Source organism: Streptomyces sp. NPDC029836 (assembly GCF_055574495.1).
On record NZ_JBVHZI010000002.1, the window covers coordinates 505,472 to 560,774 of the forward strand.

General features: G+C 74.0%; 52 protein-coding genes and 1 other RNA gene (2 of these 53 cut by a window edge). 26 read left to right on the forward strand and 27 right to left on the reverse strand.

Annotated features, from left to right (window positions below):
* On the forward strand, positions 1-812 hold the 3' portion of the coding sequence (locus ACZ4XJ_RS08050; RefSeq protein WP_468495653.1) for an ABC transporter permease. The gene continues 43 nt to the left of window position 1, outside the view; only the last 812 of its 855 coding nucleotides appear in the window; its start codon lies beyond the left edge, outside the window; its stop codon occupies positions 810-812.
* Between the two features lie 63 nt (positions 813-875).
* On the opposite strand, the gene ACZ4XJ_RS08055 is transcribed toward ACZ4XJ_RS08050, so the two are convergent.
* The gene (locus ACZ4XJ_RS08055; protein ID WP_468495654.1) at positions 876-4,238 is read right to left on the reverse strand and encodes an AfsR/SARP family transcriptional regulator; all 3,363 of its coding nucleotides are present in this window, start codon (positions 4,236-4,238) and stop codon (positions 876-878) included.
* A gap of 61 nt (positions 4,239-4,299) precedes the next feature.
* Here ACZ4XJ_RS08055 and ACZ4XJ_RS08060 point away from each other — a divergent pair, with 61 nt between their 5' ends.
* Positions 4,300-5,103, forward strand: a complete 804-nt coding sequence (locus tag ACZ4XJ_RS08060; RefSeq protein ID WP_362877181.1) for a site-2 protease family protein — start codon at positions 4,300-4,302, stop codon at positions 5,101-5,103.
* Between the two features lie 26 nt (positions 5,104-5,129).
* On the opposite strand, the gene ACZ4XJ_RS08065 is transcribed toward ACZ4XJ_RS08060, so the two are convergent.
* On the reverse strand, positions 5,130-5,309 hold the full coding sequence (locus ACZ4XJ_RS08065; protein WP_362877180.1) for a hypothetical protein: 180 nt from the start codon (positions 5,307-5,309) through the stop codon (positions 5,130-5,132).
* 138 nt (positions 5,310-5,447) lie between these two features.
* Positions 5,448-6,152 carry an NADPH-dependent F420 reductase gene (gene npdG / locus ACZ4XJ_RS08070; protein ID WP_362877179.1) on the reverse strand — a complete coding sequence of 235 codons (705 nt, stop codon included), beginning with the start codon at positions 6,150-6,152 and terminating at the stop codon, positions 5,448-5,450.
* A 105-nt stretch (positions 6,153-6,257) separates the two neighbouring features.
* Between npdG and ACZ4XJ_RS08075 the strand changes: the two genes are divergently transcribed.
* On the forward strand, positions 6,258-6,863 hold the full coding sequence (locus ACZ4XJ_RS08075; RefSeq protein WP_362877268.1) for a hypothetical protein: 606 nt from the start codon (positions 6,258-6,260) through the stop codon (positions 6,861-6,863).
* Positions 6,864-6,875: 12 nt separating this feature from the next.
* Here ACZ4XJ_RS08075 and ACZ4XJ_RS08080 read toward each other — a convergent pair whose 3' ends face one another.
* Positions 6,876-7,121 (reverse strand): hypothetical protein, encoded by a 246-nt coding sequence (locus ACZ4XJ_RS08080; RefSeq protein WP_362877178.1) that lies wholly within the window; start codon positions 7,119-7,121, stop codon positions 6,876-6,878.
* A 71-nt stretch (positions 7,122-7,192) separates the two neighbouring features.
* Here ACZ4XJ_RS08080 and map point away from each other — a divergent pair, with 71 nt between their 5' ends.
* Positions 7,193-8,050: a type I methionyl aminopeptidase gene (gene map / locus ACZ4XJ_RS08085; RefSeq protein WP_468495655.1), complete on the forward strand. Its 858-nt coding sequence runs from the start codon at positions 7,193-7,195 to the stop codon at positions 8,048-8,050.
* Positions 8,051-8,130: 80 nt separating this feature from the next.
* Positions 8,131-8,826, forward strand: a complete 696-nt coding sequence (locus ACZ4XJ_RS08090; protein WP_468495656.1) for a biliverdin-producing heme oxygenase — start codon at positions 8,131-8,133, stop codon at positions 8,824-8,826.
* Here the strand turns inward: ACZ4XJ_RS08090 and ACZ4XJ_RS08095 are convergent.
* The 3 genes from ACZ4XJ_RS08095 to ACZ4XJ_RS08105 are packed head-to-tail and all read right to left on the reverse strand — an operon-like array spanning position 8,816 to position 12,629.
* Positions 8,816-9,550 carry a PhzF family phenazine biosynthesis protein gene (locus ACZ4XJ_RS08095; RefSeq protein ID WP_362877175.1) on the reverse strand — a complete coding sequence of 245 codons (735 nt, stop codon included), beginning with the start codon at positions 9,548-9,550 and terminating at the stop codon, positions 8,816-8,818. The genes ACZ4XJ_RS08090 and ACZ4XJ_RS08095 overlap by 11 nt on opposite strands.
* Before the next feature lie 19 nt (positions 9,551-9,569).
* Entirely contained in the window at positions 9,570-11,132 is a 1,563-nt protein-coding gene (locus ACZ4XJ_RS08100) for an HtaA domain-containing protein (protein ID WP_468495657.1), read from the reverse strand.
* Positions 11,133-11,183: 51 nt separating this feature from the next.
* Positions 11,184-12,629, reverse strand: coding sequence for an HtaA domain-containing protein (locus tag ACZ4XJ_RS08105; protein ID WP_468495658.1), 1,446 nt, complete (start codon positions 12,627-12,629; stop codon positions 11,184-11,186).
* 124 nt (positions 12,630-12,753) lie between these two features.
* On the opposite strand from ACZ4XJ_RS08105, the gene ACZ4XJ_RS08110 reads away from it, so the two are divergent.
* The 6 genes from ACZ4XJ_RS08110 to efeU all read left to right on the forward strand — a co-directional run bounded on the left by ACZ4XJ_RS08110 (position 12,754) and on the right by efeU (position 19,351).
* Positions 12,754-13,776 carry a heme/hemin ABC transporter substrate-binding protein gene (locus tag ACZ4XJ_RS08110; RefSeq protein WP_362877172.1) on the forward strand — a complete coding sequence of 341 codons (1,023 nt, stop codon included), beginning with the start codon at positions 12,754-12,756 and terminating at the stop codon, positions 13,774-13,776.
* 2 nt (positions 13,777-13,778) lie between these two features.
* Positions 13,779-14,966, forward strand: coding sequence for a FecCD family ABC transporter permease (locus ACZ4XJ_RS08115; protein ID WP_468495659.1), 1,188 nt, complete (start codon positions 13,779-13,781; stop codon positions 14,964-14,966).
* Positions 14,963-15,868, forward strand: a complete 906-nt coding sequence (locus ACZ4XJ_RS08120; RefSeq protein ID WP_468495660.1) for a heme ABC transporter ATP-binding protein — start codon at positions 14,963-14,965, stop codon at positions 15,866-15,868. The genes ACZ4XJ_RS08115 and ACZ4XJ_RS08120 overlap by 4 nt, the downstream gene beginning before the upstream one ends.
* Positions 15,869-16,032: 164 nt before the next feature.
* The gene (gene efeO, locus ACZ4XJ_RS08125; protein WP_362877170.1) at positions 16,033-17,184 is read left to right on the forward strand and encodes an iron uptake system protein EfeO; all 1,152 of its coding nucleotides are present in this window, start codon (positions 16,033-16,035) and stop codon (positions 17,182-17,184) included.
* A 30-nt stretch (positions 17,185-17,214) separates the two neighbouring features.
* Complete coding sequence (gene efeB, locus ACZ4XJ_RS08130; protein ID WP_362877169.1) at positions 17,215-18,486, forward strand: iron uptake transporter deferrochelatase/peroxidase subunit; 1,272 nt, start codon at positions 17,215-17,217, stop codon at positions 18,484-18,486.
* A gap of 22 nt (positions 18,487-18,508) precedes the next feature.
* Positions 18,509-19,351 carry an iron uptake transporter permease EfeU gene (gene efeU, locus ACZ4XJ_RS08135; protein ID WP_362877168.1) on the forward strand — a complete coding sequence of 281 codons (843 nt, stop codon included), beginning with the start codon at positions 18,509-18,511 and terminating at the stop codon, positions 19,349-19,351.
* A gap of 22 nt (positions 19,352-19,373) precedes the next feature.
* Here efeU and ACZ4XJ_RS08140 read toward each other — a convergent pair whose 3' ends face one another.
* From ACZ4XJ_RS08140 to ACZ4XJ_RS08150, 3 genes are all read right to left on the reverse strand, one after another.
* Positions 19,374-19,937, reverse strand: coding sequence for a GNAT family N-acetyltransferase (locus ACZ4XJ_RS08140; RefSeq protein ID WP_362877167.1), 564 nt, complete (start codon positions 19,935-19,937; stop codon positions 19,374-19,376).
* Positions 19,937-20,803, reverse strand: coding sequence for a PhzF family phenazine biosynthesis protein (locus ACZ4XJ_RS08145; protein WP_468495661.1), 867 nt, complete (start codon positions 20,801-20,803; stop codon positions 19,937-19,939). Before ACZ4XJ_RS08145 ends, ACZ4XJ_RS08140 begins: the two co-directional genes overlap by 1 nt.
* Positions 20,804-20,954: 151 nt before the next feature.
* Positions 20,955-21,716 (reverse strand): SDR family oxidoreductase, encoded by a 762-nt coding sequence (locus ACZ4XJ_RS08150; protein WP_362877165.1) that lies wholly within the window; start codon positions 21,714-21,716, stop codon positions 20,955-20,957.
* A 108-nt stretch (positions 21,717-21,824) separates the two neighbouring features.
* Between ACZ4XJ_RS08150 and ACZ4XJ_RS08155 the strand changes: the two genes are divergently transcribed.
* Both ACZ4XJ_RS08155 and ACZ4XJ_RS08160 read left to right on the forward strand, forming a co-directional pair.
* Complete coding sequence (locus tag ACZ4XJ_RS08155) at positions 21,825-23,195, forward strand: multidrug effflux MFS transporter (protein WP_468495662.1); 1,371 nt, start codon at positions 21,825-21,827, stop codon at positions 23,193-23,195.
* Between the two features lie 101 nt (positions 23,196-23,296).
* Positions 23,297-24,337, forward strand: a complete 1,041-nt coding sequence (locus tag ACZ4XJ_RS08160) for a small ribosomal subunit Rsm22 family protein (RefSeq protein WP_468495663.1) — start codon at positions 23,297-23,299, stop codon at positions 24,335-24,337.
* A 51-nt stretch (positions 24,338-24,388) separates the two neighbouring features.
* Here the strand turns inward: ACZ4XJ_RS08160 and ddaH are convergent, their stop codons facing one another.
* Positions 24,389-25,213 (reverse strand): dimethylargininase, encoded by an 825-nt coding sequence (ddaH, locus tag ACZ4XJ_RS08165; RefSeq protein WP_468495664.1) that lies wholly within the window; start codon positions 25,211-25,213, stop codon positions 24,389-24,391.
* Positions 25,214-25,360: 147 nt separating this feature from the next.
* Here ddaH and ACZ4XJ_RS08170 point away from each other — a divergent pair, with 147 nt between their 5' ends.
* Positions 25,361-25,999, forward strand: coding sequence for a TetR/AcrR family transcriptional regulator (locus ACZ4XJ_RS08170; RefSeq protein WP_362877161.1), 639 nt, complete (start codon positions 25,361-25,363; stop codon positions 25,997-25,999).
* Between the two features lie 181 nt (positions 26,000-26,180).
* Positions 26,181-26,930 carry a bifunctional DNA primase/polymerase gene (locus ACZ4XJ_RS08175; protein ID WP_362877160.1) on the forward strand — a complete coding sequence of 250 codons (750 nt, stop codon included), beginning with the start codon at positions 26,181-26,183 and terminating at the stop codon, positions 26,928-26,930.
* 219 nt (positions 26,931-27,149) lie between these two features.
* Here ACZ4XJ_RS08175 and yaaA read toward each other — a convergent pair whose 3' ends face one another.
* Positions 27,150-27,950 carry a peroxide stress protein YaaA gene (yaaA, locus tag ACZ4XJ_RS08180; RefSeq protein WP_362877159.1) on the reverse strand — a complete coding sequence of 267 codons (801 nt, stop codon included), beginning with the start codon at positions 27,948-27,950 and terminating at the stop codon, positions 27,150-27,152.
* 305 nt (positions 27,951-28,255) lie between these two features.
* Here yaaA and ACZ4XJ_RS08185 point away from each other — a divergent pair, with 305 nt between their 5' ends.
* Positions 28,256-29,698 (forward strand): RNB domain-containing ribonuclease, encoded by a 1,443-nt coding sequence (locus ACZ4XJ_RS08185; RefSeq protein ID WP_362877158.1) that lies wholly within the window; start codon positions 28,256-28,258, stop codon positions 29,696-29,698.
* Between the two features lie 93 nt (positions 29,699-29,791).
* Here the strand turns inward: ACZ4XJ_RS08185 and ACZ4XJ_RS08190 are convergent, their stop codons facing one another.
* Both ACZ4XJ_RS08190 and ACZ4XJ_RS08195 read right to left on the reverse strand, forming a co-directional pair.
* Entirely contained in the window at positions 29,792-30,643 is an 852-nt protein-coding gene (locus ACZ4XJ_RS08190) for a hypothetical protein (RefSeq protein WP_468495665.1), read from the reverse strand.
* Complete coding sequence (locus tag ACZ4XJ_RS08195) at positions 30,640-31,389, reverse strand: MerR family transcriptional regulator (RefSeq protein WP_468495666.1); 750 nt, start codon at positions 31,387-31,389, stop codon at positions 30,640-30,642. Before ACZ4XJ_RS08195 ends, ACZ4XJ_RS08190 begins: the two co-directional genes overlap by 4 nt.
* Before the next feature lie 77 nt (positions 31,390-31,466).
* On the opposite strand from ACZ4XJ_RS08195, the gene rnpB reads away from it, so the two are divergent.
* Positions 31,467-31,869: RNase P RNA component class A (rnpB, locus tag ACZ4XJ_RS08200), an RNA gene on the forward strand.
* Positions 31,870-31,959: 90 nt separating this feature from the next.
* Here the strand turns inward: rnpB and ACZ4XJ_RS08205 are convergent.
* Genes ACZ4XJ_RS08205 through ACZ4XJ_RS08215 form a run of 3 tightly spaced genes read right to left on the reverse strand, consistent with a single transcriptional unit; the run spans position 31,960 to position 34,888 of the window.
* Positions 31,960-33,291: a bifunctional RNase H/acid phosphatase gene (locus ACZ4XJ_RS08205; RefSeq protein WP_468495667.1), complete on the reverse strand. Its 1,332-nt coding sequence runs from the start codon at positions 33,289-33,291 to the stop codon at positions 31,960-31,962.
* The gene (locus tag ACZ4XJ_RS08210; protein WP_362877266.1) at positions 33,291-34,034 is read right to left on the reverse strand and encodes a zinc ribbon domain-containing protein; all 744 of its coding nucleotides are present in this window, start codon (positions 34,032-34,034) and stop codon (positions 33,291-33,293) included. Before ACZ4XJ_RS08210 ends, ACZ4XJ_RS08205 begins: the two co-directional genes overlap by 1 nt.
* A complete protein-coding gene (locus ACZ4XJ_RS08215; RefSeq protein ID WP_468495668.1) occupies positions 34,031-34,888 on the reverse strand; it encodes a Nif3-like dinuclear metal center hexameric protein in 858 nt (285 codons plus the stop codon). The genes ACZ4XJ_RS08210 and ACZ4XJ_RS08215 overlap by 4 nt, the downstream gene beginning before the upstream one ends.
* A 313-nt stretch (positions 34,889-35,201) precedes the next feature.
* On the opposite strand from ACZ4XJ_RS08215, the gene ACZ4XJ_RS08220 reads away from it, so the two are divergent.
* A complete protein-coding gene (locus ACZ4XJ_RS08220; RefSeq protein ID WP_468495669.1) occupies positions 35,202-36,287 on the forward strand; it encodes a hypothetical protein in 1,086 nt (361 codons plus the stop codon).
* A 30-nt stretch (positions 36,288-36,317) separates the two neighbouring features.
* Entirely contained in the window at positions 36,318-36,974 is a 657-nt protein-coding gene (locus ACZ4XJ_RS08225; RefSeq protein ID WP_362877152.1) for an HAD family hydrolase, read from the forward strand.
* 104 nt (positions 36,975-37,078) lie between these two features.
* On the opposite strand, the gene ACZ4XJ_RS08230 is transcribed toward ACZ4XJ_RS08225, so the two are convergent.
* The 3 genes from ACZ4XJ_RS08230 to ACZ4XJ_RS08240 form a co-directional block, all read right to left on the reverse strand.
* A complete protein-coding gene (locus ACZ4XJ_RS08230; RefSeq protein ID WP_362877151.1) occupies positions 37,079-38,020 on the reverse strand; it encodes a 3-oxoacyl-ACP reductase in 942 nt (313 codons plus the stop codon).
* A gap of 72 nt (positions 38,021-38,092) precedes the next feature.
* Complete coding sequence (locus ACZ4XJ_RS08235; RefSeq protein WP_468495670.1) at positions 38,093-39,169, reverse strand: Zn-dependent alcohol dehydrogenase; 1,077 nt, start codon at positions 39,167-39,169, stop codon at positions 38,093-38,095.
* Positions 39,170-39,285: 116 nt separating this feature from the next.
* A complete protein-coding gene (locus ACZ4XJ_RS08240; RefSeq protein WP_468495671.1) occupies positions 39,286-40,140 on the reverse strand; it encodes a MaoC/PaaZ C-terminal domain-containing protein in 855 nt (284 codons plus the stop codon).
* A gap of 316 nt (positions 40,141-40,456) precedes the next feature.
* Here ACZ4XJ_RS08240 and ACZ4XJ_RS08245 point away from each other — a divergent pair, with 316 nt between their 5' ends.
* Entirely contained in the window at positions 40,457-40,816 is a 360-nt protein-coding gene (locus ACZ4XJ_RS08245) for a response regulator (protein ID WP_468495937.1), read from the forward strand.
* Between the two features lie 52 nt (positions 40,817-40,868).
* On the opposite strand, the gene ACZ4XJ_RS08250 is transcribed toward ACZ4XJ_RS08245, so the two are convergent.
* The 5 genes from ACZ4XJ_RS08250 to ACZ4XJ_RS08270 all read right to left on the reverse strand — a co-directional run bounded on the left by ACZ4XJ_RS08250 (position 40,869) and on the right by ACZ4XJ_RS08270 (position 47,732).
* A complete protein-coding gene (locus tag ACZ4XJ_RS08250) occupies positions 40,869-41,711 on the reverse strand; it encodes a class II glutamine amidotransferase (RefSeq protein WP_468495672.1) in 843 nt (280 codons plus the stop codon).
* 191 nt (positions 41,712-41,902) lie between these two features.
* On the reverse strand, positions 41,903-43,111 hold the full coding sequence (locus ACZ4XJ_RS08255) for a lipid-transfer protein (RefSeq protein WP_468495673.1): 1,209 nt from the start codon (positions 43,109-43,111) through the stop codon (positions 41,903-41,905).
* 15 nt (positions 43,112-43,126) lie between these two features.
* Entirely contained in the window at positions 43,127-45,394 is a 2,268-nt protein-coding gene (locus ACZ4XJ_RS08260) for an acyl-CoA dehydrogenase (protein ID WP_362883817.1), read from the reverse strand.
* A 108-nt stretch (positions 45,395-45,502) separates the two neighbouring features.
* On the reverse strand, positions 45,503-46,462 hold the full coding sequence (locus tag ACZ4XJ_RS08265) for an RNA polymerase sigma-70 factor (protein WP_362883818.1): 960 nt from the start codon (positions 46,460-46,462) through the stop codon (positions 45,503-45,505).
* Between the two features lie 64 nt (positions 46,463-46,526).
* Positions 46,527-47,732: an NAD(P)/FAD-dependent oxidoreductase gene (locus ACZ4XJ_RS08270; RefSeq protein WP_362883820.1), complete on the reverse strand. Its 1,206-nt coding sequence runs from the start codon at positions 47,730-47,732 to the stop codon at positions 46,527-46,529.
* Between the two features lie 254 nt (positions 47,733-47,986).
* Here ACZ4XJ_RS08270 and ACZ4XJ_RS08275 point away from each other — a divergent pair, with 254 nt between their 5' ends.
* From ACZ4XJ_RS08275 to ACZ4XJ_RS08295, 5 genes are all read left to right on the forward strand, one after another.
* Entirely contained in the window at positions 47,987-49,795 is a 1,809-nt protein-coding gene (locus tag ACZ4XJ_RS08275) for a serine/threonine-protein kinase (protein ID WP_468495674.1), read from the forward strand.
* Between the two features lie 102 nt (positions 49,796-49,897).
* Complete coding sequence (locus ACZ4XJ_RS08280; protein WP_362883824.1) at positions 49,898-50,566, forward strand: class I SAM-dependent methyltransferase; 669 nt, start codon at positions 49,898-49,900, stop codon at positions 50,564-50,566.
* Positions 50,567-50,637: 71 nt separating this feature from the next.
* Positions 50,638-51,669 (forward strand): N-acetylmuramoyl-L-alanine amidase, encoded by a 1,032-nt coding sequence (locus tag ACZ4XJ_RS08285; protein ID WP_468495675.1) that lies wholly within the window; start codon positions 50,638-50,640, stop codon positions 51,667-51,669.
* Positions 51,670-51,806: 137 nt separating this feature from the next.
* A complete protein-coding gene (locus ACZ4XJ_RS08290; protein WP_468495676.1) occupies positions 51,807-52,649 on the forward strand; it encodes a DUF5336 domain-containing protein in 843 nt (280 codons plus the stop codon).
* A 110-nt stretch (positions 52,650-52,759) separates the two neighbouring features.
* The gene (locus tag ACZ4XJ_RS08295) at positions 52,760-53,770 is read left to right on the forward strand and encodes an LLM class F420-dependent oxidoreductase (RefSeq protein WP_362883829.1); all 1,011 of its coding nucleotides are present in this window, start codon (positions 52,760-52,762) and stop codon (positions 53,768-53,770) included.
* A gap of 51 nt (positions 53,771-53,821) precedes the next feature.
* On the opposite strand, the gene ACZ4XJ_RS08300 is transcribed toward ACZ4XJ_RS08295, so the two are convergent.
* Together ACZ4XJ_RS08300 and ACZ4XJ_RS08305 are read right to left on the reverse strand one after the other, a co-directional pair.
* Positions 53,822-54,202, reverse strand: coding sequence for a hypothetical protein (locus tag ACZ4XJ_RS08300; RefSeq protein ID WP_362883831.1), 381 nt, complete (start codon positions 54,200-54,202; stop codon positions 53,822-53,824).
* Between the two features lie 93 nt (positions 54,203-54,295).
* Positions 54,296-54,943 carry a hypothetical protein gene (locus ACZ4XJ_RS08305; protein WP_362883832.1) on the reverse strand — a complete coding sequence of 216 codons (648 nt, stop codon included), beginning with the start codon at positions 54,941-54,943 and terminating at the stop codon, positions 54,296-54,298.
* Positions 54,944-55,055: 112 nt separating this feature from the next.
* Here ACZ4XJ_RS08305 and ACZ4XJ_RS08310 point away from each other — a divergent pair, with 112 nt between their 5' ends.
* Positions 55,056-55,303 carry the 5' portion of a hypothetical protein gene (locus ACZ4XJ_RS08310; protein ID WP_383992827.1) on the forward strand. The gene runs 64 nt beyond the window's last position, so the window shows 248 of its 312 coding nt (coding positions 1-248); it begins with the start codon at positions 55,056-55,058; the stop codon falls past the right edge of the window.

Below are 55,303 nucleotides of genomic sequence, written 5' to 3' on the forward strand. Positions count from 1 at the left end.
CCCCCGCCGTCCCGGCGGGAGCACCGCCCGCCGAGGGCCGGATCGGCCTGCGGGCCAACCTGCGGCACATCGGCGCCCTGGTGCGCCGCAACGCCCTCCAGATCAAGCAGGACCCGGAGTCGATGTTCGACGTCCTGTTCATGCCGATCATCTTCACGCTGCTGTTCGTGTTCGTCTTCGGCGGCGCGGTCTCCGGCAAGGGCAACCAGGGCGCGTACGTCAGCTACCTGGTCCCGGGCCTGATGGCCATGATGGGGATGAACATCGCCATGGCGGTGGGCACCGGCGTCAACGACGACTTCAAGAAGGGCGTGATGGACCGCTTCCGGTCCATGCCGATCGCCCGGTCGTCCGTCCTCCTCGCGAAGATCGTCGTCGAGATCGGCCGGATGCTGATCGCCATCACGATCCTGCTCTGCGTCGGCTTCATCCTCGGCCTGTCGATCGACGGCTCGATCCTGGACCTGTTCTTCGCCGTCGGTCTGTCGGTCGTCTTCGGCGCCTCGCTGATGTGGATCTTCATCCTGCTGGGTCTCACCATGAAGACCGCGCAGGCCGTCCAGGGCATGGCGATGCTGGTCCTGATGCCCCTGCAGTTCGGCAGTTCGATCTTCGCGAAACCGGCGACGATGCCCGGCTGGCTGCAGAGCTTCACCGACTACAACCCGCTGTCCAACCTGGCCGACGCCGCCCGTGCCCTGATCAACGGCACTCCGGTCGGCGACTCGGTGTGGATGACGCTGGCCTGGTCCTTCGCCATCACGGCGGTCACCATGCCGCTCGCGGTCCGCAAGTTCCGGCAGAAGACCTGATCCGGCCGGATCGCGACGGTCCGTTCGGATCGCGTCCCGGACGGGCCCCGATCCGGGCCCGCTTCAGATGAGGGCGGTGGCCTCCTCCAGGGTGAGGCCGCCGCCTTCGGCGTACGCCGTCTCGAAGGCGGCGTCGCCCACTGCCGCCCGGGCCAGTTCCTCGGTACGGGCGGCGTCCTCGCGTTCCGTCGTCACGGGGAAGTGGCCGACGGGCAGCAGGGCCCGGTAGGCGCCGAGCAGCCGGGCGGCGTCGCGCATCCGCCGGTCGCCGCCGATCAGGGCCATCGAGAGGCCGCCGGTCAGCAGATAGACGGCGGGCATCTGCGGGGCCACCAGCCGCGCCATCGGCTCCTGGACGGAACCCATGGCCTCACGGATCCGGGCCAGCGCCTCCTCGTGGCGGCCCTCCTGGTTGTCCAGCCAGGCGAGCGTGCCGAGCAGGAAGCCCTCGAAGACGGCGAACGCGCCGAAGGCGAACTCGTCGCGCAGGAGGTGGAGCTGCTCACGGGCCTCGACGGTGCGCCCGGTGCGGCCGAGGAGGCCCGCGAGGAACATCCGGGCCGCGGGCAGGGCCTCGTTGCCGTACTGCTGGACCGTGGCCGTGACGTCGACGAGGATCCGTTCGGCCTCCTCGTACCGGCCGCTCTCGGAGAGCGTCCCCGACATCCGTACCCGCAGCACCGCCACCTGGGCCTTGGCGCCGAGGCGTTCGGCGTAGGCGATGGCCTCGCGGTAGTCCCGGGTGGCCGGGCCGTACTCGCCGCGCTTCTCCAGGGATTCCGCGCGCGCCGAGAGCGCCTCGGCGCAGCCCCAGGCGTCGCCGAGTTCGCGGAACAGCGCGAGGCTCTCTTCGGCGTCGCGGGCGGCGTCGCCGGCCCAGTCGGCCCGGTTGGCGAGGACGTTGGCGCGCAGTTGCAGCGCGGAGGCCAGTTCCCAGCGGTAGCCGAGCTCGCGGGCGGTGACGACGGTCGCGTCCACGACCTCCTTGAGCAGGCCGGGATTGCCCGAGATCATCACGGCGTAGATCCACAGGGAGCTGGGGGTGCGGCAGGTCTGCGGCAGGCCCGGCCGGTAGGCGGTGAGCACCCCTTCGATCTGGGCCCGGACCTCCGGGGTGTTCCAGGCGTCGTTGGTCTGGTCGCGGGCGGCCAGCCGGACCAGGTGGACCGCGCGCCAGGCCTCGGCGAGGAGTTCGCCGGAGTAGGGCGGCGGCGAGTCGACGAGCCGCTCGTGGACGGGCTCGGCGGGGACCACGGGCGCGGCGAACGGGTTGGGGCCGAGTGCTTCGGCCGCCTCGGTCCAGTGCCGGGACTCGGTGCGCAGGTCGTGCATGTGCCAGTACCAGCCCAGCGAGTGGATCAGGCAGAGCACTTCGTCCGCGTCGCGGGTGGCGACGGCCCGGCGCAGGGCGGTACGGAGGTTCTCGTACTCGGTGGCCAGCCGGTCGGTGGCCGCGCGCTGGCCGTGCCCGCGCAGCAGGGGTTCGGTGGTGCGGGCGAGTTCGCGGTAGTGGACGAGGTGGCGGTGCTCGGTGGCGTGCAGGTCCCCCGGCACCTCGGCGAGGCGTTCGGCTGCGTACTCGCCGACGGTCTCCAGGAGCCGGTAGCGCATGTCGGCGCCGTCGGGGCCGGGGGTGGCGACGACGAGGGACTTGTCGACGAGGGAGCCGAGGGTGTCGGCGATGTCGAGGGCGCCGTGCGCGCAGACGGTCTCGGCGGCGGCGAGGTCGCAGCCGCCGGCGAACACGGACAGCCGGCGCAGCACCGTGCGTTCGGGTTCGTCGAGCAGGTCCCAGGACCAGTCGACGACGGCCCGCAGGGTTTGCTGGCGGGGCAGCACGGTACGGGACCCGCCGGTCAGGAGCCGGAAGCGGTCGTCGAGCCGGTCGGCGATCTGGCGCGGGGTGAGCAGCCGCAGCCGGGCGGCGGCCAGTTCGATGGCGAGCGGCAGGCCGTCGAGGCGGCGGCAGATCTCGGCGGCGGCGACCGGGTCGTCCGCCGGGCTGAAGCCGGGTCGGGCGGCGGCCCCGCGGTCCCCGAGGAGGCGGAGCGCGACCGGGTCGGGCAGCGGTTCCACCGGGCGCAGGGTCTCCCCCGGTACGCCGAGGGGTTCCCGGCTGGTGGCCAGGATCTGCACGCCGGGGCAGTGCGTGAGGAGGCGTTCGGCGAGTTCGGCGGCGGCGCCGATGACGTGCTCGCAGTTGTCGAGGAGCAGCAGGATCCGCCGGCGCGCGCAGTGCTCGGTGAGCCGGTGGAGGGGGTCGTCGCCGGCCCGGTCGGTCAGGGCCCGGATCTCCTCGGCGGCGGCGCCGCGGAGTTTGGTCTCGCGGGCGCCGAGGGCGGCGAGGACGGCTTCGGCGACGTCCTCGGGATCGTCGACGGGGGCCAGTTCGACGAACCACACGCCGTCGGTCCAGGCGTCCGCGGCGGGCGCGGCGGGGGCCGCGGCGGGCGGGGTTCGGCCGGCGTGGGCCTCGGCGGCTTCCTGCGACAGGCGGGTCTTGCCGGCGCCGCCGGGGCCGAGCAGGGTCACGAGCCGGGCGCGGGCGAGGTCCTCGCCGATGACCCGGATGTCCTCCTCGCGGCCGACGAAGGTGGTGAGCCGGGCCCGGAGGTTCCCCGGAGCGGATGCGGGCCGGGTGCCCGCGAGGGGCGGCCCGGCCGCGGGGAGGGCTGCGGGAGCGGGGAGGGCTGCGGGAGCGGCGCCGGGTTCGGCGACGCAGGTCAGGAGTTCGGTGTGCAGGGCGCGCAGGGCCGGGCCCGGGTCGGCGCCGAGGCGGGCGGCGAGGTCGCGGCGTACGTCCTCGTACGCGGCCAGGGCCTCCGCGGGCCGGCCCGCGTCGCGCAGGGCGCGGATCCGCAGCACCTGGAGGGGCTCGTCCAGCGGCCGGCGGGCGCACAGCTCGGCCAGCTCCGGCAGGATCCGGGGGGCCTCACCGAGGTCGAGGGCGGCGGCGAGCCGGCCCCGGCGCGCGTCCAGGCGTACGGCCTCCCAGCGGGCGGCCTCGGCTGCCGGGTCGGGCAGGTCGGCCAGGGCCGGGCCGCGCCACAGGGCGAGGGCCTCGTCGTAGCGGGCGGCGGCGTGGGCCGGGTCGGGGGCGTCGGCTGCTTCGCGGACGAGCCGTTCGAAGCGGTACAGGTCGATGTCCTCGCGCCGCGCGTCGAGCAGGTAGCCGCCGTCGGCGGAGCGCACGGCCCCGTGGCCCAGAGCGCGCCGCAGTCGCCCGACGAGCGCCTGGAGCGCGGCGGGGGCGTCGGCGGGCGGGTCGGCGTCCCACACGTCGGCGACCAGCAGGGCGGGCGGGACGGCCCGCCCGGGCCGCAGGGCGAGCGCGGTCAGCAGGGCGCGCAGGCGCGGGCCGCCGACGGCGACGGTGCTCCCGTCGTCGCGGAGGGCCTGGGCGGTGCCGAGAATCGCGTAATGCACCGGCCCATTGTCACCGCCCCCGCACTCCGCCCCGCGCACGGGCCGGGATAGGTTTCGCCGCATGGGTCACCAGGGCAGCCGCGGCGAGCGGCAGATCAGTTCGGTATTCCTCTGCGTCGTCGCCGTCATGGCGGTCACGGGCTGGGCCGTGTGGACGGGCTACGCGTCGAGCCCGGGGCTGGCCGTCTTCCTCTTCGTGACCTCGGCGTGGATCGTCTCGCTGTGCCTGCACGAGTACGCGCACGCCCGCACCGCCCTGCACGGCGGTGACATCAGCGTCGGTTCGAAGGGCTACCTGACGCTGAACCCGCTGAAGTACGCGCACCCGCTGCTCAGCATCGTCCTGCCGGTGGTCTTCGTGATCCTGGGCGGGCTGGGTCTGCCCGGTGGCGCCGTGTACATCGAGCGGGGTCGGATCCAGGGCCGCTGGAAGCACAGCCTGATCTCGGCGGCGGGCCCGCTCGTGAACGTGGCCTTCGCCGTGGTGTGCACCGCGCCGTTCTGGCTGGGCGCCCTGGACGGGGTGCCGGTGCCGTTCCGGGTGGCGTTGGCCTTCCTGGCGCTGCTCCAGGTGTCGGCGGCGATTCTGAACTTCCTGCCGGTGCCGGGGCTGGACGGGTACGGCGTCATCGAGCCGTGGCTGCCGCCGCGGGTGCGCCGCGAGGTGGAGCCGCTGGCGCCGTTCGCGCTGATCGGGGTGTTCGTGCTGCTGTGGATCCCGGCCGTCAACACGTTCTTCTTCGACACGGTGAGCGGGGTGCTGAGCGCGCTCGGCGTGTCGGACCTGGACACGTACTGCGGTCGCGACCTGTACCGCTTCTGGAACGACTCCGACGGCTACTTCTGCGCGGTCCCGGCCGAGTAGCGGCGGGCGCCGGCCCGGCGGCGGGGTCAGACCTGCTGGGCCTTCTCCGCCTTGGCCTTGCGTACGTAGTACCAGGCCATGTTGGACGTCAGGCCGGCCAGCAGCACCCAGATGATCCCCAGGAAGCTGCCCTCCACGAAGGCGACCACGGCGGCGGCCACGGCGAGGACGCAGACGACAACGGCGAACACGGCAAGGCGGGGCATCGGGAACAGCTCCTCGGCGACACGGGGCGGGGTCGAGCCCATCCAGTGTCCCCCATGCGGCGCGTCGCGGACGTCCGGGGCACGGCCGGGGCACGGCCGCGGGCGCCGGGACCGCGGTGGGCGGCCCCGGCGGCGGGCTCACACGTCGGTGAGGCGCAGGCCCGCGTGGGCCTTGTAGCGGCGGTTGGTGGAGATCAGGTTGGCGACCATCGCCTCGACCTGGTGGGCGCCCCGCAGCCGGCCCGCGAAGACGCCGCGCATGCCGGGAATGCGGGCGGCGAGGGCCTGGACGAGGTCGGTGTCGGCGCGGGACTCGCCGAGGACCATCACGTCGGTGTCGATCTCCTCCACCGAGGCGTCCTGGAGCAGGACGGCCGACAGGTGGTGGAAGGCGGCCGTGACGCGGGAGTCGGGGAGCAGGGCCGCGGCCTGCTGGGCGGCGCTGCCCTCTTCGACCCGGAGGGCGTAGGCGCCCTGCTTGTCGAAGCCGAGCGGGTTGACGCAGTCCACGACGAGCTTGCCGGCGAGGTCCTCGCGGAGGGCTTCGAGGGTCTTGGCGTGGCCCTCCCACGGCACCGCGATGATCACGATGTCGCTGCGGCGCGCGCAGTCGGCGTTGTCGGCGCCCTCGACGCCGAGGCCGAGTTCCGTCGCGGCGGTCTCGGCCCGGTCGGCGGCGCGGGAGCCGATGATCACCTTCTGGCCGGCCCGGGCGAGCCGGTAGGCGAGGCCGCGGCCCTGGTCGCCGGTGCCGCCGAGGACGCCGACGACGAGGCCGGAGACGTCCGGCAGGTCCCAGGGGTCCTTGGCCGGCGGCTTCTGCGTGCTGTCTGTGGAGGTCATGGGGGCGAGGGTACTGCCGAGTAGTCGCGGGTTCGAGTCCCGTGGGACCCGACCAAGTGGAAGGAAGCGCTCCTGCGGGTGGGCCCGATGGTGCAGGATGCCGCCATGGACGCCGTCAGGGTCGCGCTGCTGCGCGAGGTGCTCGCCGGTACGCAGTGGCCTCGGGAGGCCCGCCGGTTCGCCGGTTCGCTGCGGCGGTCGGTGGCGCCGTCCGGGAGCGGGCTGCTGCTGGTGGGCACGGAGCAGTACGAGCCCTGGCACATGGCCGCGCACCTGGTGGACGAGGCCGCCTGGTCGGGGCTGGCGGAGCTGGCGCCGACGTTGGTGCGCCACCGGGTGCTGCCGGGTGAGCCGCCGCACCTGTCGGTCGGGCTGGGCCGGCTGGAGGCGGCCCGGCGCGGGCACACGCTGCTGGTGGTGGCCCCGGAGCGGCCGGGCGCGGGGCTGCTGGAGCGGGTCCACGACGCCCGCCGCGCGGGAGCCACCGTACTGGCGCTGGACGGCGGGGACCCGGAGCTCACCGGGCTCGCGCACGAGGCGCTGTCGGTGCCGCGGGACACCGCCGGGCTGGACCTGGACACGGTGCAGCACCTCGTCAGTGCGGCGGCGGGGGAGAACGGCCCACCGTCCCGGCGGGGGCCGGGGCGGCTGCGCGACCGGCTGGCGCGGCTGGCCGACCAGCTGACGGCCCCGCCGCCCAGCCGCTGGTAGGCGCGCCGGGCGCTACGGCGTGCTGCTCCCGCCCTCGCCCTCGCCCTCGCGGGTCTTGTCGTTCCACTTGGGGTCGTTCTGCCATTCGAGGTTGCGCTCCTGCGCCGTCTCCATGGCGTGGCCGGCCTCCTCGGGGCTCCCGTACGGGCCGAAGCGGTCCTTGGCGGGGCAATCGGGGCCCTCTTCGACCTTGTTGTGGACCAGGCAGTAGTACCACTCGCCCGGCTTGCCCACCTGACGCTTCTTGAACAGGGGCATCGTCGTCCGGCTCCTCTCGATGCTGCTCTCGCAGCCATGCTGCCCCATCCCCGCTGGATACACTCGCTCGCATGTCTGGCCAGTCGCTGCTCGTACCAGGCGAGCTCTCTCCCGTCCGTTCCGTTCCCGGAAACATCCGCCGGCCCGAGTACGTGGGCAAGCCCGCGCCCACTCCGTACACCGGACCGGAGGTGCAGACGGCCGAGACCATCGAGGCCATGCGCATCGCCGGCCGGATCGCCGCCCAGGCGATGGAGGAGGCCGCCAAGCTCATCGCGCCGGGGGTGACCACCGATGAGCTGGACGCGGTCGCCCACGCGTACATGTGCGACCACGGCGCCTACCCGTCGACGCTGGGCTACCGGGGCTTCCCGAAGTCCCTGTGCTCCTCGCTCAACGAGGTCATCTGTCACGGCATCCCCGACTCGACCGTCCTGCGGGACGGCGACATCGTGAACCTCGACGTGACCGCGTACATCGGCGGGGTGCACGGCGACAACAACGCCACCTACCTGTGCGGGGACGTGGACGAGGAGTCGCGGCTGTTGGTGGAGCGCACCCGCGAGGCCCTGAACCGGGCGATCAAGGCGGTCAAGCCGGGCCGGCAGATCAACATCATCGGTCGGGTCATCGAGTCGTACGCGAAGCGCTTCGGGTACGGGGTGGTCCGGGACTTCACCGGGCACGGCATCAACTCGTCGTTCCACTCCGGCTTGATCATCCCGCACTACGACAGCCCGCACGCCACGACCGTCATCGAGCCCGGCATGACCTTCACCATCGAGCCGATGCTGACGCTGGGCACCCACGAGTACGACATGTGGGACGACGGTTGGACCGTGGTGACGAAGGACCGCAAGCGGACCGCGCAGTTCGAACACACGCTCGTGGTGACGGACGGCGGGGCGGAGATCCTGACCTTGCCATAGGCATGAACCATCCGGACCCTTTTACCGACAAGACGTCGGGAACACATTGACTTAGGCATGCCTAAGTAGGAAGATCGGGCATGGCGGCACTGCCGCCACGCCTGTTTCCTTCCTTCCGGAGGTCCGTCTTGGACGCCTTCTCCACGGTCATCCGTGTCGCCTCGCACGAGCAGCACACCGAGGCCGAGACCTCGACGTTCATGAGCGACCTGCTCGGCGGGCGGCTCGGCGTGGACGCCTACACCCGCTACACCGAACAGCTGTGGTTCGTGTACCGGGCGCTGGAGGACGCGGCCGAAGCCCTCCGGGAGGACCCGGTGGCCGGGCCGTTCATACAGCCCGAGCTGATGCGGCTGGCCGAGATCGAGCGGGACCTGGCCCACCTGCGCGGGCCCGACTGGCGCCGGAGCATGGTCGCGCTGCCCGCGACCGCGGCGTACGCCGAGCGCGTCGCCGAGTGCGCGACGTCCTGGCCGGGCGGGTACGTGGCCCACCACTACACGCGCTACCTGGGCGACCTCTCCGGCGGCCAGATCATCCGCGACAAGGCGGAGCGCACCTGGGGCTTCGAGCGCAAGGGCGACGGCGTCCGGTTCTACGTGTTCGCCGACATCTCCAACCCGGCCGCCTTCAAGCGGACCTACCGGGAGCTGCTGGACGCGATCGCCGCGGACGACCTGGAGAAGCAGCGCATCGTCGACGAGTGCAAGCGCGCCTTCGACTTCAACGGCGCGGTCTTCCGCGAGCTGGGCGAGCAGTTCCGCCTCAGCGCCTGATCCTGTACGGGAACGACAGGGCCGGCCCGGTGCGCACCGCACCGGGCCGGCCCTCCGTCGCGTTCGGGTCCCGCCAGTCGGCGAAGCGGACGCGGCCGCCGAGCTCGATCGTGCCGTCGGGCGCGGGGGCGGTGAGGATCTGTGAGCCCTCGCCCTGGGTGATGTTCAGGGCGCGGCCGAGCTGCGCGGTCAGCAGGAGCGCCGCCGAGCCGGTGGCCTCGTCCTCGGTGACGGCGCCGTCGGGGCGCCGGGGGAAGCCGCGGGCCCGGATCCGGCCGGCGGCCTCGTCCTCCCAGGCCCAGGCGTACAGCCAGCCCTCGCCCGGGGGCGGGGCGGGCAGGGCGTCGACCTCGGCCGCGCTCGCGTACCGCTCGGTGCGCTTGCCGGTGACCCACTCGGGGCGGGCCGTGATCCAGGTGAACTCCCCGTCCCCGCGGGCCCATACGGAGCCGGCCGGCGGGTTGAGCTCCTCGATGTCGAGCAACCAGGCGACGCCGACGAGCGGGTGCCCCGCGAACGCCATCCGGGTGCCGGGCGTACGGATGTCGACGACCCCGCGTTCGGGGTCGTCGACGAACACCGTCTCGCTGTAGCCGAGTTCGGCGGCCAGCGCCTGCCGGGACGCGTCGTCCGGGCAGGTGCGGCCGTCGCGGACCACTCCGAGCGGATTGCCGAAGCGGCCGTCACCCGCGCAGAAGACCTTGAGCACATCCAGATCGTTCACGCGGGCATTCAAACACGGCTCAGGCCTGGGCCGTTCGGCGACGGCGGGCGACGTACACCGCGCCCGCGCCGGCGGCGACCACCAGGGCGGAGGCGCCGAGGAGGGCGCCCGCAGGGACCTCGGATCCGGTGGTGGCCAGGTGGCCGCCGACGGAGCCGCCGCCACCGACCGAACCACCACCGCCGACGGAGCCGCCGCCCGCGGCGCCGCCCGTGCTGCCGCCGGTGGTGCCGGCGCCGCCCGTGGTGCTGCCGCCCGAGGAGCCGCTGCCGCCGGCGGTGCCGGTCGGCGGGAGGGTGACGTCCTTGTCGACGGCGACCGAGAGGTCGAGGGAGTCCATCGGCTTGCCCGGCTTGTACTTGTCCAGGACGGCGTTGTCGTTGGCGAAGACGGCGGAGCCCTGCTCGGTGAAGACGGCGGGGACCGCGTTGAGGGCCAGCAGGCCGCCCTTGGCCCGGTACTCGACCTTCGACAGGTCGAGCGTCGCGAACGGGATGTCCTTGCGCAGGCCCGCGGCCGTCTTCGCGTCCAGGGTCAGCGTGCCGGCCCCGCCGTTGCCGACGACGCGGATGTTGCTGAACGTCAGGTCGAGGCCGTGTGCCGCGTACTCGAAGCGCAGGGTGCCGTCGAAGGCGGCGTTCAGCTTGCGGTTCTTGGTGTCGAGCTCGCCCTTGCCGAAGGCGAACGCGTAGGTGGTGCCGCTCTTGACGGCGCCGCCGGACGCGGTGATGCCCTTCTCCCCGACGTAGTCGCGGAAGGACTGCATGACGCCCCAGGTCAGCTTGCCGCTCAGGATCTTCTGCGGGCCGTCGACGGGCGGGGTGACGGGGGGCGTCACGGGCGGGGTCACCGGCGGCGTCACGGGAGGCGTCACCGGCGGGGTCACCGGCGGCGTCACGGGCGGGGTCACCGGCGGCGTCACCGGCGGGGTGACGGGCGGCGTAACGGGCGGAGTGACCGGCGGCGTCACGGGCGGCTTCGGGGGCGCCTGGAACTCCAGCGCCACCGTCACCTTGTCCCCGTCCGCGCCCGCGTAGGCGGGGCGGGCGAACACGGCGGCGAACTCGGGGGTCAGCTTGGTGCTGAGGCCCGCCATGTTCATTCCGGCGAAGGCCACGTCCGCGACGGGGACGTTCGGCGTGAGCGTGCCGTTCTCGGTGACGTCGGCCGTCAGCTTCTTCGTACCGGTGCTGATCCGGAAGTTCTCCATCTTCACGACGAACCCGTGCGCGCTCGCGTCGAAGACCACCCGGCCCTTGAATGCCGCGGTCACGACGTGGCCGCCGTCCTTGTCGTACTGGCCCGTCGCCCGGCCGAAGCGGAAGCCGCCGGGTATCTCGGTGGCCCCGTCCTGCGCGGTGACCGAGCCGACGCCCTTCACGTACTCGCGCAGGCTCGTCAGCACCCCCCAGTCCAGGGTGCCGTCGAGCACCGGGACGGGGGCGGCGGCGGCCGGCGCGCCGACGGCCGGGACCCGGGCGTTGCCGTTGGCGGTCGCGGGCAGGGCGAAGGCGGTGTTTCCGAGGGCGACCGCGGTGAGGACGGCGGCCGCGACGGCGATCGGACGGCGGTGGGACGACATGGCTCAAGTGCTCCTGAAGGACCGGAAAGGAAGGAAGGGGTGGGGCGGGCGCTACGGCGCGTCGGGGGACGCGGGCACCCCGGCCGCGGGCTCGGCCGCGTTCGCGCGGCGCGACCGGAGCACCAGGAAGGCCGCGCCGCCCGCCAGGACCAAGGCGGCCGCGGCGAGGGCGACGTACAGCCCGGTGTCGGAGGACTCGGCCGCCGCGGCGGCGGGCGCCGGGGCGGGACCGGTGGACGGCGAGGCCGCCGGGGAGGCCGGCGCGGCGGCGGCGGTGGAACCCAGGTCGGGCAGGACGGGCAACCGCGCGCCGGCGTCCAGGGCGACGGCGAGCGAGATCGGGTCCATCTCGGTGCCGGCCTTGTACATGGAGTTGAAGGCCCGGGAGCCGCCCTCGGTGAGGGTGGCCGGGGCTTCGGTGACGGTGGCGAGGTTGCCCTCGGTCTTCAGCGCCTTGGCGTCGAACTCGACGAGGGGCACCGCGCTCTTGGTGTCGGCTCCGGTGGTGACGTCGGCGGACAGGACGCCCTTGCCGTTCTCCACCTTCACGGCGACCTTGGCGAGCTTGAGGTCGAGGTGGGCGCCGGTGAAGTGCACGGCGCCGGCGAACGCGGCGTCGAGGGTGCCCTCCCGGGCGTCGTACGCGCCCTTGCCCTGGGGGAAGCGGAAGAGGGCGCCGCCGTCCTGGGCGCCGTCGGTGAGGGTCCACCGGCCCTGGCCGACGGATCCGGAGACGTACTCGCGGAAGGTGCGGCGGATGCCCCAGTCGACGGCGGCGTCGGTGAAGCCGCCCGGTGCCCGGGGGGTCGCGGCGGGGGCGCCCGGGGTCTGCGGGGCCTGCGGCGCGGGCTGCTGCGCGGGCTGTTCGGCGGCCGGCGCCTTGACGTCGGCGGACAGCGAGAGCGGGTCGAGCTGCGCGCCGGCCCGGTAGTAGCCGGCGAAGGCCTTGGCGCCCTGTTCCGTGAGGGTGGCCGGAACGTTGGTGAGGGTGAGCGGGCTGCCGCCGCCCTTCATGTTGATGCCGCGCAGACCCAGCGTGGCGAAGGGGACTTGGGACTGCTGGGTGACCGCCCCGGTGTCCTTGGCCTTGCTGGAGACGTCCAGGTAGAGGGTGCCGCCGCCGCCGGAGATCTTGATGGTCGGCCGGCTGACGGTCATGTCCAGCTCGTACGCGCCGTCGGGCTTCCGGTGGCCCTGGAAGGCCACGCCGCCGGTGAAGGCGGCCGTGAACTCACCCGTGTCCGGGTCGTAGGAGCCGTTCGCCGAGTGGAAGCGGAAGAGGCTGCCGCCGGCGGTGGCGGCTCCGCCGCGCAGCGTGAAGCCGCCCTTGGCGATGGGACCGGTGACGTAGCTCTGGAAGGAGGACTTGAGGCCCCAGTCCAGTCGGCCGCCCTGTACGGAACGGCTCGCCGCATGCGCCGCGGTGGCCGGGAGCAGGGCTCCCAGCAGGGCCGCCAGCAGGGCGACGGCGAACACACGGACGGGTCTTGCGGGCATGAACGTCCCCTCCAGGGTCTGGCATGTGAGGTTAGGCTAACCTAAGCTATCCCGGTCAAGGGGGGAACCCCCACGCCCGGCAGAACCTCAAAGCCCCCAGTCGGACGATCAGGACGGTGCCTTCGTGCCTACGCCCGCCGCGTCAAACCGCTTCCCCCGCCTCGCCGTTGCCCTCGTGGCGACGGCCCTCGCGGTGACGGGTTGCGGAGGTACGGCCGCCCCCGAACATTCCCCGGCGGCGAGCGCCGCGACCGTCGCGGACCGGATCGAACCGCTCGCCGCGACGCCGGTGCCGGCGCTGCCGGTGACGGTGCCCTCGGCGGACGGCGCCCGGGTGACCGTCACCTCGGCCGAGCGGATCATTCCGCTGACGGGCAGCCTCAACGAGATCGTCCAGACCCTCGGGCTCGGCAAGCAGGTCGTCGCCCGGGACATCACCGCCACCTTCGCGCAGGCCTCCGCCCTGCCGGTGGTGACACGTGGACACGACGTCTCCGCCGAGAGCGTGTTGTCGCTGCGCCCGACGCTGGTGCTGGCCGAAACCACCACCGGTCCCGCGGAAGCGGTGCAGCAGATCCGTGACGCCGGCATCCCGGTCCTGGTGATCGCCCCCGCCAAGGCGCTGGAGGACGTCCCGAGGCGGATCGACGCGGTGGCCGGCGCGCTGGGCGTCAAGGACGCCGGTACGCGGCTCAACCAACGCACCGCCGACCGGATCGCCGCCGCCCGCAAGGACGTTCCGGCCGCCGCCGGCGCCGGAAAGAAGCCCCGCGTGGCCTTCCTCTACCTGCGCGGCACCGCCTCCGTGTACCTGCTCGGCGGCTCCGACTCCGGCGCGGCCTCGCTGCTGGAGGCCGCGGGCGCCGTCGACACCGGCAAGGAGTCCGGCCTCGGCAAGGACTTCACCCCGATCACCAGCGAGGCCCTCGCCGCCGCCGCGCCCGACGCGATCCTCGTCATGACCAAGGGCCTCGAATCGGTCGGTGGCGTGGACGGCCTGGTCAAGGTCCCCGGTGTCGCCCAGACACCGGCCGGCATGGACCGCCGGGTGGTCTCCGTCGACGACGGCGTGCTGCTCAACTACGGCCCCCGCACCGACCAGGTGCTCTCCTCCCTGGTCGCGCAGCTCCACGGCAAGGGCGCCTGAGCATGACCCTCCCCTACGACCCCCCGCAGGCGGCCGGTTTCGCCGCGGACCGACCGACCGCGGCCGCGCCGGCGGACCGGCCCGCGGACCGCGTAGCGGACCCGAAGCGCGCCGGGGAGCCCGCCCGACCGGGCGGACCCGACGCGGCTCCCGCCACGCCGCGCGGGCGCCGGGCCCCGGTGCTCACCGTCGTCCTCGCCGCCGCCCTCGTCGCGCTCGCGCTGCTGTCCGCCGGGACCGGCGCCTACCGCATCCCGACCGGGGACGTACTCGCCTCCCTCCAGCACCACATGGGCCTCGGCGGGTCCGCCCTCGACCGGGTCGGGGAGAGCGTGCTGTGGAACGTACGGCTGCCCCGCGTCGTGCTCGCGCTGCTGGTCGGCGCGAGCCTGGGCTGCGCCGGCGCACTGATGCAGGGCGTCTTCGGCAACCCGCTCGCCGAGCCCGGCGTGATCGGCATCTCGGCGGGCGCCGCCGTCGGCGCGGTCGCCGCGATCGGACTGGGCCTCAGCTTCCTCGGCAACTGGACCATCACCGCCTGCGCCTTCGTCGCGGGTCTGATCACCGTCGGCGCCGTGTACCTGCTGTCCCGCAACGGGGGCCGCACCGAGGTCGTCACCCTGATCCTCACCGGCATCGCCGTGAACGCCTTCGCGGGCGCCCTGATCGGCATGTTCATCTTTTTCGCGGACAGCGGCCAGGTCAACCAGATCACCTTCTGGCAGCTCGGCTCACTCGCCCAGGCCACCTGGCCCAAGGTGCTCGCCGTGCTCCCCTGCACGCTCGCCGGTCTGCTCGTCGCCCCCTTCTACGCGCGCGAGCTGGACCTGCTCGCGCTCGGTGAGCGCCCGGCCCGCCACCTCGGCATCGACGTGGAACGGCTGCGGCTGGCCCTGATCCTGGTGGTGGCGCTGCTGACGGCGGCGGCCGTGGCCGTCGCGGGCGTCATCACCTTCGTCGGCCTGCTGGTCCCGCACCTGCTGCGGATGGCGAACGGCCCCGGGCACCGGTTCCTGGTGCCCGGCAGCGCGCTGGCCGGGGCCCTCGTGCTGCTCGCGGGCGACCTGGCCGCCCGTACGCTCGCCCGGCCCGCCGAGTTGCCCCTCGGCGTGCTGACCGCCCTGATCGGCAGCCCGTTCTTCTTCTGGCTGCTGCGCCGCACCCGCCGCAGGCAAGGAGGCTGGGCGTGACCAGCAAGCTGACCGGGCTGTTCGGCCGGCGCAAGCGGACCCTGCCGGACCGCCCGCTGCCCGGCGCCGTGCTCGCGGAGGTCGAGGACCTGCACCTGCGGCTCGGGGACCGCGAGGTGCTCGCCGGGATCGGCCTGAGCGCCGTGGCCGGCGAGGTGCTGGCGCTGGTCGGGCCGAACGGCGCGGGGAAGTCCACCCTGCTCGCCGCGCTCGCCGCCGACCTGCCCGCCACCTCCGGGACCGTACGGATCGACGGGCGCCCGGTGGGCGACTGGTCGGCGCCCGAGCTGGCCCTGCGCCGCTCCGTGCTCCCCCAGTCCGCCGCCCTGTCCTTCCCCTTCCCCGTCGCGGACGTCGTACGGATGGGCCGCGCGCCCTGGGCGGGCACCGCCTTCGCCGACGCGGACGAGGCCGAGGTGGCCGCCGCCATGGCCGCCACCGAGGTCGGCCACTTCGCCGGGCGGCCCTTCTCCGCCCTGTCCGGCGGCGAACGGGCCCGCGTCGCGCTGGCCCGCGTCCTGGCCCAGCGGGCGCCGCTGCTGCTGCTCGACGAGCCCACGGCGGCCCTGGACCTGCGCCACCAGGAACTGGTGCTGCGGATCTGCCGGGAGCGGGCGGCGGCCGGGGACGCGGTGGTCGTCGTCCTGCACGACCTCGGGCTGGCGGCGGCGTACGCGGACCGGACGGCCGTGCTCCACGACGGTCGGATCGCGGCGGACGGTCCCCCGGCCGAGGTGTTCCGCGACGAACTGTTGAGCCGGGTCTACCGGCAGCCGGTGGAGGTGTTCCCGCACCCGCGCACCGGCGCGCCGCTCGTCGTCCCGTCGCGCGCGCGGGACGGCTCGACGTCGGTCGGGGGTCAGGCCGATCGGGCCGCGGGCCCCGACTTGACCCGCGCTTGACCTCTGCTTGAGAGCGAAATGGCGGGGCCGTGACGGGCTTGTGTCCGGGACGGAAATGTGAGAGGTGATTCACTGGACGGGCGCGTTGAGGTGAGGTAAGCCTTGGTTAAGTTAGGGCTGCCTCAGCCGCTTCTCCCCCTTTCTCAGCCTCGCCAGGAGCCCCCATGCGCCCCGCCCGCATCACCGTCCTCACCGCGGCCGCCGCCGTGGCCGCGCTCACCGCCGTCACCGGCTGCGCCGAGAAGAGCGGCGGGGCGGGCTCCGACGCGATCAAGGTGACGGCGACCGACAGCGCCTGCGAGGTCTCCGCGAAGGAGTTCCCGGCGGGCAAGGTCACCATCGACGTCGAGAACAAGGGCTCCAAGGTCACCGAGCTCTACGTGCTCTTCCCCGACGACCGCATCGTCACCGAGCGGGAGAACATCGGCCCCGGCACCAAGGCCTCCATCACCGCGGAGATCAAGGCCGGCGACTACGAGATCGTCTGCAAGCCCGGGATGAAGGGCGACGGCATCCGCCGAGCGGTCAAGGCCACCGGCCAGGGCGGCGGCGAGAAGCGCAGCCCCGAGCTGGACGCCGCGGTCGCCGCGTACCGCAAGTACGTGCAGGAGCAGGCCGACGAGACGCTCCCGAAGGCCCGGGCCTTCGCCGACGCCGTCAAGGCCGGGGACGTGGAGGCCGCGAAGAAGGCGTACGCGCCCTCCCGCATCGGCTGGGAGCGCACCGAACCGGTCGCCGAGTCCTTCGGCGACATCGACCCGAAGGTAGACGTCCGCGAGGACGGCCTGGAGGCCGGCCAGGACCCGGCCAAGGACTGGACGGGCTGGCACCGCCTGGAGAAGTCCCTCTTCCAGGACAACAAGATCGACGACAACGACAAGAAGCTCGCCGACACCCTGATCGCCGACCTCACCGACTGGCAGAAGAAGGTCGGCCAGGCCGAGATCACCCCCACCTCCATGGCCAACGGCGCCAAGGAGCTCCTCGACGAGGTCGCCACCGGCAAGGTGACCGGCGAGGAGGAGCGCTACAGCCACACCGACCTCGTCGACTTCAAGGCCAACGTCGAGGGCGCGCAGAAGTCCTACGAGCTGCTCAAGCCGACCGCCGAGAAGAACGACCCGGCGCTCACCAAGCAACTGGACACCCAGTTCGCCGCACTGACCGCGCTGCTCGACAAGTACCGCGCCGACAAGACCTCCTACGAGTTCACCGCCTACGACAAGGTCGCCGAGGCGGACCGCAAGGAGCTCTCCGACGGCGTGAACGCGCTGGCGGAGCCGCTGTCGAAGCTGGCCGCCGCGGTCGCCAAGTAGCGGACGGGACGGGAGAGGCGGGAGAGACAGATGGGCGACTCGGCGACGGATTCGCGGGAGACCGGCGGCACGGCGGACGGTCCCTCGCGGCGCGCCCTGCTCGGCTGGGGCGGGGCCGGCATCGCGCTCGGCGCCGCCGCGGCCGGCGGCGGGGTCGCGGCCTTCCGCTCCGGATCGGACCCGGTCCCGGCCGGCATGTCCGGCGCGGCCGTGCCCTTCCACGGGCCGCACCAGGCCGGCATCGCCACGCCCGTCCAGGACCGGCTGCACTTCGCGTCCTTCGACGTGAAGACCAAGGACCGCGCCGAACTGGTCGCGCTGCTCAAGGAGTGGACCGCGGCCGCCCGCCTGATGACCGCCGGACTGCCGGTCGGCGAAGGCGGCTTCGGCGGCCTCCCCGAGGCCCCGCCGGACGACACCGGCGAGGCGCTCGGCCTGAAGGCCTCCCGCCTCACCCTGACCATCGGCTTCGGCCCGGGCCTGTTCGCCAAGGACCGCTTCGGGCTGGAGGGCCGGCGCCCGGCGGCCCTCGTCGACCTGGAACTCTTCCCCGGCGACAACCTGGACCCGGCCCGCTCCGGCGGCGACCTGTGCGTCCAGGCCTGCGCCGACGACCCGCAGGTCGCGGTGCACGCCGTCCGGCAGCTGGCCCGCATCGGCTTCGGCCGGACCGCGATGCGCTGGTCGCAGCTCGGCTTCGGCAAGACCTCGTCGACCACGCCCGACGAGCAGACCCCGCGCAACATGATGGGCTTCAAGGACGGCACCCGGAACATCTCGGGCACCGACACCGCCGCCCTCGACCGGCACGTGTGGGCCGCCACCGGCGACGGCGGCGACTGGATGGCCGGCGGCTCGTACCTGGTCGCCCGGCGCATCCGGATGAACATCGAGACCTGGGACCGCACCTCCCTCCAGGAGCAGGAGGACATCTTCGGCCGGGACAAGGGCGAGGGCGCCCCCGTCGGCAAGTCCAAGGAGCGCGACGAGCCGTTCCTGAAGGCGATGAAGCCCGAGGCGCACGTCCGCCTGGCCCATCCGGACTCCAACGACGGGGCGACGATCCTGCGCCGCGGCTACTCCTTCACCGACGGCACGGACGGGCTGGGCAGGCTCGACGCGGGCCTGTTCTTCCTGGCCTACCAGCGTGACGTCCGTACGGGCTTCGTCCCGATCCAGCGCGCGCTGGCCAAGTCGGACGTCCTCAACGAATACATCCAGCACGTGGGTTCGGCGGTCTTCGCCGTCCCGCCGGGCGTCCTCGACGAGGACGACTGGTGGGGCCGGACGCTGTTCGCGTAGTCCCCTCCGGAGAGGAACCGCCGTGTTCGGCAACTATCTGATCGGCCTGCGCGAGGGCCTGGAAGCGGGCCTCGTCGTCTGCATCCTGGTCGCCTACCTGGTCAAGACCGACAACCGGGCCGCGCTGCGCCCGGTGTGGATCGGCGTCGGGATCGCCTGCGCGATCTCACTCGCCTTCGGCGCCCTGCTCGAATTCGGCACGCAGGAACTGACCTTCGAGGCGCAGGAACTGATCGGCGGCACCCTGTCGATCGTCGCCGTCGGCCTGGTGACGTGGATGGTCTTCTGGATGAAGCGCACCGCGCGTCACCTGAAGGGCGAGTTGCACGGCAGGCTCGACGCGGCGCTCGCGCTGGGCACCGGCGCGCTCGTCGCCACCGCCTTCCTCGCGGTGGGCCGCGAGGGCCTGGAGACCGCGCTGTTCGTGTGGGCCTCGGTACGGGCGAGCGGCGAGGGTTCCTCCGCTCCGCTGGTCGGGGTGCTGCTCGGCATCGCGACGGCGATCGTGCTGGCCTGGCTGTTCTACCGCGGCGCGCTCAGGATCAACCTGTCGAAGTTCTTCACCTGGACCGGCGGCATGCTGGTCGTCGTCGCCGCGGGCGTCCTCGCGTACGGGGTCCACGACCTCCAGGAGGCCCGTTTCCTCGGCGGTCTGGAGAACCGGGCGTTCGACATCAGCGGCGCCGTCCCGCCGGACAGCTGGTACGGGGTGCTGCTGAAGGGCGTCTTCAACTTCCAGCCCGACCCGACGGTCCTCCAGCTCGTGGTGTGGGCGCTGTACCTCGGGGTGGTCCTGACGCTGTTCCTGCTGCCGGCCCGCGCCGGCCGGCCCGCCGGCGCGCCCGCCGGGGCCCCGCGGGGCTGAGCCGCACCCCGGGGGTCCGCCGTCACCAGAGCCGGTCGACGCGCCCCGGGTGCAGCGGGACGCGGGTGCCGCTCAGCGCGGCCCGGTCGGCGTCCGGGTCGGGGGTGAAGAACGCCGCCAGGACGGTCTTGTCGAAGCCGGGGGCGTCGGTGCACAGGGGGTCGTCGGGGGTGCCGCCGACCAGGACGGTGCCGGGCAGCGGGTCGAAGCCGGCCCCCTCGTAGAAGGGGACGAGCGGCCGGTCGCAGCTGAACAGCGCCAGGTCCACCGCCGGGTCGGCGGCCAGGGCCGCGCGGGCCGCCGCCACCAGCCGGCCGCCCAGGCCCCGCCCGCGCAGCTCCGGCCGGGTCACCACCGAGCTGAGGCCGGCCGCGCGCCAGGTCCGGCCGGCGAGCGGGACCTCCTTGTGGAGCAGCGCCAACGAGGCGCCGACCGTCCCGTCGGCGTCCACCAGCAGCAGCGCCCGCGGGCCGAGCGCCGGGTCGTGCCCCGGGGTGGCGTGCGGCCAGGCCGTCGCCTCCAGGGCGGCGATCCGGGCGGCGAGTTCCTCGGGGAGGTCGGCCTCCGCGTACGAGAGCAGTCGCATCAGGGGATGCGTACGCCCGCGCCGGCCACCCGCACCCGGGGGTCGCCGGCCCGCAGCTCGACGGTCAGGACGCCGGGGCGGCCCATGTCCTCGCCCTGGTGGAGGGTGAGCACCGCGTCCTCGGCGACCAGGCCGAGCTGCCGGGCGTACGCGCCGAAGGCGGCCGCGGCGGCTCCGGTGGCGGGGTCCTCGACGACGCCGCCGACCGGGAAGGGGTCGCGCACGTGGAACAGGGCCGGGCCGGCGCGGTGCACGAGCTGGACCGTGGTCAGGTCCAGGCGCCGCATCAGGGCGTCCAGCCGGTCGAAGTCGTACGCGAGGTCGGCCAGGCGGGCGCGGGTGGCGGCGCCGAGTACCAGGTGGCGGGCGCCGGCGTAGGCGACGCGCGGCGGCAGCTGCGGGTCGAGATCGGCGGCCGGCCAGTCGAGCGCGGCCAGCGCCTCGGCGAGGTCGGCCGCGGCGATGTCCTCGACGTGCGGGACGACGCTGGTCAGGGTGGCCCGCAGGTGCCCGTCCTCGGCGGTGACGGACACCGGTACGACGCCGGCCCGGGTCTCGAAGACCAGCTCCCCCGGCCCGATCCGCTCGGCCAGCGCCACGGCGGCCGCCACGGTGGCGTGCCCGCAGAACGGCACCTCCGCCCTGGGGCTGAAGTAGCGGACGGTGAAGCCGCGGCCGGGTTCCCGGGCGGCGGCCCCGGAACCCGCCGGGCCGGTGAGGAAGGCCGTCTCGCTGTAGCCGAGCCGGGCCGCGACGTCCAGCATCGCGGCCTCGTCCAGGGCGGAGGCGTCGAGGACGACCCCGGCGGGGTTGCCGCCGGCGGGGTCCTCGGAGAAGGCGGTGTAGCGCAGCACTTCGGTCGTCATGATCGGCTCAACCCCGGCGGCCCGGACGCCATTCCCGACGAACGGCCCGCGTCCCGAACGCGGTCCGCCGCACGCCGGATCGAGGTCGGCCGCGCGCCGGATCGCGGTCGGCCGCGCGTCGGGTCGCGGTCGGCCGCGCGTCGCGTCGGGGTCAGCCGCGCCCGATGTACGGCATGGCCGTCGCCATCACCGTCGCGAACTGGACGTTGGCCGCCAGCGGCAGCTCCGCCATGTGCAGCACGGTGCGCGCCACGTCGGCGGCGTCCATGACGGGTTCCACCGCGAGTTGTCCGTTGGCCTGGAGGATGCCGGTCTGCATGCGCTCGGTCATCTCGGTCGCCGCGTTGCCGATGTCGACCTGTCCGCAGGCGATCCGGTACGGGCGCCCGTCCAGGGAGAGGGACTTCGTCAGGCCGGTCATGGCGTGCTTGGTGGCCGTGTAGGCGATGGAGTTCGGGCGCGGGACGTGGGCGGAGATGGAGCCGTTGTTGATGATCCGCCCGCCCTGCGGGTCCTGCGCCTTCATCTGTCGGAAGGCCGCCTGCGCGCACAGGAAGGCCCCGGTCAGGTTGACGTCGACCACCGACCGCCAGGCTTCGTAGGAGATGTCCTCCAGCGGGACCCCGCCGGGCCCGAAGGTGCCCGCGTTGTTGAAGAGCAGGTCGAGGCGCCCGTGGCGCTCGCGCACGGCCCCGAAGAGCGCGTTCACGTCGTCGGGGTCGCTGACGTCGGCCCGTACGGGGAACACGTCCGCGTCGGCGCCGGCCGCCGCGGCGGTCTCCTCCAGGGATCCGGTCCGGCGGCCGGCCACGGCCACGGACCAGCCGGCCCCCGCGAGGGCGAGGGCCACGGAGCGGCCGATGCCGGAGCCGGCCCCGGTGACAACTGCGATCTTGCTCGGACGTGCGCTCATGGGGCCGCAGGCTACGTCACACCGACGGCAGGGCCACGGACGTTCCGACAGCTGAGAGCATGGGTCGGTCAGGGGTGCATAAAGCAGATGAAAAGACTGGAGTTCCGCATGTCGGAGAGAGGCCCCTCGACGGCCCCCTCGCCCGGGTCGTCGCCCGAGCCGTCCCCCCGAACACCGTCCGTCCCCGCCTCGAACCCCGCCGCCGCGACCGCCGCCGTCGGCGTCCCGGAGACCGGCGCCGCCCCCGCACCCCTGGCGGCCGCGCGGCGCACCGGCCTGCTCGTCACCTTCGTGCTGGGCGGGCTCACCGCCCTCCCCCCGCTGTCCATGGACATGTACCTGCCGGCGCTGCCGGAGGTCACCAACGCCCTGAACAGCCCGGCCGCGACCGTCCAGCTCACCCTCACCTCCTGCCTCGCCGGCATGGCGTTGGGCCAGCTGGTCATCGGCCCGATGAGCGACAAGTGGGGCCGTCGCAGGCCCCTGCTGATCGGCATGATCGTCTACGTCCTGGCCACCGCGATCTGCGCCCTGGCCCCGACCGCCGAGCTGCTGATCGGCTTCCGACTGCTCCAGGGCCTGGCCGGCGCGGCCGCCATCGTCATCGCGCGAGCGGTGGTGCGCGACCTCTACGACGGGGTCGAGATGGCCCGGTTCTTCTCCACCCTGATGCTGATATCGGGGGCCGCCCCGATCGTCGCGCCGCTGATCGGCGGCCAGGTTTTGCGGTTCGCGGACTGGCGCGGGGTCTTCGTCGTGCTGACCGTCGTAGGCGCCGCGCTCACCGCGGTCGTCTGGCGGACCCTGGACGAGACGCTGCCGCCCGAGCGGCGCCAGACCGGCGGGGTGGGCGCGGCCCTGCGGACGATGCGCGGACTGCTCGGCGACCGGGTCTTCGCCGGCTACACCCTGACGGGCGGCTTCGCCTTCGCGGTGCTCTTCTCGTACATCTCCGCCTCACCGTTCGTGGTGCAGGAGATCTACGGGGCCTCCCCGCAGGCCTTCAGCCTGCTGTTCGGCGTGAACTCCGTCGGCCTGATCATCGTCGGCCAGATCAACGGGAAGCTGCTGGTCGGCCGGGTCAGCCTGGACAAGGCGCTGGCCGCCGGCATCGGGGTCATCACCGTCGCGTCCGTGGCGTTGCTGCTGATGTCCACGGGAGTGTTCGGGGAGGTCGGGCTGTTCCCGGTCGCCGCCGCCCTGTTCGTGCTGATGTCGGCGATGGGTCTGCTGCTGCCGAACACGAACGCGCAGGCCCTGATGCGGACCCCGCACGCGGCCGGCTCGGCGTCCGCGCTGCTGGGGACGTCCTCGTTCCTGGTCGGGGCGATCGCCTCGCCGCTGGTCGGGATCGCGGGCGAGGACACGGCGGTGCCGATGGCGCTGGTCCAGCTGGTCTGTTCGCTGCTGTCGGCGGCCTGCTTCTTCGGGATGTGCCGGCCGTGGCGGCCCCGCGACCCGATGGCGACCGCAGGCTGAGCGCGCGCGGGCGGACGGGACGGCGCCGGCCTCCCGTCCGCCCGTCGGGGGGCCGTGCCGGTGATGCCGGGCGGCCCCTCGGGGCGCCGTAAACTTCCCGGGTGAACGTCTCCGTCCCCGCCTCCGCCCCGACCACCGCCGACACCCTCCGGTCCGCGCTGGGCGGGCTGCTCGACGGGCTCCCGCCGAAGCAGGCCACGGCCGCCGTCGAGCGGCTCATCTCCCATTACCGGGGCACGATCCCGACCGACACCCCCGTGCTGCGCGACCGTTCCGACGTCGTCGCGTACGCGGCGTACCGGATGCCGGCCACCTTCGAAGCCGTACGGTCCGCCCTGGACGGGCTGGCCGCGGCCGCGCCGCGGTGGGCGCCCGCCTCGCACGTGGACGTGGGCGGCGGCACCGGCGCGGCGACCTGGGCGGTCGACGCCACCTGGGACGGCCCCCGGACCACCGCGGTCCTGGACTGGGCGGAGGCCGCGCTGACCCTGGGCAAGGAGCTGGCGGGCCGTTCGTCCTCCGCGGTGCTGCGCGGCGCCGAGTGGCGCCGGGCCGTCATCGGGAGCGGGATCGCGCTGCCCGACGCCGATCTGGTGACGGTGTCGTACGTGCTGGGCGAGCTGACGGAGCCGGCCCGGCGGGCCGTCGTCGCGGAGGCCGCCCGCGCCGGGCAGGCCGTCGTCCTGGTGGAGCCGGGCACGCCCGAGGGGTACCTGCGCGTCCGCGAGGCCCGCGCGCAGCTGATCGAGGCCGGGTTGAAGGTGGCGGCGCCCTGCCCGCACGACGGGACCTGCCCGATCGAGGTCGGGCAGGACTGGTGCCACTTCTCGACGCGGGTCAGCCGCTCCTCCCTGCACCGGCAGGTCAAGGGCGGCTCCCTCGCGTACGAGGACGAGAAGTTCAGCTTCGTCGCCGCGACCCGCTTCCCGGTGACGCCGGTCCCCTCCCGGATCACGCGCAGGCCGCAGATCCGCAAGGGGCTCGTCCAGCTGGAGCTGTGCGGCCCCCCTGAGCAGGGCCTGACCCGGGCCACCGTGACGAAGCGCCACGGCGGCCTCTACAAGGCGGCGCGGAACGCCGACTGGGGCGACGCGTGGCCGCCGGCCGGGACCGGGGAGCCGCAGGACCCGCAGGACGCGTAGGTCCCGCGGGCCCCGCGGGGCCCGTACGTCCGCGAACCCCGCGCGGGGCGGTCAGTCCCCGGGGGGCGCGGGCCTCAGTTCCTGCGTGCAGCACTTCACGCTGCCGCCGCCCTTGAGCAGTTCGCCCAGGTCCATCGGAACGGGCTCGAAGCCGCGCTCGCGCAGTGGTGCGAGCAGTCCGGCCGCCGCCTGCGGGAGCAGGACGTGCAGGCCGTCCGAGACGGAGTTCAGCCCGAAGGCCTCGGCGTCCGCGGTGTCCACGAGCAGGGCGTCCGGGAACAGCCGGCGCAGTACCGCCCGGCTCCCGGGCGAGAAGGCCTGCGGGTGGTACATGATCTCGTCCCCGTCGAGCACGCACAGGGCCGTGTCCAGGTGGTAGAAGCGCGGGTCCACCAGGTCGAGGCCGATGACGGGGCGGCCGAAGAACTCCTGCGCCTCGTCGTGCGAGAGGGGGCTGGAGCGGAAGCCCCGGCCGGCGAGGATGTAGGTGTCGGTGACGGCGAAGTCGCCCTCGCCCTCGTTGACGTGGGCCGGTTCGTGGACGTCCCGGAAGCCGTGCGAGCGGAACCAGTCGAGGTGGATCTCCGCCTCGGCGGTGCGTTCCGGGTGCGCGAACCTGGCCCCGAGGACCCGGCCGTCGACGACGAGGGCCCCGTTGGCCGCGTAGACCATGTCGGGCAGGCCGGGGTGCGGGACGAGGGTCTCGACCGTGTGTCCGAGGGACCGGTAGCGGTCCCGGAGGTCTTCCCACTGGGCCTGGGCCAGGGGCAGGTCCACCGGTTTCGCGGGGTCCATCCACGGGTTGATGGAATACGTGACCTTGAAGTGTGCCGGTGGGCACATCAGGTAACGCCGGGGTGTGGCGTCTCTGCGCAAAGAAGGCTCCTCACGACTGCGAACTCACGAGGCGTGCGTTGTGTGGAAGGAATCGTCTCTCCTCCGGGCGAACCGCGCAGTGAACTGACCGGGTGGTTCAGGGAATCGCCGAAAGACGAGACGTCTCGCATTGGTACGTTGGGCACCATGAGCAAGACACCCGACGCCACCCGCCGCAGCGACCGCTCGCGGCGCGCCATCCTCGACGCCGCCCTCGCCCTGGTCGGGGAGGTCGGCTACAACAAGCTGACCATCGAGGCCATCGCCGCCCGCGCGGGCGTGGGCAAGCAGACCATCTACCGCTGGTGGCCCTCGAAGGCGGCTGTCCTGCTCGACGCCTCGCTCGCCCTGGCCGGGGACGCGGAGACGGACGCGCAGTGGACCGGCTTCCCCGACACCGGGGACCTGGCCGCCGACCTGAAGTCCGTACTGCGGGCCACCGTGGACGAGTTCAACGACGAGAAGTACGAGGCGCCCGCGCGCGCCCTGACCGCCGCCGGCGCCACCGACCCGGAGCTGGGCGCCCGGTTCACCGAACTGGTGCTGGGGCCGCAGCTCGCCCTGTACGAGGCGCGGCTGCGGTCCGCGCGGGACGCCGGGCTGCTGGCCCCCGACACCGACCTGCGACTGACGGTGGAGATGCTGCTCGGGCCGTTCACGTACCGCTGGCTGATGCGGACCGCGCCGCTGACGCACGCCTACGTCGACGCCCTCGTGGACGCGGTCCTGCGGTCGGCCGCCGCACCGGGCGGCCGTACGGAGCCGGCGCCCGGCGGGGTGGGATAGGTCACGGCCCCCGGGGTGCCCCGACCCGGGCGCGGGCGGGCCGGAGCCCGGTCGGCCGAGAACGTACGGCCGGATCCGACCGGGCCGCGGGGTCCCGGATCCAGGGGTGCGGTCACCCGCGCCGCCGGATGGTGGGACCATGGGGAAAGTCCACCGGGGCAACGGTGAGGTGAGGGGATAGATGGGGTCTGAGTCCGGCCGCGTCCAACGCGGCGAGCAGAGCAGGATTTCCCAGTGGCTGCGCCGCCGCTCCAAACCGGCTGCCGAAGACCCCGGCAGGGAACGCGAGGCACTGCTCCTGGCCGTGGCCGCCGCGGGTCTCCCGATCTCCCCGGCCGCCCATCCCGCCGGATACCGATGTTCGTGCGACCGCATCGGCTGCCCGACCCCGGCGCGCCATCCCATCTCCTTCGCCTGGCAGACGCAGTCGACCACCGACCGGGCGCAGATCGAACGCTGGGCGCGCAACCAGCCCCAGGCGAACTTCATCACCGCGACGGGCATCGTCCACGACGTGCTGGACGTGCCCCTGGAAGCGGGCCGCGGCGCGCTGGAGCGCCTGCTCGCCGCCGGGATCGAGGTCGGTCCCGTCGCCGAATCGGCCGGCACGGGCGAACAGGCCCGCATGCTCTTCTTCACGGCGACCCGCGGTACGCCGGAGGACGAGGACGAATGGTGGCCCTGCGAACTGGACTGCCACCCCGAGACGATGGACGAGCACCCGGGCCTGCGCTGGCACTGCCGGGGCAGCTACGTCCTGCTCCCCCCGTCCACGCTGCCCGGCGACCTCGCCGTGAGCTGGCTGCGCGACGTCGGCCAGCCACTCCCGGATCCCCTGACCCTGCTGGAGACCCTGACCGACGCCTGCGCCCAGTACGCGGGCGAGGCCGGCCACACCCCGGCCGCGGTGGCCTGGCCCCTGGGCCGCTAGTGCTGTGGCCGGAAAGGTTTGCCGGGTCGCGGTGTTCGGTGCGGTGCGTCGCAAGGCGGAGGGCCGCGGCTCGTACCGGACGTACTTCCGCGGTCCGACAACGCGGCGAGGTGCCGGGCCGGGCGCCACGACCCGGTGGACCTTTCCGGTCACAGCACTAGGCACCGGCGGTACGGCGGGAGGCCCCCGGACCGCCCGGCTCCGGGGGCGGGCGCGGCCTCAGTGGATCTGCGTCACGACCACGTCCAGCGACCAGGCCTTGCCCGCCTTCGCGGGGGCCTCGGCCTCCACCGTGTAGCCGAGGTCGCGCAGGGCGGTGACCAGCTCGGCGGGGTCGACGGGGGCGGCCCCGGCGAGCAGCAGGTCCCGTACCAGGCGGCCCTTGGTCGCCTTGTTGAAGTGGCTGACCACCGAACGCTTCTCCACCCCGTCCACGAGCTGCGAGTGCAGCACGCGGACGCCGGCGAGGCGGCCGGCCGCCTCGCCCTTCGGCTTCCAGGCGCTGGTGTACGCCGAGGACCGCAGATCGAGGACCAGCCCGTCGCCCGCCGCCGCCGGCAGCGCCGCGGCCATCGGGGTGCGCCAGTACGCGCCGAGCGCCCCCACCCCCGGCAGCTTGACGCCCATCGAGCAGCGGTACGAGGGGATCCGGTCGGTCACCCGGACCGCGCCCCACAGCCCGGAGAAGACCAGCAGCGAGCGTTCCGCGGCGGCTCTGGCGGCGGCGGGCAGGTCCGCGAGGCCGAGGGCGTCGTAGAGGACTCCGGTGTAGATCTCCCCGGCCGGCAGGGCGGGCGCGGACAGCAGTCCGGCGTTCTTCGCGACCTCGCCCCGCAGGCCCTCGCTGAGCCCGAGGACCTCACGGGCCTTCAGCTCGTCCGCCGAGCACAGCTCGACCAGCTCCTCCAGCACGGCCGCACGCGCACCGGCCAGGCCCGGCAGGGACAGGGAGTGCGGGTCGAGCGGTGCGCCGGAGCCGCCGGCGGCCTTTCCCTCGGAGGGCGGCAGCAGCACGAGCACGGTGGTTCTCCTTCAGTACGACGCGACGCAGGGGGTGCGGCCCCCGAGCCAGGGTAGACGGCGCACCGCACGCCCCGGACCCGCCGATGAAGCCGCCCGACCACCCGGGCGGCGGCGACCGATCCGCCCCGACCCGGCCACGAGGCCCGGCTCGTCCCCTTCGGGTCGTGCCGGCCGGCCGTGGATCCGAAGGCCGGGGGCAACCGCGTACGGGGGCGCTCGGGCGCCGCCGACAACCCGCGCAGGCGCGGTTCCGGGCGGCGCGGGTCGGGCGAATCCGAAGGAGACGGCCTAGGCTCGGATCCATGCCACGCCGCCTCATGCACATCACCGGCGCAGACGGGGCTGCCCTGCGGGCCGCGCTGCGCGCACTGCGCACCCGCCTGGCCGTGCCCGAGGAGTTCCCGCCGGCGGTCCTCGCCGAGGCCGAGCGGGCCGCCGCCGAGCCCCGGCTGCCGTCCCTCGACGCCACCGACATCCCCCTCTTCACCATCGACCCGCGCGGTTCCGTCGACCTCGACCAGGCCATGCACCTCGCGGAGCGGACCGGCGGCGGCTACCGCGTCCACTACGCCATCGCCGACGTCGCCGCCTTCGTCACCCCCGGCGGCGCCCTCGACGCGGAGGCCCACCGGCGGGTCACCACCCTGTACTTCCCCGACGACAAGGTCCCGCTCCATCCGCCGGTCATCTCCGAGGACGCGGGCAGCCTGCTCCCCGACCGGACCCGACCGGCCCTGCTGTGGCGGCTCGACCTGGACGCCGAGGGCCGCGTCGAAGCCACCGAGGTCCGTCGGGCCCTGGTCCGCAGCCGCGCCCGCCTCGACTACGACGGCGTGCAGAAGGCCCTGGACACCGGCACCGCCGACGCCTCCCTGATGCTGCTGAGGGACATCGGCAAGCTCCGCGAGACGCTGGAGACCGAACGCGGCGGCATCTCCCTGAACGTCCCCGAACAGGAGATCACCGAGCGCGGGGGCACGTACGGGCTCGCCTACCGGGCTCCGCTGGCCGCCGAGGGCTGGAACGCGCAGATCTCCCTGATGACCGGCATGGCCGCCGCCGAGCTGATGCTCGCCGCCGGTACGGGCATCCTGCGCACCCTGCCGACCGCCCCGGACGGCGCGGTCGGCCGGCTGCGGCGCGCCGCGCAGGCCCTGCGGATCGACTGGCCGCACCACGTCCCGTACGCCCGTCTCGTCCGCTCCCTCGACCCCCGGCTGCCGGCCCACGCCGCCTTCCTCCAGGAGTGCACGACCCTGCTCCGCGGCGCCGGGTACACCGTGTTCACCGACGGCGGGACCCCCGACCCGGCCGTGCACGCGGCCGTCGCCGCCCCGTACGCCCACTGCACCGCCCCGCTGCGCCGGCTCGCGGACCGGTACGCGGGCGAGCTGTGCGTGGCGGCTTCGGCCGGGACCGAACCGGCGGCGTGGGCCGCCGACGCGCTGGCGGCGCTGCCCCGGGAGATGGCCGAGGGCACCCGGACGGCCAACGCGGTGGAACGCGCCTGCGTGGACCTCGTCGAGGCGACCGTCCTCGAGGACCACGTCGGGGAGACCTTCGAGGCGACGGTCATCGACGTCAAGGAACACGAGCCGCGGGTCGGCACCGTCCACCTGAAGGACCCGGCGGTCGTCGGCCGCGTCGAATCCGCCACCGGTGACCTCCCGCTCGGCGCCCGCATCCGGGTCCGCCTGACGGAGGCCGACCCGAGCACCCCGAAGGTCCTGTTCGCACCCGCCTGATCCGGCCCGGGGGCGGGCCCCGGAGGTGGGCGCGGCTGCGGCCGTGGCCCCCCGGGCCGCCGGGCTCGGCCCTGCACCGGATGTCGGGCCGGATCACGGGGGTGCGGGTTGCCGCAGGGCGGCGACCAGCGCGCGGGGGTCGTCGGCGTGGAAGCGGATCGTCCGGGCCCGGGCGCGGGCGCCGAGCGGGCGGCGGAACTCCAGCGGGCGGTTCAGCTCCAGGGTCACCGTGGTCTGGCTCCCCACGATCAGGTCCAGCACCTCGGCGTCGCCCCCCTCCGGGCCGTCGGACAGGGTGACCAGTCGGCCCTCCGGGTAGCGGCGGTCGACCCGGACCGAGGTCACCGCGTCCGCCGGGACGGTGAGGTCGAACAGGGCCCCGTAGCGGATCCGCAGGGACCCGTCGGGGCGCACCACGTGCGGTCGGGTCACGCAGGCGGCGTGCAGGGCCAGCACCAGCAGGATCCCGTACACGTCGAGGACCAGCACCACCCGGTGCACGGCCGGCCAGGGGATCAGGAACGCCAGGGCGACGGTTTCGACCACGGACACGAAGACCAGGCCGTACATCATCGCCGTCTGCGGTCCGGTGTAGCCGGCGGTGACGTCGCCGGGGCGGACCCCGTGCTCGCGGCGCAGCACCCACCGACCCAACGAGGCGACCGCGCGCAGCTCGTGCAGCAGCAGCCGGCGTACGGCGACCGGCACCACGGCCCGTACCGCCTCCCGGCGGGCCCCGGCCGGGTCGGCGCCGCGGGCGCGGGCGGCCCCGTACTGGGAGCGAATGACCCGGGCCTCCAGCAGCAGCACCCCCAGGACGAGGGCCTCGGCGGCGACCAAGGCCCAGCCGGGCAGCCGAACACCGGAGGCGACGCACAGGACGAGGAGCAGCTCGGCCGGTATGACGGCGGTGGCCGCGACGCGGGCCGCGCGGACGGCGCTCATCGCCGGCCGCCCTCGTCCACGCGCCGGGTGAAAGCGTCCATGACCCGGCGGACGACCTCGGCCTGGGCGGGGGCGTAGTCCGCGAGCAGCGCCTCCTTGACCCCTTCCGCGAGCACTCGGCCGTCGGTGGGGATCGCGGCGAACACCTCCTCGGGGACGGCCGCGACCAGCGCGTCGGCGAGGGGCTCGATCCGCGGGTCGTCGGCCGCGGCCCCTTCGAGCGCGTCGAGCCGTTCGTAGAGTTCGAGGATCCCCGGGCCGGCGGCGACCTGCCCGAGGGCCGCGTACACGGCCTCTCCTCCGGCGCCCGCGCCGTCCAGCAGGGTGAGGTGCTCGCGGTCCTTGGCGGCCGCGGCCGATTCCGTCGGCGGTGACTGGGCCAGCAGCGCGGCGAGGGCGGGCGACACGGGTTCGCCCTCGCCGGGGCCGGCGGCGAGCAGTACGCCGAGCCGGCGCCGGCGTTCGGCCAGTTCGGCCTCCTGCCGGGCGAGGTCGGCGTCGAGTTCCCGCAGGACGTCGGCCAGTTCGCGCCCGGCGTCGTCGGCGAGCACGTCGCGCACCTCGTCCAAGCTGAGGCCGAGTTCCGTGAGCCTTCGTACGCGGGCCAGCAGGACGGCGTCGCGCACGGTGTAGGCCCGGTATCCGTTGGGGCGCCGCTCCGGTTCCGGGAGCAGCCCGACATGGTGGTAGTGCCGGATCGCCCGGGTGGTGACCCCGACGAGCGCGGCGATCTCTCCGATCCGCATGCCCCTCAGTAGAAACCCTGACGCTGCGGCAAGGTCAAGCCGCCACGGACAGCCGGTAGCATGGTCGGCACGACAGACGAGTCGGCCGGGCGGCCGCGTCGGGGTCCCCGGATCCCGCCGAGGAACGTCCGGGCTCCACAGGGCAGGGTGGTGGCTAACGGCCACCCGGGGTGACCCGCGGGACAGTGCCACAGAAAACAGACCGCCGGGGACCTCGGTCCTCGGTAAGGGTGAAACGGTGGTGTAAGAGACCACCAGCGCCTGAGGTGACTCAGGCGGCTAGGTAAACCCCACCCGGAGCAAGGTCAAGAGGATCCGTCCCCGGACGGGTCTGCGCGGACGATCGAGGGCTGCCCGCCCGATGTCCGCGGGTAGACCGCACGAGGCCGGTGGCAACGCCGGTCCTAGATGGATGGCCGTCTCCCCGGCGACCGCGAGGTCTCCGGGCGACAGAACCCGGCGTACAGGCCGGCTCGTCTGCCGTACCCCTCCTTCGCGCCCGACGGCGCACGTACGAGAACCCCCGCCGGGACGGCGGGGGTTCTCGGCGCTACCGGCCCGGCCCGGCGCTCAGCGCAGGTGGCCGGTGTCGTTCAGGAGGCGGACCGAGGCGTTGCCGTCGGCGTAGTAGGCGACCGCCGACAGGGAGGCCGCGGAGAGTTCCATCCTGAACAGGGACTCCGGCGGGGCGCCCAGGGCGAGGCGGACCAGCGTCTTGATCGGGGTCACGTGCGTGACCAGCAGGACGGTGCGGCCCGCGTGGGCGGTCGTGAGGCGGTCGCGGGCGGTGGAGACCCGGCGGGTGACGGCCGCGAAGCTCTCGCCGCCGCCCGTGGGCGCCGCCTTCGCGGAGTCCAGCCAGGCCTGCAGGTCGTCCGGGAACCGCTCGCGCACCTCGGCGAAGGTCAGCCCCTCCCAGGCGCCGAAGTCGGTCTCGCGGAGCCCTTCCTCGACGGTGACGGGGAGCCCGAGGCGGTCCGCGACGGCCTGGGCGGTCTCCCGGCAGCGGCGCAGCGGTGAGCTGACGACGGCCTGTACGGTGCCCCGCGCGGCCAGCGCGGCGGCGACGGCCTCGGCCTGCCGGCGGCCGGCCGGGGACAGCTCGGGGTCGGTGCCGCCGCTGCCGGAGAACCGCTTCTGCGGAGTGAGGGCCGTCTCGCCGTGCCGGAGCAGCACGAACGTGGCCGGCGCGCCCATGTCGGGGCCCCAGCCGGTGCCCGTGCCCGTCTTCCCGGCCCGCGGCTCCGCCGCGGGGCCGCCGGGGGCGGTCCCGTCGTCGAACAGGGTCCCGGACTGCGCGGACTCGCCGGCCGCGACGGAGAGCGCCGCGGCGGTGTCGGGGGCGGTGTCGGGGGTGCGGGCGCCCGTGGCTCCGCCGGCGGCCAGGGCGGCGCGGACGGCCGCGGCGCCCTTCGCCGCGTCGCCGGGCGGCCCGGCGGGGGCCGCGGGGGCCGCGAAGACGGCCGTGGAGGCCGAGGGTTCCCACTGCTTGCCGCGCTTGCCCGCGTCCATCGCCTCGTTGGCGAGCCGGTCGGCGTGCTTGTTGCGCTCGCGCGGGATCCACTCGTAGGTGACCTGCGCGCGCGGCAGGACCTTCGCGGCCTCGGCGGCGAGCGGCTTCATGTCCGGGTGCTTGATCTTCCAGCGGCCGGACATCTGCTCGACGACCAGCTTGGAGTCCATCCGGACCCGGACCGTCGCGTCGGGCGCCAGTTCGCGCGCCGCCTTCAGGCCCGCGATGAGGCCCTTGTACTCGGCGACGTTGTTGGTCGCGACGCCGATGAACTCGCCGCGCTCGGCGAGCGTCTCACCGGTCGTCGGGTCCAGGACGACCGCGCCGTAGCCGGCGGGCCCCGGGTTGCCCCGGGATCCGCCGTCCGCCTCGACGACGAAGTGCGGCATCAGATGCCCGAGTCCGCCGCACGGACGAGGATGCGGCCGCAGTTCTCGTGCCGGACGACCTGGTCGCGGGCCGCGGACTTGATCTCGTTGATCTCCGCCATGTCCAGCTCCAACCGGCAGCCCTCGCAGCGGCGCTGGTACAGGCGCGCGGCGCCGACGCCGCCCTGCTTGACGCGGATCTTCTCGTACAGGGCCATCAGGGCGTCCGGCATGGAGCCGACGATGACCTCTCGGTCCTTGGAGATCCGGGCGGCCTCGTCGTCGATCTCACCGGTGGCGGCGTCGCGGCGCGCGGTGGCGTCGGTCAGCTTGGTCTCCAGGGCGGCGACGCGCTCGGTCAGGCCGGTGACGCGCTCCTGCGCGGCCTCCAGGCGCTCCATGACCTCCAGGACGACGTCCTCCAGGTCACCCTGGCGCTTGGCGAGGGAGACGACCTCGCTCTGCAGGTTGGCCAGGTCGCGGGCCGAGATGCCGACGCCGGTGTCGAGGCGCTGCTGGTCGCGGGCGGCCCGCTGGCGCACCTGGTCGACGTCCTGCTCGGCCTTGGTCTGTTCGCGGGCGGCGTCGCCGGCCTGGGTCCGGGCGGCGACGAGCAGGTCGCGCTGCTGGCTGAGGTCCTTGGTCAGGGAGTCGACCTCGGCGTGCTCGGGCAGCGACTTGCGCTTGTGGGCGAGCTGAGACAGCCGGACGTCCAGGGCCTGGATGTCGAGAAGTCGGATCTGGTCGGCGGGCTCGGCGTTCAGTTGGGGGCTCCTGAGTGAGAAGGGGGTGTGACGGACGGCGCGTGCGCCGTCCAGGGGTCGGTGACCGTGCGCGAGACGTGGGTCCGCAGACCCCATCCGTGGCGCTCGGAGATCGCGTCGAGCTGGGCGGCGGCCTGCTCGCACCAGGGCCACTCGGTGGCCCAGTGGGCGGCGTCGACGAGGGCCAGCGGGCTCTGCGCACGGGCCTCGGACACCGGGTGGTGACGCAGGTCCGCGGTGAGGAAGGCGTCCACGCCGGCGGCGCGGACCTGCGCGAAGAGGCTGTCGCCGGAACCGCCGCTGACGGCGACGGTACGGATGACGGCGTCGGGGTCGCCCGCGGTGCGGATGCCCTGCGCGGTGTGCGGCAGCCGGGCGGCGGCGCGGGCGGCGAACGCGCTCAGGGTCTCGGGGTGGTCCAGTTCGCAGATCCGGCCGAGGCCGCGGCGGCCCGTCGGGTCGGTGGGGTCGGGCACGAGGGGGCCGGTGATCCGCAGGTCGAGGGCGCCGGCCAGGGCGTCGGAGACGCCGGGGTCGGCGGTGTCGGCGTTGGTGTGGGCGACGTGGAGCGCGATCTCGTTCCTGATCAGCGTGTGCACGACGCGGCCCTTGAAGGTGCCCGCCTCGACGGTCGTGGTCCCGCGCAGGTAGAGGGGGTGGTGGGTGACGATCAGGTCGGCTCCCAGCTTCACCGCCTCGTCGACGATCTCCTGGACCGGGTCCACGGCGAACAGCACGCGGGACATCTCGGCGTCGGGGTCGCCGCACACGGTTCCGACCGCGTCCCACTCCTCGGCCCGCGAGGGGGGCCAGAGAGCGTCCAGCGCGGCGATGACTTCAGAGAGACGGGGCACAGGCCAAGGCTACCGCCCCTTTTTCGGGCCCCCCTTCGCCTCCGGGCCGCTCAGGGCCCGGCCGGGGGGTGCGTACGTCCGCGGAACGCCGCTCGGCGCCCGGGGTGGGCGGCGGCCGCAGGGACGGATGCGCGGCGCGGTGGGACGCACCTCAGCGCGCCCGTACCCCAAACGCCCCGATATGCAACAGCACAAACGTGCCTTCTTCTGCGGGCGAACCACCCCGTGGCCACCCGTACGTGTGAAGCCTGCTGCGACCTGTGGTTCGGCAGGGGGGACGAAACTAGCTTCCTCAGCGGAGGTGACGGCCCGGATGACTGTCTGCGCCATCGAGATCACGAGGACCGACCCGTTCACGATCACCGCCGACGGCGCGTACGCCGCTCGGCTGGCCGGTGAGGGGGAGGCGCGCTACCCGGAACGCTGGACGCTGGCCGGGCCGGAGGCGTACGCGGTGCCGTTGCCGCTCGCCCAGCCGGAGGAGGCCGACAGCGAGGTGCTGCCGTTGGCCGACGGGCGGGTGCTGATCCATCGCCGGGTCGCCGACCGGCACGTGTTCGCCCTGCTGTACCCGACGGGCACGGGGGCGGGGCCCCGCACCGGGGAGCTCGTCCTCGGCGCGATCCCGGCCCAGGAGGGGCTGCGGGTCACCCTGCTGCCCCCCTCGCCCGACGGGATCCGCGCCTACGCCCTGACCGTGGGGGCCGAGGACAGCACCGTCTGGCAGGTGGCCGGACATCCCGCCGGCCCGCAGCGGGTCGCCCACGTCCCGGGGCTCTGCTCGGGCGGTGTCTGGTTGGACCGGGCGGGCCGGCTGCTGGCGCTGGACCGGGAACTGGACGGGCGGACCAAGACCGTCGCCGTGGACCTGGCCGGCGCGGTCAGCCCGCTGCTGCAGATCTCCGAGGACAGTGACGACCGGCTGTTGTTGGCCGCCCCCGACAGCGGGCTGCTGGTGATCCGCTCGGACGCCCCGGGCGAGACGCGGCTCGGCTGGGGGGTGCTGGGCAGCGCCCGGCCCGTCCGCTTCCCGGAGTGCCTGCGGCTGGAGGAGGAGGCGACCCCGTTCGCGGTCCAGCCGGGCCAGGTCCTGATGCCGGAGACCTGCGGGGTCGCGCTGCGCGTGGGCGAGGCCGGCCTCGCGCTGTGGCATCCCGCCGACCGGCACGTGTTCCGGCTCGCGGCGCCGCAGGGCTGGCTGGGCGGTACGGGCCTGTGGACGGCGGAGGGCCGACTGCACCTCCCGTACGCCGTCCCGGAGGTCCCCTGCGGCATCATGAGCCTGCACCGGCCCGTCGCCCCGCCTCCGCCGGTGCGGCTGGACCCGCCGGTACGGCTGGACCCGCCGCCGGAGCCGGCTCCCCGGCCGGTCCCGCTCCAACAGGCCCCGCTCGGTTGAGGTTCGACCGGCCCCTGGTAGGCAGGGGCGGTGACGATCTCCGAATCCAGTGGTCCGGCATCCGGTGGTGCGACCCGCCCCTTCGACGCGGTGCTGTGTGACGTCGACAATGTGATCCGCTTCTACGACTCCACGCGCCTGACCGGGCTGGAACGCCGCGCGGGCCTGCCCGAGGGCGCCACCTCGGAGGTCGCGTTCGCTCCGGAGCGCGACGGTCCGCTGATGCGAGGCCGGATCACCCCGGCCCAGTGGGTGGAGTCCGTCACCGAGGGGCTGACCGGCGCGCACGGTCTCCCGGAGGAGCGGGCGCACGAGCTGGCCTCGGCGCTGGCGGGGGCCCCGTTCGCGGCGGACGACGGGACCGTCGAAGCGCTGCGCGAGGCCCGGGCGGCCGGGCTCACGCTGGTCCTGATCACGAACGCGACCCTGGACCTGGAGGACGACCTGGAGACGATGGGCCTGACCGGCCTCGCCGACCACGTCGTCAGCAGCGCCCGCGTCGGCGTGGTCAAGCCGGACCGGGAGATCTACGAGATCGCGCTCGCGCGGGCGGGGACGCCGCCGGCCCGCTGCCTGTTCGTCGACGACCGGCGGGAGAACGTCGAAGCGGCGGAGGCACTCGGGATGACGGGCGTGCACTACCGCCGCCCGGCCGACCTGCGGGACGCGCTCGGCTTCCTGGACTGAGCCATTGCGGACACGCCCGCGCGGGGCACGACCGGAGCGGACACGGCGGGGCGGCGGCCCGGGGGTCCCCACCCCGGCCGCCGCCCCTCCGCGTTCCGTGGCGGTCAGTCGTGCTTGAGGCCCAGTACCTCGGTCGCCGCGAAGGTCTCGTCCGCCGGACGGGAGTCGTAGTGCGGGGTGAGGACCTCGTCGAGCTCCTCGTAGGAGAAGGCCTCCTTGGTGGTGTCGAACTTGGCGGCCACCCGCGGGCGTTCCATCACGACCACGATGCCGCCGTGCACCACGAACAGCTGCCCGTTGGCCTTCGCGGAGGCCGGGGAGGCCAGGTAGCCGACCAGCGGGGCGACGTGCTCGGGGGCGAGGGCGTCCAACCTGCCCTCCTCCGGGACCTGGAAGCCGGCGAAGACGTCCTCGGTCATCCGGGTGCGGGCGCGCGGGCAGATGGCGTTGGCCGTGACCCCGTACTTGGCCAGCGCCAGCGCGGTGGAGGTGGTCAGACCGACGATGCCGCCCTTGGCCGCCGCGTAGTTCGGCTGACCGGCGGAACCGCCGAGGAAGGCCTCGGAAGAGGTGTTGACGATCCGGCCGTAAACCGGGCCGCCCGCCGCCTTGGACCGCTCCCGCCAGTGCGCCGAGGCGAAGTGCGTGGTGTTGAAGTGGCCCTTGAGGTGGACCCGGATCACCGAGTCCCACTCCTCCTCCGACATGGAGAAGACCATCCGGTCCCGCAGGATCCCGGCGTTGTTGACGAGGACGTCCAGTTTGCCGAAGCGGGACACCGCCAGGGCGACGAGTTCCCGGGCCTGCTCGAAGTCGGCCACGTCGCCCAGGTGCGCCACCGCCTGTCCGCCCGCCGCCCGGATCTCCTCGGCCACCTCCTCCGCCGGCGCGGCGGAGGCCTCCCCGGAGCCGTCCCGGCCGCTCTGCCCGAAGTCGTTGACGACCACGCTCGCGCCGAGCCGGGCGAGTTCGATCGCCTCGGCCCGGCCGAGGCCGCGTCCGGCGCCGGTGACGATGGCGGAGAGTCCCTCAAGTGGCAGTGACATCCGTACGGTTCCTCTCGATGCGGGTCAGGGGTCGCTACGGGTCGGGGCTCGCTACGGTGGGTTCGCCGCGGGTCAGAGTTCGATGCAGGTGCGCAGGGCCGTGCCGGTGCGCATCTGGTCGAGGGCCTCGTTGATCTCGGCGAGCTTCACCCGGTGGGTGATCAGGCCGGCGAGGTCGACCCGGCCGGCCCGCCACAGGGCGATGGTCCGCTCGTAGGAGCGCAGCACGTCCCCGCCGCCGTACATCGACGGGAGGATCTTCTTCTCGTCGAAGAACAGCGAGAACATGTCGATCTGGTAGGTGTCGTCGAGGGCGCCCGCGCCGACGATGACGACGCTGCCGCCGCGCCGGGTCATCCGGTAGGCGGTCTGCGCGGTGGCGGACTTGCCGACGACCTCGAAGACGTAGTCGAAGCCCTCCCCGGAGGTGATCCGGTTCTTGGCGTCGTCGAAGGCGTCGGGGGCGATGGCCTCCGACGCGCCGAAGCGCAGGGCCGCCTCGCGCCGGGACTCCACCGGGTCGACGGCGATGATCTGGGCGGCGCCCTCGAGCTTGGCGCCCTGGATGACGGAAATGCCGACGCCGCCGCAGCCGATGACGGCGACGGAGGAACCGGCCTCCACCTTGGCGGTGTTGATGGCCGCGCCGAGTCCGGTGGTGACCCCGCAGCCGATGAGCGCGGCGATGTCGAAGGGCACGTCGTCGGGGATCGGCACGGCGCACTTGGCGTCGACGACGAGTTCCTCGGCGAAGGTGCCCGTCGCCGCGAAACCGAAGATGTCCCCGCCGGCCCGACGGAAGTTGGGGGTGCCCGCGTTGACCAGGCTCGCCAGGCACAGGTGGCCCTGGCCGCGCTTGCAGGACGGACAGTCCCCGCACGGCGGCAGCCAGCAGACCAGGACCCGGTCGCCCTGCTTGAGGTGGGTGACCCCGTCACCGACGTCGGCGATGACCCCGGAGCCCTCGTGGCCGGGGATGAAGGGCGCGGGCTGGGGCAGGACGCCGCTCATCGCGGAGAGGTCGGAGTGGCACAGGCCGGTGGCCCTGATGCGGATCTTCACCTTGCCGGGACCGAGACCGACGGCCTCCATGTCCTCGACGACCTCCAGCTTGTCCTGGCCTATCTCGCTCTGGAGTGCTGCGCGCACGGTGCGGCTCCTTCTGGTCGGTCCGACTGTGTTGCTGCGGTGCGTGGGTGCGTGGGTGCGTTGCCTCGTCGCCTCGCCGCCTCGTCGCCTCGTCGCCCGATGGCTGCGGCGGCGCCCTACGCGTGTTCGACGACGGTGTCGGCGAGGACCGGCGCGTCGTCCCGTTCGACGGCGGTGACCGCGATCAGGACGCGGTCGGTCTCCTGCCACATCCGGATGCGCAGCGTCTCGCCGGGGAAGACGATCCCGGCGAAGCGGGTCCGGTAGGCGCGGACCCGGGACACGTCGCCGCCGAGCACGGTGTCGACGACCGCCTTGAGGGTCATCCCGTACGAGCACAGGCCGTGCAGGATCGGCCGGTCGAAGCCCGCGAGCTTGGCGAACTCGGGGTCGGCGTGCAGCGGGTTCCAGTCGCCGGAGAGCCGGTAGAGCAGGGCCTGGTCCTCCCGGATGCGGCGCTCCTCGACCCGGTCGGGGGCCCGCTCCGGCAGTTCCGACCGCACCGAGGGCCCGCGCTCGCCGCCGAAACCGCCCTCACCGCGTACGAAGAGCTGCGCGTCGCTGGTCCAGAGCGGCCCGTCGGGGTCCGCGACCTCGGAGCGCAGCACGATCACGGCGGCCTTGCCCTTGTCGTACAGGGCGGCGACCTTGGAGGTGGAGGTGGCCCGCCCCTTGACGGGGATCGGCCGGTGCAGCTCGATGGAGTGGCCGCCGTGCAGGACGGAGGCGAGGTTCACGTCGATGCCGGGTGCGGCGAGTCCGCCGAGCATGGCCATGCCGGCGCCGGCGACGGTGGCGAAGCTGGGGAGCACGTGGAGCTTGGACTCCAGGGTGTAGCGCAGCTCGTCCGGGTCGGTGGCCGGCAGGCCCGCGCCGAGTCCGAGGTGGTAGAGCTGGATGTCCTTGTGGTCCCAGCCGATGTCCCCCTGGCGGGGTTCGGCGGCGAGGGCCCTGGCGGCATCGATCGGCATGAGGCTGCTGCTCCCTGTCGTTGGAGACCGGGGCCCGCGAGAAACCGGACACCGGAACCCAGGGGTCGTCGGAAACCGAGGCCGTCGGGGCCTTGGAAGACCTCGGTGCGGCCGTCCGCACCGTCGGCCGCACCGAGGTCGTATGCGGGACCGGCCCCGGACCGCGTTCTAGAACGCGTTCTAGGGCTGGTGAGGGAATGTATAACGCACGCCCCAGCAGTTGGGAAGACTCCTGACCTCACGTCAGACGCACTTTCCGTCACGCGTGTTGCCGTTCGGGGGCGGTGCCCGGACTTACCCTTCCGGGGTGGAAGAGATGCCCTCCGCGCACCGCCCCGCCCGGTCCCTGCGCGTGCTGCTGCACCCGGCGAACCCGGCCCTGGCCGTGCACCTCGGCCTCCAGCCGGACATCGAGGTCGTCCGGGACCTGACGGCCCGCCCGGTGGTGGCCCTGGTCGAGGACCCGGCCTCGGTCGCCGCGTTGCTGGCCGACGATCCGGAGTGCCGGGTCCTGGTCCTGACGGGTTCGACGCGGCCGGGCCTGCTGGACGCCGTCCTCGCGGCGGGCGCGGCCGGCCTGGTCCTGCGCGACGGACCCGTCGACGACCTCGCGGACGCGCTGCGCCGCGCCTCCCGGGGCGAGACCGTGATCGACCCGGCGCTGGACCGGCCGTGAGCCGGGCGGGCGCACGTCGCGCCGGGCCCGGACGGGCCGCCGGGAGCGTGCGTCAGACCGCCGCCGGCTGGAAGGGGAACAGGGCGTCGACGCCGTCGGGCCGTACGACGCCGTAGGTGCTCTCCGGTACCTCGTTCCACGCGCCGGGCAGGTCACCGAGGGGCTCGGAGACGATGAGCCGGGTCTCGTCGGAGATGCCCCGCAGGAACGCCTTGTCGGGGTGCAGTCGGCGCAGCGTCTCGACCCGGCTGCTGTAGAACAGCGAGCGGGAGCTGTGCCCGCTGGAGTAGCGGAAGCCCCAGATCCGTACGCCGTCGGTGATGGCGAGCGTCATCTGCAGAGGAAACTCCACGCCGTGGTCACGGCCCGCCCGCTCCACCACGCCCGCCATGCGGGCGACGGCGGTGGGCGGGTCCTCTTCCAGACCGAAGGTGAGGGCCAGGTAGAACATCACCTCGGAGTCCGTCGTCCCCTCGATCTCGGCGAACAGGGCCGGGTCGACCAGCATGCAGAGTTCGCGGCGCATGAGGTGGAAACCGGAGACGGCGCCGTTGTGCATGAACATCCAGCGGCCGTGCCGGAAGGGGTGCGAGTTCGTCTGCTGCACGGCCGTGCCGGTGGAAGCGCGGATGTGCGCGAAGAACAGCGGGGAGCGGACGTGGTCCGCGATCTCCCTCAGGTTCCGGTTGTTCCACGCCGGTCCGATGTCACGCAGGACGGCAGGTGTTTCGCTGTCCTCCGTTTCCGTGTACCACCCGACGCCGAAACCGTCGCCGTTCGTCGTCTCCACACCGAGTCTCGAGTGCAGGCTCTGATCGATCAGCGAGTGGGCGGGTTTGTACAGGATGGTGTCGAGCAACATGGGCGTTCCCGAGTACGCGAGCCATCGGCACATGTGCCATCACCTGTGGTCCCTGGAGTGCGAGCCCCGACCCGGGCCCACCCCGACCCGCCCCGGCCCCCACCCGACGGGTGACGGCACGGGGCGCGGTCCGGCCCTCCCATTCTCGGCTCCCTCCCCGGGGCCCGCCACGCGGGGCGCCGCACCGCGGGACGCCGCACCGCGGGGCGGGCCTGCCGGTGGTCCTACCGCCGCAGCATGGTCACCACCGCCGCCCCGCCCAGCCCGATGTTGTGGGCGAGGCCCACCCCCGCGCCGGGGACCTGGCGCGGGCCGGCCTCGCCGCGCAGCTGCCACACCAGCTCCGCCGCCTGCGCGAGCCCCGTCGCCCCCAGCGGGTGGCCCTTGGAGATCAGGCCGCCCGACGGGTTGACCACCCAACGTCCGCCGTAGGTGGTGGCGCCGCTCTCGACGAGCTTGCCGGAGGCCCCGTCGGCGCACATGCCGAGGGCCTCGTACGTCAGGAGTTCGTTGATGGAGAAGCAGTCGTGCAGCTCGACCACGTCGACGTCCTCGATGCCGAGCCCGGAGCTCTCGTACACCTGGCGGGCCGCGGCGGCCGTCATCGGCTTGCCGACGACGTCGACGCACGAGCCGCCGAAGCTCGCCGCGGTGTCCGTGGTCATCGCCTGACCGACGATCTCCACGGCCTTGTCGTGCAGTCCGTGCCGGACGAGGAAGCGTTCGGAGACCACCAGCGCGGCTGCCGCGCCGTCCGAGGTGGGCGAGCATTGGAGTTTGGTCAGCGGCGCGTGGATCTCCTTCGCCGCCAGGATCTCGGCGATCGTGTACACGTCCTGGAACTGCGCGTTCGGGTTGTTCGCGGAGTGCCGGTGGTTCTTCGCGCCGACCGCCGCGAGCTGCTCGGGCGTGGTCCCGTACCGGTCCATATGCTCGCGGGCCGCGTTCCCGAAGATCTGGGCGGTGGGCGGGGACATCTCGAAGCCGTGCGCGGCGGCCATGATCCCGTAGTGCCGGGCGACCGGGGACGTCCTGCCGAGATCCTCAGCGGCTCCGCCGCGGGCACCCCCCTCCGCGCCGCCGCCGAGCGCGCCGCGCTTCATCTTCTCGAAGCCGAGCGCGAGGACGCAGTCGCTGATCCCGCCCTCCACGAACTGCCGCGCCATCATCAGCGCCGTCGAGCCCGTCGCGCAGTTGTTGTTGACGTTGTAGACCGGGACCCCGCTGAGCCCCAGTTCGTACGCGGCCCGCTGGCCCGCCGTGGAGGCCTGGAAGCAGTAACCGACCGGCACCTGCTCGACGAGCCCGTAGTCCACGCCCGCGTCCGTCAGCGCGGCGGTGCCGGCCTCCTTGACCATGTCCCAGTACTGCCAGTCCCGCGATTCCGGCTTCTCGAACTTCGTCATGCCGACGCCCACGATGTACGACTTCATGTCCGTGCAGTCCCTTCAGTCCCTGGGGAGGCCGAGAATCCGCTCGGCGACGACGTTGAGCTGGACCTGGGTGGTGCCGCCGGCGATGGTCAGGCAGCGGGACATGAGCATCCCGTGCACCGCCCGCTCGCCCGCCCCCTCCCGTACCGCGCCCGCCGGACCCAGCAGTTCGAGCGCGAGCTCGGCGGTCCGCTGCTGGTGCGGGGTCTGGAGGAGTTTGCGTACGGACGCGCCGGCGCCGGGCTCCAGCCCGGACACCTGCTGGAGGGTGGTCCGCAGCCCGATGCAGGCGAGCGCGTGCGCCTCGGCGGCCAGCGCGCCGATCCGCGCCCGTCGGTCCCCGTCGAGGCCGGCGCAGGCGGCGATCAGCGCTTCGAGGCCGGTGTCGAAGGTCATCTGGTCGGCCATGTGGACGCGTTCGTTGCCCAGGGTGTTGCGGGCGACCTTCCAGCCGCCGTCGGCGGCGCCGACCAAGGCGTCCGAGGGGAGTTCGGCGTCGTCGAACCAGACCTCGTTGAAGAGGGCCTCGCCGGTGATCTCCTTGAGCGGGCGGACGTCGATGCCCCGGGTGTGCTTCATGTCGACGACGAAGTAGCCGAGGCCCTTGTGCTTCGGCGCGTCCGGATCGGTTCGGGCCAGCAGGATCCCGTAGTCGGCGGTGTGCGCGGAACTCGTCCACACCTTCTGCCCGTTGATCCGCCAGGTGCCCGTCGGGGTGCGTTCCGCGCGGGTCCGCAGCGAGGCCAGGTCGGAGCCGGCGCCCGGCTCGGAGAAGAGCTGGCACCAGGTCGTGTCGCCGCGCAGGGTGGGCAGGACGTACGCCTCCCGCTGCGCGTCCGTGCCGTACGCGAGCAGCGAGGGCACGACCCAGGTGGCGATGGACAGGTCGGCGAGGCGGACCCCGGCCTCCTCCAGTTCCTGTTGGACGACGAGCTGTTGGACGGGCCCCGCGCCCAGTCCGTACGGCGGCGGCAGGTAGGGGGCCGCGTAGCCGGTGGGGGCGAGCGCCCGGCGGGCGGCGGCCGGGTCGAGGCCGCGGGCCGCCGCGATGGCGGTGCGGGCGGCCGCCCGGTGGGTCTCGGCCTCGGCGGGGAGTTCCAGGCGCAGGACGCGCCGGGCGCCGGCGACGGCGTACCGCACGGCGCTCAGCCGGTGGCCGTCGCCGGGGCCGAGGAGTTGGCGGGCCACGAGCGCCCGGCGCAGGTACACGTGGGCGTCGTGTTCCCAGGTGAAGCCGATGCCGCCGAGGATCTGGATGCAGTCCTTGGCGCAGGACCAGGCGGCGTCGAGGGCGGTCCCGGCGGCGAGGGCGGCGACGAGCGAGCGGGCGGCGGGGTCCCCGTCGGGTTCGTCCGCGCAGTTCACGGCGTCCCAGGCCAGGGCGCGGGCCTGTTCGAGGCGGACCAGCATGTCGGCGCACAGGTGCTTGACGCCCTGGAACCGTCCGATGGGCCGGCCGAACTGCTCGCGGACCTTCGCGTAATCGGCGGCCGTGTGCACCGCCCAGGCGGCGGTGCCGCAGGCGTCGGCGGCGAACAGGGCGCGGGCCAGGTCGGTGACGAGGTCGGCGTCCAGCTCCAGCAGCCGGTCGGCGGGCACGGTGACCGCCCGGGCCCGGACCTCGGCGGTGGGGCGGGTCGGGTCGGCGCTCTCGTGGGTGCGGATGTCGAGCGCGGCGGCGTCCACGGCGAACCAGCGCGTGGCGGGGGCGACTTCGGCGGATGCGGTGGCTTCGGCGGGCGCGGTGGATGCGGGGGCTTCGGCGGGCGCGGTCGATGCGGGGGCTTCGGCGGATGCGGCGACTGCGGCGACTGCGCCGCCCCCGCCGGCCTCCGCCGGGCCGGCGGCCAGGAGGACCAGTTCGGCCTCCCCCGCGCCGAGCACCGGCGGCGCCACCCCGTCCAGCCGGTACCCGCCGCCTTCGACGGCGACGGCGGTGATGTTGCCGGGCCCGAGGGCCACCGCCCCCACGCGGCGGCCGAGCGGTTCGACCCCGGCCCGGTCCAGGAGTACGGAGGCCAGCGCGCTCGGCAGGAACGCCCCGGGCAGCGCCGCCCGGGCGGCCTCCTCCACCACGACGGCCAGGTCCAGCAGCGTCCCGCCCTCCAGGTGGGGCGCCAGCAGTCCGGCCGCCGCGAGGCCGTCCCAGTAGGCGGGCCGCAGTCCGCTCCGCGGCGGGGCGTCGAGCAGCTTGCGCACCTCCTCGGGCGGCACGGCCCGTGCGACCCAGCCGCGTACGGCGGCGGCCAGCTCCCGTTGTTCCCCAGTGATTCCGATGCCCATGCGCGGCAGGCTAGAACACGTTCCATTCTGACGGAAGGTCAGAACGAGAACGTGTTCTCCTCACACCGGACTTCGGCCGGCGGGCGCCCCCGACCCCCGCCGCGCCGTTCAGCGCCGGCTGAGCGCGGTCCCGGACCCGACCCGCGTCAGCTTCTCCGGGTTGCGGACGTAGTAGAGGTCCGCGATCCGGTCCCCCTCGACCCGGAACGTCAGGACGCCGTCGAACTCGCCGTCCAGCCGGAGGATCAGGGCCGGGTCGCCGTTGACCACGGTCGGGGTGCCGGTGACCGCGACCCCCTGCTTGGCGATGCCGCCGACGATCAGACGCGCCACCTTGTCGGCGCTGACGACCGGGCGCGGACCGGCCTGTTTGACGCCGCCGCCGTCGGCCACCAGCACGGCCTCGGGGGCCAGTACGTCCATCAGGCCCTGCAGGTCCCCCGTTTCGAGCGCGCGCCGGAACGACTCCACGGCCGCCCGGGCCCGGGCCGGGGAGACCACGGCGCGGGGGCGGCGGGCGTCGACGTGCCGGCGGGCCCGGTGCGCGATCTGCCGCACGGCCGCCGGGCTCTTGTCCACGGCGGCCGCGATCTCCTCGAAGCCGACGGCGAAGACCTCGCGCAGCACGAAGACGGCCCGTTCCGTCGGCGACAGGGTCTCCATGACGAGCATCATCGCCATCGACACGCTTTCGGCGAGCTCGACGTCCTCCGCCACGTCGGGCGTCGTCAGCAACGGCTCCGGCAGCCAGGGCCCGACGTACGACTCCTTGCGGCGGCTCAGGACGCGCAGCCGGTTGAGCGCCTGCCGGGTCGTCATCCGCACCAGGTAGGAGCGCGGGTCGCGGACCTCGGCCGGATCGACCTCGATCCAGCGCAGCCAGGTCTCCTGGAGGACGTCCTCGGCGTCGGCCGCCGACCCGAGCATCTCGTAGGCGACGGTGAACAGCAGGTTCCGGTGGGCGAGGAACGCTGCGGTCGCCGACCCCGGGACGGACTCGTCGGGCCCCGGCCCCTTCCCGGTCGCGACCGGCCCCCGACCGTCCGCGGCCCCCGTGCGTGCGTCCATGGCGCGATCCCCCTCCGTTTTCCCTCGGCGGCCGGCCGCTACGGCCGGCCGCGCTTCCACCGACTCAGACTGCCCGTTCGACCGTAACAACCCGCTCGGGGCCCTCCGCCCGGGCCAACCGCCGTCGGCGCTTGGCTGCTCCCGAAATCCGGTGCAGCTTGTACGCCCCGGGCTTGGCCGCCTCGCCGGCCAGGTGCTCGACGACGGCCCGGCACACCTTCTCCTTCAACCTCGCTCCGAGGCCGCCGTCGATGTGCAACCGGATGGCGATGTCGTCGCGGGCGAACTGGAAGATGCCGTCGTGGCGGCCCAGGCTGATGCACTGGGCGCCGAAGGGCTGGTTGAGCGGCTCGGGCTCCTTGCCCCCGATCCGGCTCAGCACCGTGTCGGCGGCGCGCGCGCCCAACGGCATCGCTGCCTGGCAGCTCATCCGCGGCGGCAGGTTCGACGGGGCCGCCGAATCCCCGGCCGCGACGATGCGGTCGTCGTCCACGCTGGTCAACGTCTCGTCGGTGAGCAGGCGACCCAGGGCGTCGGTGCTGAGCCCGCTGCGCGCCGCCAGCTCCGGCACCCCGAACCCGGCCGTCCAGATGGTCACCGCGCTCGGCACCTCGCGGCCGTCGCGCAGCCGCACCATCCGGTCCGTCACCGCCGTCACCACCGTGTCGGGGCCTTCGAGCACCGCCACCCCGAGTCCGGCGAGCCGCCCGGCGACCGAGCGCCGACCGCGCGCGTGCAGGTACGGGCCGAGCGGACCGCCGCAGACCAGGGTCACGGCACGCCCCGCCTCCGCCAGCTCGGCGGCCGTCTCGATGCCGGTGGGACCGGCGCCGACGACGGTCACCGCGGCCTCGGCGGGAGCGGCCTCCAGTACCGGCCGCAGTCGCCGCGCGTCCTCCAGGGTGGCGATCGGGTGGGCGAACCCGGCCGCGCCGGGCACCGTCGGGTCGGCGCTGCCGCTGCCCACCGCGTAGACGAGGTGGTCGTAGCCGACCGTCCCGCCGCCCGCCAGGGCCACGCCGCGCCCCGCCGCGTCGATCCGGGTCACGCTGTCGACGACCAGCCGGACGCCCTGGGCCAGCACCTCCCGGTACGGGACGACCGCGTCGCCGGTCCCGGCCGCCAGCTGGTGCAAGCGGATCCGGTGGACGAAGTCCGGCCGCGGGTTGATCAGCGTCACGCTCACGTCGCCGCGCAGCGTCAGGCGGTTGGCCGCCATGACGCCGGCGTAGCCTCCGCCGATCACGACGACCTCGGTGTTCTCGGCCATGGTCTCCACTCCGTCTCTCGGGGGTCCGCCCTCGCGGTCCGTCGCTCGGGTTCGCCCTGAAGACACCGCGGCGCCGCCGATTGTGACAGGTTGTGACGCAGGTCACGCCTGACGGCGAAACGGGCCCCCACCGGCGGGCGTCGAGAAGGCCGCCCGCGCGTCCGCCGCCCCCGACGCGCGGCAGCGCGCCGGCCGCCCGCGCTCGGGGATAATGCCTGCGAACAAGTGGATCAAGGGGGATGGGGGCCGGGGGCGTGGGCGCAACGATCGAGGGCCGCTACGAACTCGCCGAGTTGCTCGGCAAGGGCGGCTTCGGCGAGGTGTGGCGGGCCAAGGACAGTCGGGTGGGTCGCTGGATCGCGGTGAAGATCGGCTTTCCGGACACGCCCGAGGACATGCGCCGCTTCGAGCGGGAGGCCGGCCTGGCCGGGAACCTCGCCCACCCCAACATCGCCACCATCCACGACTTCGGGCGCACCGAACACGGCGGGCGCGACGCGGTGTTCCTCGTGATGGAACTCCTGCGGGGCCGCAGCCTCGCCCAGGTCCTGGACGCCGGGGTGCCCCCGCTCGCGGACGCCCTGGAGTGGGTCGCGCGGATCGCGGACGCGCTCGGGGCCGCGCACGACGCCGGGATCGTGCACCGGGACGTCAAGCCGGGCAACGTGATGGTCACCGACGCCGGGGTGACCAAGGTCCTCGACTTCGGGATCGCCAAGTCCCACGGCTCGCCCACCACGGACCTGACGGCCACCGGCATGATCATCGGCTCGTTCCCGTACATGGCCCCGGAACGCTGGACGGGCGGTTCGACCGGCGTCCCCGTCGACGGCCGCGCCGATCTCTACGCCCTCGGCTGCGTGCTGATGCAACTGCTCACCGGCCGGCTGCCCTTCCCCGGCGGGGAGGTGCACGAACTGCTCGCCCAGCACCTCATGACCGAGCCGGCCCTGCCCGGTTCCGTACGGGAGGACCTCCCGGCCGCCCTGGACACCCTCGTGCGCGACCTCCTCGCGAAGGCCCCGGGCGACCGCCCGGAGAGCGGCCGGGAGGTGGTCCGCCGACTGCAGGAGATCACCGGGTCGCCGGCGGCGGCGCGGGACGCCGCCCCGCGGCCCGTCGCCGGCGGCGCCCTCGTGTCGTTCCCGCCCCCGCCGGCGTACTCGCCGACCGTGCACACGGCCGCCGGCGACCCGGTCCGGGCGATGCTGGAACGGCGGCTGACGCTGCTGTTGGAGGACCGCCCGACGGACCTCGCCGCCCGGCTCGGCGTACTGGTCACCGACCTGTCGGAGGAGCTCGGCGCGCACGACGCCCTGACCGTGCGGGCCGCGTACCACCGGGCCATGTCCGTACGCGGGCACTCCGCCACCGATCTGGAGCGGATCCTGCCGAGGATGGTCCGGGTCCTCGGGCTGGAGCATCCGGACACCATCGAGGCGCGCGCCACGTACGTCGGCGAGGCCGCCGCCCACGGGCCCGGCGGCGGTCGCCGGTACGAGGCCGAGCTGCGCGAGGTCATCGAGCAGGCCGATCGGGTCCTGGGCATCGGACACCCGGTCACGGTGACCGCCCGCTACCACCTGACCGGAGCCCTCCAGCGGGGCGAGGGGAACCGCGCCGGCGCGGAGACCGCGGCGCAGGCGCACGCGGAACGGGCCTGGCTCGCTCCGCTCCTGCCCGACCTGGACCGGCGCCTGCCCGCCGACAGCCCGGTCCTGCTGGACGTACGGCGGCGCCTGGCGCACGACGCCTGGCTGGTCGGTGACTTCGGCACGGCCGCCCGGCTCTACCTGTGGCTGTACCCGGACCCGGAGGCGCTCGCGGCCCACGGTGACGCGGTGATGGCGCACCGGGTGGTCCGCAGCATCGGCGAGGCGGGCGACCCCGACCGCGCGCTGGAGCTCCTCAAGCCGTTGCTGCACCGGCTCCACCTGACCGCCGGCAACACCCACTGGCTGACCCAGGAGGCCACGGAGACCCGTGACGAACTGCGGCGGGTGCTGCGGGAGGACCGGAGGTCGGAGCGCGGAGCCGGCCTGGCCCGCCTGTTCGGGCGCTGAGTCGGCGGCGGCACACGTCCGCCCGCGCACCCCGGCCGTAGCGTCCTACCAGCGGGTAGGGCAGCATGGGCCGCCACCGATCCGCAGCTCAGGAGGAACGACATGGCCACCCCCAAGCCGGAGACCCTCGCCGCCTTCGAGGCCGCCAAGGGGTTCATGCCCGTACGGGAGGGCCTCGCCCTGTACGAGGCCGCCACCGCGGCGGCGGCGCTCGGGCTGCCGCTCCTGGAGGTCGGGACGTACTGCGGTCGCTCCACCCTCCTGCTCGCGGACGCCGCCCGCGAGGCGGGCGTGCCGGCGATCACCGTCGACCACCACCGGGGCAGCGAGGAGCAGCAGCCGGGCTGGGAGTACCACGACCCGACGGTGGTGGACCCGGAGGTCGGGCTGATGGACACCCTGCCCACCTTCCGCCGGACCCTGCACAAGGCAGGGCTGGAGGACCACGTGATCGCGATCGTCGGCCGCTCCCCGCAGGTCGCCGCCGCCTGGGGCGGCAAGCTCGGGTTCGTCTTCATCGACGGCGGCCACACCGACGAGCACGCGACGGGCGACTACGAGGGCTGGGCTCCGCACGTCGCGGAGGGCGGCACGCTCGTCATCCACGACGTGTTCCCCGACCCGGCCGACGGCGGGCAGGCCCCGTACCGGATCTACCTGCGGGCGCTGGCCTCGGGCGCCTTCGAGGAGATCTCCGTCACGGACTCGCTGCGCGTCCTGCGCCGCACCGGAGCGGGCAGCGGGCCGGACCGCACGTCACCCGGCGTTTAACCGATAAGCGCACCGCCCACGAATGGCGGATGGTCCCTCCGGACGACGGTCGGGCGCTCTAGCATCGCGAGGTGCGCTACGACAACAGCCCCCCGTCCCCCGAGTCCGGCTCGTCGATCAGCCCGGACCGGCCCTGGTACACCCGGCGTTCCACCCTCGCGGTCGCGGCGGCGGTGCTCGCGCCGACCTGCCTGGCCGGCTGGGTGCTGACCCAGGCCCTGGCGGGGCCGGCCGCCGGCGACCCGCAGACCCGGGCGGCGCCGCAGCCCGCCTCGCACACCGCCCCGGGGGGCGCGGACGGGAAGGCCGGCGCCACCCCGAGCGCCCCGGCCGCGCCCGCCTCTCCCGCCGCGTCGGGCTCGCCCCTGCCGTCGGGCCCGCCCCTCGCCTCCGGCTCGCCGGGCGCTCCCGCCGCCGCCCCCAACCCGCTTGCGGGCCGGACGGTGGTCATCGACCCCGGACACAACACGGGCAACTTCAAGCACTCCCGCGAGATCAACCGTCAAGTCGACATCGGTACGAACCGCAAGGAGTGCGACACCACCGGCACCACCACCAACTCCGGCTACATGGAAGCCGAGTTCACGATGGACGTGTCGCGCCGCCTGCGCACGGTCCTGGAGGCACGCGGGGTGAAGGTGCTCTTCACCCACGAGGCCGGCCCGGAGCGCCCGTGGGGCCCCTGCATCGACGAGCGGGCCCGCATCGGCAACGAGGCCAAGGCCGACGCGGTCGTCTCGGTCCACGCCGACGGCGTCTCCGAGGGCAGCCGCGGCTACCACGTCATCCTCCCGGCCGCCGTCCGCGGCGGTTCCGCGGACACCTCGAAGATCGTCGGACCGTCGCGCACGCTCGGCGAGCGGATCGCCGGCAACTTCGCCCGGACCACCGGCACCGGTCCCGCCAACTACCTCGGATCCGGTACCGGTTTGGTGGTTCGTGACGATCTGGGCGGACTGAACCTCTCGACCCGGCCCAAGGTGTTCATCGAATGCGGCAACATGCGTGACGCCAAGGACGCGGCGCTGCTGACGAGTCCGGAGTGGCGGCAGAAGGCCGCGCAGGGCATCGCCGACGGCATCGTCGGGTTCCTCGGCGGGTAGTCCCACCGGGCGGCCCGCCGCCCCGGTCAGCCCGGTCACGGAAAACCTCCGTACCATGGTGCCGCCCGCCCCGCTCCAGCCCTGATCTGCGACCGCGGCACCACGAGACGACCGAGACCGAGAAGGACACCTGAGAAGTGAACATCCGCTCCCTCACTCGAGGAGACGGCGTGGTGATCGGAGCAGCGGCGCTGCTGTTCATCGCCTCGTTCCTCGACTTCTACTCCGCCACCGGCCTGGACCTCCCGAGCGCGTGGGACACCGACGTCTACCGGTTGGTCCTGCCCACCATCTTCCTCACCGGCTTCATCGCGGCCGGCCTGCTCGTCTTCGCACGCCTCCAGCCCGAGGGCCGCAAGCTCGCGGGCCTGCCGCTGTCGGCGTGGGGCACCGTGCTGGCCGTTTCCGCCGCCTGGGCCGCGCTGTGGTCCCTGATCACCAGTCCGTCCGGGGCCGACCTCGGCGCCGGCAGCATCATCGCCTTCCTCGCGACCCTGGTCCTGGCCGGTGTCGCGATCGCCGGGTCCAAGATCCCCGCCCTCGCCGGCAAGCTCATGCCGGAGCCGCGGCCCGCCGCCGTCCCGCCGCCGTTCGGCGCCCAGCAGCAGCCGGGCAGCGGATACGGCTATCCGGGCGGGCAGCAGCCCCAGCCCTACGGATCCACCCCGCAGCCCGCCCCGCCCTACGGCGGTACGCCGAACCCGGCGCCCGGCCCGCAGGACCACTCGGGCCCCTCGGGCCACCGGCCCACCCCGGCTCCCGCCCCGACCCCGGCCGCGGACTTCACGCCGTTCTGGTTCGCGGTGCCGGTGGCCCGTCCCCTCTTCGGTGAGGACGGCTCCCCCACCCCGATCGCCGAGCTCGCGCCCGGCACCTGGTACCTGGCCGTCGACCAGCGCGGCCCCGCCACGCTGATCGCGCAGACCCAGGACGGCCGGCGCGGCGTCCTGAACGACACCTCGGGCATCCAGCGCGGCTGAGCACGCCCCGGCCCGCCGGGACAGCCCTCACGGCCCCCCGCCCTTCCGGGCGGGGGGCCGTTGCCCTACAGTCACCTGACGCGTCGTCAGACACCGGTGAGGGGACTTCCATGCGGCTCGGACTCGCACTCGGGTACTGGGGCCGCGGGCCCGCACCCGCCCACCTCGACCTCGCCGTCGAAGCCGAACGCCTCGGCTACCACTCCGTCTGGACCGCCGAGGCCTGGGGCTCCGACGCCTTCACCCCGCTCACCTGGATCGCCGCGCACACCTCCCGGATCCGGCTGGGCACCGCGATCGCGCAGATGGCCGCCCGCAGCCCCACCGCCACCGCCATGCACGCCCTCACCCTGGACCACCTCTCGGGCGGCCGGATGACGCTCGGCCTCGGCCTGTCCGGACCCCAGGTGGTGGAGGGCTGGTACGGGCGCCCGTTCCCGTCGAGCCCGCTCACCGCCACCCGCGAGTACGTCGACGTCATCCGCCAGGTGCTGCGCCGCGAGGCGCCCGTCGTCGTCGACGGCCGCTTCCACAGCCACCCGTACCGCGGCGCGGACGGCACCGGCCTGGGCAAGCCCCTCAAACCGATCACCCACCCGCTGCGCGCCGACCTCCCGCTGCTGCTCGGTGCCGAGGGCCCCAAGAACATCGCCCAGACCACCCGGATCGCCGACGGCTGGCTGCCGCTGTACTGGTCGCCCACCCGCACCGACGTCTACCGGGCCTCCCTCGGTGACCTCCCCGAGAACTTCATGATCGCCCCGATGGCCCGGGCCAAGGTCTGCGAGGACGTCGCCGAGGGCCTGCTGCCGGTCAAGGCGATGCTCGGCTTCTACATCGGCGGCATGGGGCACGCGGCCCGCAACTTCCACGCCGACCTCATGGCCCGGATGGGCTACGAGGAGGAGGCCCGGCGCATCCAGGAGCTGTTCCTCGCCGGCCGCAAGGAGGAGGCCGTCCTCGCGGTCCCGGACGCCTTCGCGGACGAGATCTCCCTCGTCGGCCCCCGCGAACGGATCGCGGAACGGCTGGAACTGTGGCGCAAGGGCCCCGTCACCGACCTGCTGGTCACCGCCCCCGACCCCCACACCCTGCGCGTCCTGGCGGAACTGAACGGCTGAGCGGGCTCCTCGGGCTCCTCGGGCTCCCAGCGGTCGAACGGGAAGCCCCGGCTACTCGGGGACGGCCTCCAGCAGTTCCCGTACGTCCAGGGGCATGACGGCGATCTCGATCTCCCCGCCGCCCTGCAGGGCGCAGGCCACGATCCGTGAGCCGGGGTTGATGGCGATGCCCTCGCGCACCGTCGGCACCCGTACGCCGGTCGAGCGGGCCCCCGACAGCGGCACGGCCTCGCCGCGCCGGGGCTCCCAGCGCAGCACCTCGCCCCGGCCCGCGTGCACGCGGCCCGCGCGCCAACGGCCCGCACCGGCCGGGTGGCGGGCCATGCACGGGATGCCCACCGGCTTACCGGCGGCCTGACGCGTGCGGTGCTTGCGGCGGACGAGCCAACCGGCTCCGGCGGCCACGACGCCCAACACCAGGAATTCGATCACACGGACCATTGAAACAGCCCGGGAACGCGGGCGGGCCGGACGGTGGCCCACCGGCCCCGTCCGGCCCGCCCGCGCGCGAAGGCGCGGCTCGGCCTAACCGCCGAGTTGCGACAGGCTCGGCACCTGGTCCTTCACCGGGGCGCCGGCGCTCTGGCCCGCGTTCTTGACCCCGTTGATGACGTCCTGGAAGGAGCTGATGTCGGCGTCACCGGCCTGGCCCTTGCGGAGCTTGGTGCCGAGGCCCTTCAGCGACTCGATGCCCGCCGTCAGCGGGCCCATCGCCTTCGACAGCAGCGGGTCGCCCTTGGCGTTGTCGACCGCCGCCTTCAACCGGTTGTAGGCGAAGGCGCCCGCGAGACCGGCCTTGATCAGCGCGAAGGTACGGCCCGAGGCGCCCTTCTTGAACTTGCCGGCCTGGTACGGCTTGACGATCCACTGGTACGTCGCCCCGGCCGCGAGGCCGGCGTTGGCGACGAAGCGCGTCTTGGCGAACTTCTGCTTCTCGGCGGGCGTGGTCGGCGTCGGCGTCACCGCGGCCAACTCATCGGCTTCTGCGGCCGCCGGCTCCGCCGCCGCGAGGACGGCCAACTCGGCCGCCGCCGCGGAGGACAGCTCCGGCTGCCGCGCGCTGTCGCCGCTGCTGCCGCCGCAGGCGGTCGCACCGCCCAACAGCGCACAGGACAGGATCACCGCGGTGAGGGTGCGGCGGAATCGGACGGTACTGAGTACGAGTACGGACACGGTTTCCTCCGGGGACGGGGGTGTCCCCCGCAGCCTCGCTCCGGCCGTGAAGCTGCGCCACTTGGGGGACCCGTTCGGGTTTGGGCCGCGATCCTGGGGCAACACGGTTGTCATGTCCCCACACACCCGAGCACATACGCGCGGAGCCGCCCGCGGCGCGGGCCCCGCCCGGGCCATCGCCCTCGTCGCGGACGTGGCCGCGTTCCTCATCGTCCTGTGGATCGTGCTGTGGCTCCTGGACGCCAACCAGGGCAACAGTCTGGTCGCCCTCGTGCACGACATCGCCGACTGGCTGACGAGCTGGTCCCGGGACCTGTTCACCATCGACGGAGAAACGGCCCGGGTCATCGTCGGCTACGG

Coding starts and splice junctions, on each gene's coding strand:
- ACZ4XJ_RS08100 (WP_468495657.1), bottom strand. CDS start 11,132: ATGTCGTCCCACCGCCGTCCGATCGCCGTCGCGGCCGCCGTCCTCACC.
- ACZ4XJ_RS08195 (WP_468495666.1), bottom strand. CDS start 31,389: ATGCGGATCGGAGAGATCGCCGCGCTCGTCGGGGTCACCACCCGGGCG.
- ACZ4XJ_RS08250 (WP_468495672.1), bottom strand. CDS start 41,711: ATGTGCCGATGGCTCGCGTACTCGGGAACGCCCATGTTGCTCGACACC.
- ACZ4XJ_RS08255 (WP_468495673.1), bottom strand. CDS start 43,111: ATGAAGTCGTACATCGTGGGCGTCGGCATGACGAAGTTCGAGAAGCCG.
- ACZ4XJ_RS08185 (WP_362877158.1), top strand. CDS start 28,256: ATGCCACGCCGCCTCATGCACATCACCGGCGCAGACGGGGCTGCCCTG.
- ACZ4XJ_RS08115 (WP_468495659.1), top strand. CDS start 13,779: ATGACCCTCCCCTACGACCCCCCGCAGGCGGCCGGTTTCGCCGCGGAC.
- map (WP_468495655.1), top strand. CDS start 7,193: ATGTCTGGCCAGTCGCTGCTCGTACCAGGCGAGCTCTCTCCCGTCCGT.
- npdG (WP_362877179.1), bottom strand. CDS start 6,152: ATGACCTCCACAGACAGCACGCAGAAGCCGCCGGCCAAGGACCCCTGG.
- ACZ4XJ_RS08150 (WP_362877165.1), bottom strand. CDS start 21,716: ATGAGCGCACGTCCGAGCAAGATCGCAGTTGTCACCGGGGCCGGCTCC.
- ACZ4XJ_RS08155 (WP_468495662.1), top strand. CDS start 21,825: ATGTCGGAGAGAGGCCCCTCGACGGCCCCCTCGCCCGGGTCGTCGCCC.
- ACZ4XJ_RS08175 (WP_362877160.1), top strand. CDS start 26,181: ATGGGGTCTGAGTCCGGCCGCGTCCAACGCGGCGAGCAGAGCAGGATT.
- ACZ4XJ_RS08145 (WP_468495661.1), bottom strand. CDS start 20,803: ATGACGACCGAAGTGCTGCGCTACACCGCCTTCTCCGAGGACCCCGCC.
- ACZ4XJ_RS08060 (WP_362877181.1), top strand. CDS start 4,300: ATGGGTCACCAGGGCAGCCGCGGCGAGCGGCAGATCAGTTCGGTATTC.
- ACZ4XJ_RS08270 (WP_362883820.1), bottom strand. CDS start 47,732: ATGGCCGAGAACACCGAGGTCGTCGTGATCGGCGGAGGCTACGCCGGC.
- ACZ4XJ_RS08230 (WP_362877151.1), bottom strand. CDS start 38,020: ATGTCACTGCCACTTGAGGGACTCTCCGCCATCGTCACCGGCGCCGGA.
- ACZ4XJ_RS08205 (WP_468495667.1), bottom strand. CDS start 33,291: ATGCCGCACTTCGTCGTCGAGGCGGACGGCGGATCCCGGGGCAACCCG.
- ACZ4XJ_RS08080 (WP_362877178.1), bottom strand. CDS start 7,121: ATGCCCCTGTTCAAGAAGCGTCAGGTGGGCAAGCCGGGCGAGTGGTAC.
- ACZ4XJ_RS08170 (WP_362877161.1), top strand. CDS start 25,361: ATGAGCAAGACACCCGACGCCACCCGCCGCAGCGACCGCTCGCGGCGC.
- ACZ4XJ_RS08075 (WP_362877268.1), top strand. CDS start 6,258: ATGGACGCCGTCAGGGTCGCGCTGCTGCGCGAGGTGCTCGCCGGTACG.
- ACZ4XJ_RS08220 (WP_468495669.1), top strand. CDS start 35,202: ATGACTGTCTGCGCCATCGAGATCACGAGGACCGACCCGTTCACGATC.
- ACZ4XJ_RS08140 (WP_362877167.1), bottom strand. CDS start 19,937: ATGCGACTGCTCTCGTACGCGGAGGCCGACCTCCCCGAGGAACTCGCC.
- efeB (WP_362877169.1), top strand. CDS start 17,215: ATGGGCGACTCGGCGACGGATTCGCGGGAGACCGGCGGCACGGCGGAC.
- ACZ4XJ_RS08295 (WP_362883829.1), top strand. CDS start 52,760: ATGCGGCTCGGACTCGCACTCGGGTACTGGGGCCGCGGGCCCGCACCC.
- ACZ4XJ_RS08090 (WP_468495656.1), top strand. CDS start 8,131: ATGGCGGCACTGCCGCCACGCCTGTTTCCTTCCTTCCGGAGGTCCGTC.
- ACZ4XJ_RS08265 (WP_362883818.1), bottom strand. CDS start 46,462: ATGGACGCACGCACGGGGGCCGCGGACGGTCGGGGGCCGGTCGCGACC.
- ACZ4XJ_RS08240 (WP_468495671.1), bottom strand. CDS start 40,140: ATGCCGATCGATGCCGCCAGGGCCCTCGCCGCCGAACCCCGCCAGGGG.
- ACZ4XJ_RS08190 (WP_468495665.1), bottom strand. CDS start 30,643: ATGAGCGCCGTCCGCGCGGCCCGCGTCGCGGCCACCGCCGTCATACCG.
- efeO (WP_362877170.1), top strand. CDS start 16,033: ATGCGCCCCGCCCGCATCACCGTCCTCACCGCGGCCGCCGCCGTGGCC.
- ACZ4XJ_RS08280 (WP_362883824.1), top strand. CDS start 49,898: ATGGCCACCCCCAAGCCGGAGACCCTCGCCGCCTTCGAGGCCGCCAAG.
- ACZ4XJ_RS08245 (WP_468495937.1), top strand. CDS start 40,457: ATGCCCTCCGCGCACCGCCCCGCCCGGTCCCTGCGCGTGCTGCTGCAC.
- ACZ4XJ_RS08065 (WP_362877180.1), bottom strand. CDS start 5,309: ATGCCCCGCCTTGCCGTGTTCGCCGTTGTCGTCTGCGTCCTCGCCGTG.
- ACZ4XJ_RS08260 (WP_362883817.1), bottom strand. CDS start 45,394: ATGGGCATCGGAATCACTGGGGAACAACGGGAGCTGGCCGCCGCCGTA.
- ACZ4XJ_RS08105 (WP_468495658.1), bottom strand. CDS start 12,629: ATGCCCGCAAGACCCGTCCGTGTGTTCGCCGTCGCCCTGCTGGCGGCC.